36 protein-coding genes (1 of these 36 cut by a window edge) are annotated in these 45,603 nt (G+C 70.0%); 10 read left to right on the top strand and 26 right to left on the bottom strand.

Translation table 11 applies throughout. From position 1 onward, the window contains the following. Positions 1 to 22: 22 nt before the first annotated feature. From IF46_RS0129465 to IF46_RS0129455, 3 genes are all read right to left on the bottom strand, one after another. Positions 23 to 3,031: a fibronectin type III domain-containing protein gene (locus IF46_RS0129465; protein ID WP_030491669.1), complete on the bottom strand. Its 3,009-nt coding sequence runs from the start codon at positions 3,029 to 3,031 to the stop codon at positions 23 to 25. Between the two features lie 165 nt (positions 3,032 to 3,196). After that, on the bottom strand, positions 3,197 to 3,427 hold the full coding sequence (locus tag IF46_RS0129460; protein WP_030491668.1) for a DUF2188 domain-containing protein: 231 nt from the start codon (positions 3,425 to 3,427) through the stop codon (positions 3,197 to 3,199). 72 nt (positions 3,428 to 3,499) lie between these two features. Continuing rightward, positions 3,500 to 4,159 carry a M23 family metallopeptidase gene (locus IF46_RS0129455; protein ID WP_030491667.1) on the bottom strand — a complete coding sequence of 220 codons (660 nt, stop codon included), beginning with the start codon at positions 4,157 to 4,159 and terminating at the stop codon, positions 3,500 to 3,502. A 120-nt stretch (positions 4,160 to 4,279) separates the two neighbouring features. Here IF46_RS0129455 and IF46_RS0129450 point away from each other — a divergent pair, with 120 nt between their 5' ends. From IF46_RS0129450 to IF46_RS0129435, 4 genes are all read left to right on the top strand, one after another. Further along, a complete protein-coding gene (locus tag IF46_RS0129450; RefSeq protein WP_030491666.1) occupies positions 4,280 to 6,715 on the top strand; it encodes a PEP/pyruvate-binding domain-containing protein in 2,436 nt (811 codons plus the stop codon). 28 nt (positions 6,716 to 6,743) lie between these two features. Further along, the gene (locus tag IF46_RS0129445) at positions 6,744 to 7,406 is read left to right on the top strand and encodes a hypothetical protein (protein ID WP_051724257.1); all 663 of its coding nucleotides are present in this window, start codon (positions 6,744 to 6,746) and stop codon (positions 7,404 to 7,406) included. Between the two features lie 53 nt (positions 7,407 to 7,459). Beyond that, entirely contained in the window at positions 7,460 to 8,026 is a 567-nt protein-coding gene (locus IF46_RS0129440; protein ID WP_030491664.1) for a TetR/AcrR family transcriptional regulator, read from the top strand. A 74-nt stretch (positions 8,027 to 8,100) separates the two neighbouring features. Then, positions 8,101 to 9,210 (top strand): ABC transporter permease, encoded by a 1,110-nt coding sequence (locus tag IF46_RS0129435; RefSeq protein ID WP_157563631.1) that lies wholly within the window; start codon positions 8,101 to 8,103, stop codon positions 9,208 to 9,210. 93 nt (positions 9,211 to 9,303) lie between these two features. Here the strand turns inward: IF46_RS0129435 and IF46_RS0129430 are convergent, their stop codons facing one another. Continuing rightward, positions 9,304 to 10,287 carry a TolB family protein gene (locus IF46_RS0129430; RefSeq protein ID WP_030491662.1) on the bottom strand — a complete coding sequence of 328 codons (984 nt, stop codon included), beginning with the start codon at positions 10,285 to 10,287 and terminating at the stop codon, positions 9,304 to 9,306. Then, positions 10,284 to 11,561: an MFS transporter gene (locus IF46_RS0129425; RefSeq protein WP_030491661.1), complete on the bottom strand. Its 1,278-nt coding sequence runs from the start codon at positions 11,559 to 11,561 to the stop codon at positions 10,284 to 10,286. Before IF46_RS0129425 ends, IF46_RS0129430 begins: the two co-directional genes overlap by 4 nt. A gap of 220 nt (positions 11,562 to 11,781) precedes the next feature. On the opposite strand from IF46_RS0129425, the gene IF46_RS0129420 reads away from it, so the two are divergent. Beyond that, positions 11,782 to 13,161: a DUF7594 domain-containing protein gene (locus IF46_RS0129420; RefSeq protein ID WP_030491660.1), complete on the top strand. Its 1,380-nt coding sequence runs from the start codon at positions 11,782 to 11,784 to the stop codon at positions 13,159 to 13,161. A 59-nt stretch (positions 13,162 to 13,220) separates the two neighbouring features. Here the strand turns inward: IF46_RS0129420 and mmsB are convergent, their stop codons facing one another. The 19 genes from mmsB to IF46_RS0129325 all read right to left on the bottom strand — a co-directional run bounded on the left by mmsB (position 13,221) and on the right by IF46_RS0129325 (position 38,254). After that, complete coding sequence (gene mmsB / locus IF46_RS0129415) at positions 13,221 to 14,471, bottom strand: multiple monosaccharide ABC transporter permease (RefSeq protein ID WP_030491659.1); 1,251 nt, start codon at positions 14,469 to 14,471, stop codon at positions 13,221 to 13,223. Continuing rightward, positions 14,468 to 16,006 (bottom strand): multiple monosaccharide ABC transporter ATP-binding protein, encoded by a 1,539-nt coding sequence (gene mmsA / locus IF46_RS0129410; protein ID WP_030491658.1) that lies wholly within the window; start codon positions 16,004 to 16,006, stop codon positions 14,468 to 14,470. The genes mmsB and mmsA overlap by 4 nt, the downstream gene beginning before the upstream one ends. 82 nt (positions 16,007 to 16,088) lie before the next feature. Further along, a complete protein-coding gene (gene chvE / locus IF46_RS0129405) occupies positions 16,089 to 17,231 on the bottom strand; it encodes a multiple monosaccharide ABC transporter substrate-binding protein (protein ID WP_030491657.1) in 1,143 nt (380 codons plus the stop codon). A 311-nt stretch (positions 17,232 to 17,542) separates the two neighbouring features. Beyond that, a complete protein-coding gene (locus IF46_RS0129400) occupies positions 17,543 to 19,198 on the bottom strand; it encodes a glycoside hydrolase family 27 protein (protein WP_030491656.1) in 1,656 nt (551 codons plus the stop codon). 319 nt (positions 19,199 to 19,517) lie between these two features. Beyond that, positions 19,518 to 20,504 carry a LacI family DNA-binding transcriptional regulator gene (locus IF46_RS0129395; RefSeq protein WP_198041565.1) on the bottom strand — a complete coding sequence of 329 codons (987 nt, stop codon included), beginning with the start codon at positions 20,502 to 20,504 and terminating at the stop codon, positions 19,518 to 19,520. A 413-nt stretch (positions 20,505 to 20,917) separates the two neighbouring features. Then, the gene (locus tag IF46_RS0129390; protein ID WP_030491654.1) at positions 20,918 to 23,038 is read right to left on the bottom strand and encodes a family 43 glycosylhydrolase; all 2,121 of its coding nucleotides are present in this window, start codon (positions 23,036 to 23,038) and stop codon (positions 20,918 to 20,920) included. Positions 23,039 to 23,376: 338 nt separating this feature from the next. Then, positions 23,377 to 24,879: an L-arabinose isomerase gene (araA, locus tag IF46_RS0129385; protein ID WP_030491653.1), complete on the bottom strand. Its 1,503-nt coding sequence runs from the start codon at positions 24,877 to 24,879 to the stop codon at positions 23,377 to 23,379. Between the two features lie 26 nt (positions 24,880 to 24,905). Beyond that, positions 24,906 to 25,895, bottom strand: a complete 990-nt coding sequence (gene yjfF, locus IF46_RS0129380) for a galactofuranose ABC transporter, permease protein YjfF (protein ID WP_030491652.1) — start codon at positions 25,893 to 25,895, stop codon at positions 24,906 to 24,908. After that, positions 25,892 to 26,962 (bottom strand): ABC transporter permease, encoded by a 1,071-nt coding sequence (locus IF46_RS0129375; RefSeq protein ID WP_030491651.1) that lies wholly within the window; start codon positions 26,960 to 26,962, stop codon positions 25,892 to 25,894. Before IF46_RS0129375 ends, yjfF begins: the two co-directional genes overlap by 4 nt. Further along, positions 26,959 to 28,500 carry a sugar ABC transporter ATP-binding protein gene (locus IF46_RS0129370; RefSeq protein WP_030491650.1) on the bottom strand — a complete coding sequence of 514 codons (1,542 nt, stop codon included), beginning with the start codon at positions 28,498 to 28,500 and terminating at the stop codon, positions 26,959 to 26,961. Before IF46_RS0129370 ends, IF46_RS0129375 begins: the two co-directional genes overlap by 4 nt. Before the next feature lie 188 nt (positions 28,501 to 28,688). Next, positions 28,689 to 29,693 (bottom strand): ABC transporter substrate-binding protein, encoded by a 1,005-nt coding sequence (locus IF46_RS0129365; protein WP_420063603.1) that lies wholly within the window; start codon positions 29,691 to 29,693, stop codon positions 28,689 to 28,691. A gap of 131 nt (positions 29,694 to 29,824) precedes the next feature. Continuing rightward, complete coding sequence (locus IF46_RS0129360; protein ID WP_030491648.1) at positions 29,825 to 30,517, bottom strand: L-ribulose-5-phosphate 4-epimerase; 693 nt, start codon at positions 30,515 to 30,517, stop codon at positions 29,825 to 29,827. After that, positions 30,514 to 32,193, bottom strand: a complete 1,680-nt coding sequence (gene araB / locus IF46_RS0129355; RefSeq protein WP_030491647.1) for a ribulokinase — start codon at positions 32,191 to 32,193, stop codon at positions 30,514 to 30,516. Before araB ends, IF46_RS0129360 begins: the two co-directional genes overlap by 4 nt. Positions 32,194 to 32,748: 555 nt before the next feature. Beyond that, entirely contained in the window at positions 32,749 to 33,537 is a 789-nt protein-coding gene (locus IF46_RS0129350; protein ID WP_030491646.1) for an ABC transporter permease, read from the bottom strand. Next, complete coding sequence (locus tag IF46_RS0129345) at positions 33,534 to 34,511, bottom strand: daunorubicin resistance protein DrrA family ABC transporter ATP-binding protein (RefSeq protein WP_030491645.1); 978 nt, start codon at positions 34,509 to 34,511, stop codon at positions 33,534 to 33,536. Before IF46_RS0129345 ends, IF46_RS0129350 begins: the two co-directional genes overlap by 4 nt. 32 nt (positions 34,512 to 34,543) lie before the next feature. Next, complete coding sequence (locus IF46_RS0129340) at positions 34,544 to 35,386, bottom strand: DUF4097 family beta strand repeat-containing protein (RefSeq protein WP_030491644.1); 843 nt, start codon at positions 35,384 to 35,386, stop codon at positions 34,544 to 34,546. 73 nt (positions 35,387 to 35,459) lie between these two features. After that, entirely contained in the window at positions 35,460 to 35,987 is a 528-nt protein-coding gene (locus tag IF46_RS0129335) for a histidine kinase (protein WP_030491643.1), read from the bottom strand. A 92-nt stretch (positions 35,988 to 36,079) separates the two neighbouring features. Next, a complete protein-coding gene (locus tag IF46_RS0129330) occupies positions 36,080 to 37,228 on the bottom strand; it encodes an FUSC family protein (RefSeq protein ID WP_036393640.1) in 1,149 nt (382 codons plus the stop codon). Between the two features lie 57 nt (positions 37,229 to 37,285). After that, positions 37,286 to 38,254 carry an SDR family NAD(P)-dependent oxidoreductase gene (locus IF46_RS0129325; RefSeq protein WP_030491641.1) on the bottom strand — a complete coding sequence of 323 codons (969 nt, stop codon included), beginning with the start codon at positions 38,252 to 38,254 and terminating at the stop codon, positions 37,286 to 37,288. Positions 38,255 to 38,340: 86 nt separating this feature from the next. Here IF46_RS0129325 and IF46_RS0129320 point away from each other — a divergent pair, with 86 nt between their 5' ends. After that, complete coding sequence (locus IF46_RS0129320) at positions 38,341 to 39,309, top strand: AraC family transcriptional regulator (protein WP_051724254.1); 969 nt, start codon at positions 38,341 to 38,343, stop codon at positions 39,307 to 39,309. Positions 39,310 to 39,461: 152 nt separating this feature from the next. Beyond that, positions 39,462 to 41,693 (top strand): hypothetical protein, encoded by a 2,232-nt coding sequence (locus IF46_RS0129315; protein ID WP_030491639.1) that lies wholly within the window; start codon positions 39,462 to 39,464, stop codon positions 41,691 to 41,693. Between the two features lie 9 nt (positions 41,694 to 41,702). Here the strand turns inward: IF46_RS0129315 and IF46_RS0129310 are convergent, their stop codons facing one another. Then, on the bottom strand, positions 41,703 to 42,458 hold the full coding sequence (locus tag IF46_RS0129310) for an SDR family oxidoreductase (protein WP_030491638.1): 756 nt from the start codon (positions 42,456 to 42,458) through the stop codon (positions 41,703 to 41,705). 71 nt (positions 42,459 to 42,529) lie between these two features. On the opposite strand from IF46_RS0129310, the gene IF46_RS0129305 reads away from it, so the two are divergent. Together IF46_RS0129305 and IF46_RS35575 are read left to right on the top strand one after the other, a co-directional pair. Further along, positions 42,530 to 43,231 (top strand): class I SAM-dependent methyltransferase, encoded by a 702-nt coding sequence (locus IF46_RS0129305; protein WP_051724253.1) that lies wholly within the window; start codon positions 42,530 to 42,532, stop codon positions 43,229 to 43,231. A 244-nt stretch (positions 43,232 to 43,475) separates the two neighbouring features. Next, positions 43,476 to 44,465 (top strand): ice-binding family protein, encoded by a 990-nt coding sequence (locus IF46_RS35575; RefSeq protein WP_051724252.1) that lies wholly within the window; start codon positions 43,476 to 43,478, stop codon positions 44,463 to 44,465. Between the two features lie 228 nt (positions 44,466 to 44,693). On the opposite strand, the gene IF46_RS0129295 is transcribed toward IF46_RS35575, so the two are convergent. Then, positions 44,694 to 45,224, bottom strand: coding sequence for a hypothetical protein (locus IF46_RS0129295; protein WP_030491636.1), 531 nt, complete (start codon positions 45,222 to 45,224; stop codon positions 44,694 to 44,696). A 170-nt stretch (positions 45,225 to 45,394) separates the two neighbouring features. On the opposite strand from IF46_RS0129295, the gene IF46_RS0129290 reads away from it, so the two are divergent. Then, positions 45,395 to 45,603, top strand: partial view of an RNA ligase RtcB family protein gene (locus IF46_RS0129290; RefSeq protein WP_030491635.1) — the beginning only. Its footprint extends 979 nt past the window's final position; only the first 209 of its 1,188 coding nucleotides appear in the window; it begins with the start codon at positions 45,395 to 45,397; its stop codon lies beyond the right edge, outside the window.

Genomic DNA, 45,603 nt, shown 5'->3' with positions numbered 1-45,603 from the left:
GGGTGGGGGGGTGGGGGGTGGGTTAGATGACGGAGTGCGTCACGACCGCCGTGTAGTCACCGACCACCACTGCGGACGGAATCGTCACCACCAGCGTGGGGTCCCAGGTGGCGGAGTTCGGGCCACCGGCCTGGCCGGACCACCCGGCGGCCGTACGCGGGGTGTTCAGCACCGCCCCGGGCTGCGGGAGGAAGGATCCGACGCCGGTGGTGGCGAGGGCCGCCCCGGAGGCGTACGTGATGTTGCTGTTGGGGATGGTCTCGCCACCCGTGCCGGAACCCGTGGTGAAGCTCGTGCTGGAGACGACGGTGACCCAGTTTCCGGAGAACGGCCCACGGTCGTCGGTGACGGTCACCGGGCCGAGTCGGCCCGAGACGCCGGTCGTACCCGAGGTGACCGTGCCGAGTGCGGAGATCGCCGGGACGGTGATGGAGAGCCCACCGAGCGGGGTGATGACCAGATCGACCGGTCGGGTCGCGGACTGGTTGAACGAGTCGGTCACCCGCACGGTGAACGGGAACGTCCCGGACACCGTGGGCGTGCCGGAGAGTAGACCGGTGACCGGGTCGAGGGTCAGCCCGGCGGGCAGGCTCCCGGCGCTGACCGACCAGGCGAACGGACCCGTGCCACCGGTCACCGTCAGCTGGTACTGGTACGGGTCGTACGCCTTGCCGGGCGGGGGCGGTGCGAAGGTAAGTGTCGGTGGGGCGTTGACCGTCACCGATGCGGAGGGCGCCGACTGTGGGCCGGTCCCGGCGGCGTTCGTCGCGGCCACCCGGAAGGTGTAGGTGGCGCCGGCGGTCAGCCCGGTGACGATCTGGGTCGTGGCGGTCCCGCTGAAGACCTGGGGAGTCTGTGCCACGGCACCGAGATACGGCGTCACTGTGTAACCGGTGATCGGCGAACCCCCGTTGGCCGGGGCGGTCCAGCTCACCGCGGCGGCGTTGGTCCCCGCGGTGGCTGAGGTGATCGTCGGCGCCCCCGGAAGGGTGTACGGCACCACCGCCGCCGAGGGCGGGCTGGCCGCGCCGGTCCCGAACGTGTTCACCGCCGCCACCCGGAAGGTGTACGAGGCCCCGGCGGTCAGCCCGGTCAGGGTGCGGCTGGTGGTGGAGGCGTCGAAGGTGAGGGTCGGTTGGGTGACGCCGTCGCGGATCGGGGTGATCAGGTAGCTGGTGATCGGGCTGCCGTTGTTCGCCGGCGCGGTCCAGCTCACGGTGGCGCTTGTGACGCCCGCGACCGCGGTCGGCGTGGTCGGGGTGCCCGGCGTGGACGCGTAGACGTAGGTCGCCGACCCGGCGGAGCCTCTGGTGACGACGCTGACGGTGACCGTCGCCGGGCTGGACCGGGCCGGCATGGAGGAGATGCCGAGCGTGCCGTCCGGGTTCACGGTGAAGCAGCCGGCGGCCGGGCCGGAGGTGCACGGCACCAGCAGCACCGACGTGCCGGCCTGCTGCTCGGCGGCCGTACCGATGGTGATCGCTGTGGCTCCGGTGAGGTTGTTGCCGCCGACGGTGACCGCGATCCCCCCGGAGATCGAGCTCAGAGCCGGGGTGACGGTGACGCCGCTGGGTGCGGTGGCCGGCACGACGGGGGTGGTGGCTGTGGACAAACCCGGGTTCGCGTCGATCGACGACGAGGTCGCCACCGTCGTGGTCTGGATCAGTGTCGGCGTCACCCCGGTGCCGGTGACTGTCGCGACGACGGTGATCGGCGGCAGCGAGGTGCCGCCGGCGAACGGACCGTTGCTGTTGGTGCAGGTGATGCTCTGCCCGGACGGTGCGGCGCAGACCCAGCCGGAGCCGTACGCGGCGCGCGGCACGACACCGGCGGGCACGGTCTGGGTGACCGAGATCGGCGACGTCTCGGCGGCCCCGGCGTCGACCCCCGCGGTGATCGAGTAGGTGACCGGGTCACCGGGTTGCGGGGTGGACCCGACCGCGCTGGTCTGGGACACGTTCAGGTCCGGCACCGGGTTGAAGCTGACCGCGCGGGCGTTGTCGACCTCGTGGAAGTCGGTGACCGAGCCGGTCGAGCCCACCCAGCCGAAGGCGAGTTGCCGTGGGTAGCCGTTGGCGCTCAGCCAGGTCGGCGACGGGTACAGGCTGGGCGACACCACCGGGAGGCTGCCGGCCAGGGTTCGTGCCGCGCCGCCGACCGGGGTGAACCTGACCCGGTACTCCCCGGCCGGAACGGTGATTCCGGTGTCGGTGGTGAACGGCGACGAGGTGGTGTTGGCGACCACCTCGACCGGCACCACGGAGGCGGGGCGGGTGGCGGCCCGCAACGCCAGCGCGGCCGACGACGTGTTGGTGGCGGTGCTGTTGATCGCGCAGTAGCCGACCCCGTTGCGGCCTGGCCCACGGATCACCACCTGGCCGGGGACCCGTGTGTTGTTGGTCGAGATGTAAGGCGGATTCGTGCAACCGGTGCCCTGGTAGAGGCTGTTGCTGAAGTTGCCGAAGACATCGAGCCCGATGCCCAGGTAGCCGTTGGACAGACCCACCGAGCCACCATTGAACGCCGCCGAGTAGCCCAGCGAGCCGCCCGGCTGGCCGAGGGTGGACGGGGGTCTCGGGTTGGCCGGGTCGACGGCGGCCAGCACGAAGGCGAGGCCGTCCGCCCCCGGGTTGATGCCGCCGTACTGGTAGGTGTTGAAGGTGACGTGCAGCCCCTGGGAGGTGGGCACGCTCACCGCGCCGAACACCCCACCCTGCCGGGTGATGGCGGCGGGGGTGAGGCGCAGCTTGCCGGAGCCCTGCGGGTCGGTGGAGGTGGTGCAACTGAGCAGCGGGCCGGTGGTCGAGTTGCCCGCCGCGCTCAGGCAGGCGGCGTTGGTGGCGAGGAGGCCGGGCACGGCCGGCACCGCCACGGCGCCGATGCCGTTCGCGGTGTTGTTGTGGAACGGCTGGTCGAACAGGACGGACCCGGCCGCCGACGCCGGACGTGGTGCGACCGCGAGAGCGCCCACGGTCACCGCCACCATCAGCGCCGCGATGCTGGCCGGACGATGCCTGCCCCAGAACGACATGCCAACTCCCAGCTTCCACTCCAGTACCGATCTGGAATATATCCTCCCAAAACACCCATAATTCCCATACAGGGGTAAAGCTCATTCAATGCTGGACCGCGCGCAAAGGCGGACCGACCTCCTCGGTCACGCCGAGGAGGTCGGTCCGCTGGAGGCTGGAAGCGCTCAGCCCTCGATGTCCCGGGGGTCACGACTGCGGGGGTAGGTGTTCTTCTCCCCGATCGTGCCGTCCTGCTTCTTGATCACGTGCTCGACGCCGCGGTCGGCCGCCATCTCGCGGCCCTGGGCCTGCGCGTCGGCCTTCACGTCATGCGTACTGGAGGCCCGCTCGTGGCCCTCCGGCTTGTTCTTCCACTGCCCGTCCTCGTGGTACGTGTCGACGTCACCCTTGACCATGGCCGACTCCTCCCTGCGTCTGAACTGTCTCCTGAACCAGTGCCCTGAGCCGCGCTGGGCAAACCGAAGTCCTCAGGAGACGGCCGGGCAGTTGTTGCTCACCCGCCGGAGGATCTGCTCGCGTTCGTCGGTGGTGATGCCCGACGGGACACCGTCGAAGTGGGTCTCGACCTTGTCCCAGCCACGCCGCTGCTCGTAGTGCAGGTGCGGCGCGCCGGAGTTGCCGGTGCTGCCCAGCCGCCCGATCTGCTCACCCTGGGCGACCTTCTGACCGACCGTGACCAGGGGCGGTTCGAGCATGTGCAGGTACTGCGTCTCCCACTTGCCGCCGTGGTCGATCTTCACCCAGTAACCGCCGCCACGCCCCCGTGGGCCCTCCGGGTTCTCCGGGGTGCGGCCACCCAGCGACCCGTTGATGCCCGCCACGGTGACCGTGCCGGCGTACGACGCGAGCACTGGCCGCCCCCACGTCTCGCCCTCGATCGGGAAGAAGTCGACGTCGTAGTCGTCGTGACCGGGGTAGGTGCTGAGCTGCCACGTCTCGCCACAGGAGACCGGCATCTGGAAGAGCGGGCGCGGCCCGGCCGGTCGCAGCATCGGCACCGCGACAAATGCCACGCCGAGAACGGCCGCCACCGCGACGAGCGCGAGGACGACGCGGATGGCACGGCGTCGGGGGCGGCGGTGGGAGCGGGCGGGGGTGGGGCGGCCGGTCGTCACCGGCCCGAGCATGGCAGATGCCGACAACACCTCGGCTTCCGGCCGCACCCCGCAGCGGTGACATTGCAGTCGCATCGCAAACGAGATACCGTCAGATGCAATGCAGTTGTATTGCAACGAGAGTGGGCTGCCATGCACGTGATCGCGTTGTCCGAGGTGACCGCCGACATGACCGACCTGGTCGGTGGCAAGGCGGCCGGGCTGGGCGAGCTGATCCGGCACGGCGAGCAGGTCCCCGACGGGTTCTGCGTCACCACCGAGGCGCACCGGCTGGGCGTCATCCCCACGGTCGAGGTCGTCGCCGCGTACGAGCGGCTCGGGGCGGGCCCAGTGGCGGTGCGCTCCAGCGCCACCGCCGAGGACCTGCCGGACGCGAGCTTCGCCGGGCAGCAGGACAGCGTCCTCAACGTCACGGGCACCGCCGAGCTGATCACCGCCATCGAAAAGTGCTGGGACTCGCTGCACGGCGACCGCGCGACCGCCTACCGCGAGGCCCGCCAGATCGATCATCAGGCGGTGCGGATGGCCGTCGTCGTGCAGCGCATGGTCACCCCCACCGTGGCGGGGGTGCTGTTCACCGCGAACCCGCTGACCGGGCGTCGCGACGAGATGGCGGTCGACGCCGCTGTGGGCCTGGGCACGACGGTGGTGGACGGCGCCGCGACAGTCGACCACTACGTCCTCAACGACGCCACAGCCGTCGACCACTACGTGCTCGACGATGTCACACGCGACGACGCCGGATGCCTGACGTCCGCACAGCTGGCCCGCCTACGCGCCGTCGGCGAGCGGTTGCAGGCCCAGTTCGGCTGCCCGCAGGACGTCGAGTGGGCGATCGACGCGGACGACCGCCTGTGGCTCCTGCAGTCCCGGCCCATCACCAGTCTGTTCCCCCTCCCACCGCCCAGCGGGAAGCCCCTCCCCCGCGTCTACCTGGAGTTCGGGCACGTCCAGGGCATGCTGCAACCGGTCACCCCGATGGGCATGTCCACCCTGCGGACGCAGATCGCCGCGATGCTCGCCGCGCTCGGCGTACGGGTCGAGATCGTCGACATCGGCGGCCGCCTCTACGGCGACCTGACCGACCTCGCCCGCGACCGGTCGTCGCGCAAGCGCCTGGTGAAGCTCCTCGCGGTCGATTTCGGGCCACGCGCCCAGGCGGTGATGCAGCACGTGCTGGCGGACCCCCGGTTCGCCCCGGCCAGCGGCGACACCAGGCGCGGCGGGGCGCAGGGGGCCGCGTCGCTGCGGACGGCCCGCCGCGCGGTGGTGGGGATCCTGCGGGCCCTGGCCCGTCCCGAGACCGCGCGGATCCGGATGTTCGAGGCGATCGAGCAGATCAGAGTACGGTCAGCCGCCCCCGCCGACCTGCGTACCGCCGCCGACCGGCTGCGCTTCGTGCAGGCGCAGGAGGCCGACGACAGCGCCGACGCGATCATGTGGCCGATCGTCGCGGGGATGCTCGCCGCCGCGCTGCCGACAGCCCTACTCAAGGGCGTCGCCGGCCCGGACGAGATCCACGCCGTGCTGGGCGGCATGCCGCACAACGTCACCATCGAGATGGACCTGGCCCTGTGGCGGCTCGCCCAGGGCGCGGGCGAGCACCGTCAACTCCTCCTCGACACCCCGCCGGCCGAGTTGGCCGAGCGCCACCTGCGCGGGACGCTGCCCGAGATCGGCATGGCGGCCTTCCTGGACGTCTACGGTCACCGGGGCGTCGCCGAGGTCGACCTCGGGGTGCCGCGCTGGGCGGAGGACCCCACGCCGGTCTTCGCCGCGGTCGCCAACTACCTGCGGGTCACCGATCCGCGGCAGGGCCCGGACCAGCGCTTCCAGCGGGCCGCGTCGGCGGCGGAGACCGCGTTGCGGGAGCTGACCACGCGAGCCCGCCGCCGGCGGCCGGTGCGGGGCAGGGTGGCCGGTTTCCTGCTGCGCCGGGCACGGTCGTTGGCCGGTCTGCGCGAGGCCGGCAAGTTCGCCGGGCTGTACCCGCTGCGCGAGACGCGCCGCCAACTGCTGCTCATCGGCGCCGACCTGCACGGCTCCGGGTTGCTGGAGCAGCCCGACGACGTCATGTTCCTGACCCTCGACGAGGTGCACACCGCCGTACACCAGGGTGTTGATCTGCGCGGCACCGTCACCGCCCGACGGGCGGTGCATCGCCGGGAGCTGCGGCGTCGGACGGTGCCGGTGGCGCTGCTCTCCGACGGCACGGACGTCGAGACCGTCCTGCCGGCGGCGCCGGCCGGCGACGGGACCATGGCCGGCGTGGGTGCGTCGGCGGGCCGGGTGACCGGCCCCGCCCGGGTGGTGCACGACCCGGGCACCGCCCACGTCGAGCCCGGCGACGTCCTGGTGGCCGCGACCACGGACCCCGGCTGGACCCCGCTGTTCCTCACCGCGGCGGCACTGATCACCGAGACCGGCGCGGTCATGGCGCACGGCCCGACGGTGGCGCGGGAGTACGGCATTCCCGCAGTCATCTGCGTGCCGGACGCCACCCGGATCATCTCCACCGGGCAACTCGTCACGGTGGACGGCGGCGCCGGAACCATCACGCTGCACTGACCGTCGCCCCCGACCAAGAAGGACGACCATGACCGACACGAAGACGTCGACCCGCGCTCGGGTGGGCCCGCTGCTGCGTCGTGCTGCCGAGGCCGAGGCCGCGATGTGGCGCAGCCTGTACGTGTGGGCGCGGCGTCGCCCACTGCCGCTGGGGCCCGGCGACGAGCCGTTCGGCTACCTCGGCGTCGTCAAGCCGATCCTCGGCATCTTCATCGGCCTCTCCGCCGTGGAGATCCCGATCTTCGATGTCGTCGTCACCCACGTGGTGCCGTGGCGGCCCGCCCGCTGGATCGTGCTGGGCCTCGGCATCTGGGGTCTGCTCTGGATGATCGGCCTGTACGCCAGCATGACCATCCATCCCCACGTCGTCGGGGACCGTGGTCTGCGGGTACGCCTCAGCTCGGGCATCGACATCTGGATCCCGTGGACGGACGTCGAGGCCCTGCGCAAGCGCTACCGCTCGCTGCCGTCGAGCAGGTCGGTGCAGGTCGAGCAGGAGGGCGATCGTCGGGTGGTGTCCATCGCGGTCGGCAGTCAGACGAGCATCGACGTCCTGCTGCGCCGTCCGCTGAGCTTCGACCTGCCCAAGGGTGGGTCCGCGCCGACGAACGAGCTGCGACTGTACGCCGATGACCCGGACGGCCTGCTGCGCAGCGCGCGGGGCACCCCCGCCGACACCGTCAGCCGGTAGCCCGCCGCCGCTGGCGGGGTGACCGGGTCACCCACTGTGAAACGATCGAGGCCATGCCCAAGAAGGTCGATCACCAGGAGCGCCGCACCTCCATCGCGGACGCGCTGATGCGGGTCGCCGCGGACCAGGGCCTGGAGGCCGTGAGCCTGCGTCACGTGGCGGCCGAGGCCGGCGTGTCCGCCGGAATGGTCCAGCACTACTTCCGGACCAAGGACGAGATGATGACGTTCGCGTTGAGCGTGGTGCGCGAACGCAGCCAGATCCGGGTCACCGAGGCGGTGGCGCGGCTGGGCGAGAACCCGCCGCCCCGGCTGCTGCTGCGGACCATGCTCGCCGCGCTGCTGCCGTTGGACGACAGCACCCGCGACGACGGCCGGGTGGCGCTCGCGTTCCTCGCCTACACGGCGGTGCGTCCGTCGGCCGCGCCCGGCCTGCACGAGGACACCGCGCAGTTCATCGGGTTCATCGCCAGCGTCCTGCCCGACGGCCGGGGTGCCGCCGCCGCGGCCGGTCTGCTGGCGCTGATGGAGGGGCTCGGTGTCTACCTGCTGGGCGGGCAGTACACCGCCGAACAGGCGCTGGGCGCGCTCGATGCCCACCTCGACCTGCTCTTCGGCTGATCTTCGCCAAGGCGCGGTCGACAGTGACGACGAGTGATTTGTCAGCGACGCGCCGAGCGGGAACGCTGTTGATCATGCAAGCAGACCCTAGCCCGGCAGAGGCCTCCGTCTACCGGCCACACTTCCGCCGCTTCCGGCACGCCACCATGCTCCTGGTCGCGGTCGGGGCGCTCGTCCAGATCGCGTTGAGCGCCTACTACCTCGCCATCGGCCACGCGCCGGCCCCGCACGACCTGCCGGTCGCGGTTGTCGCGCCGGCACAACAGCAGGAGGCCCTCCGGCAGCAGATCGAGCAGGGCGGCAGCTTCTCGGTCACGTTCGTCGACGACGCGGCCGCGATCCGGTCCGGGATCCTCCGCAAGGACGCCTACGGCGGCCTGGACCTCACCGGCGAGAAACCACACCTGTACGTGGCCAGCGCCGCCGGCACGGCCGCGGCAAACGTCATCCGGACCACTTTCGACAGCGTCATCGACCACCAGGTGGCCCAGAAGGTCGAGGCGGCGAAGGCCTCGGGACAACCCGTCGCCATCGACGTCGTCGACCAGTTGACCGCACCGACGATCACGACCGACGTCGCCCCACTGCCCGCGTCCGACAGCGGCGGGGGATCCGTCGGCCTGCTCATCCAGGCTCTGGCACTGGGTGCCACCGTGGCCGCGCTCGGCCTCGGGCGGCTGGTGAGCAAGGGTGGCCGTTCGCTGCTGCGCGGCGTCAGCCACGTCGCCATGATGGTGCTCTACTCGATCGTGTCCGCAGCCGTCGTACTGATGGTCGCCGGCTGGTTCGGCGTCCCCGCCGCGGGCTCGAAATGGTCGCTGTTCCTCAGCTTCCTGCTGGTCTCGCTGGCCATCACCGGGTCGACGGCCGCGTTCGTGTCTCTGATCGGGCCACCCGGCGCTCTCGTCGGCACGCTCTACTTCGCGCTGGGCGTCATCATCTCCGGGTCGAGCATCCTGCCGGAGTTCCTGCCCGCCGCCGGTCGCGCCTTCGGTCAGGCGTTGCCCACCGGCGCCGGAGTCACCGCCATCCGCGACAGCCTCTACTTCCCGGACGCGCCGGTCGGCGGCGCGCTGACCGTGTTGGGTCTCTACGCCGGCATCGGCCTGCTCGCCGTCCTCGTCATCAACACCGTCTGGTCGGGCGAGGGCCCGGCCAACGCCGAAGCAGCCGCAGACGCCTGACGACGGCAACCGCGAGGGGCCACCTCCCAGCTTCGGGAGGTGGCCCCTCGCGGCGTCGGGGTCAGTGCTCGGCCCGGCGAATCGGGCCGACGGTCAGGTGAGCGGGGACGGCGACTCGGCGCCGGGGATCACCAGCGTCGGCGTGCCGGCCCCGTCCGCCGGGACGCTCCAGACGTCGGGCTGGCCGTCGTCCCTGCGCAGCGTGTAGGCAAGTCTTCCGCTGTCCAGCCACGCGGCCTGGTCGTCGACGCTGCGGGTCTCGGCGGTCGCGGTGACCCGCATGGTCACCAGGTCGAGGACCGACAATCGCCAGCCCTTCGCCGGGTCGGCGTCGAGCGCCTCCTTGAACGCGAGCCGGGTTCCGTCCGGTGACAGCGACGGGCACTCGACGTTCTCCTTCAGCGTCTCGACCGTCCGGGCCGCGAGGTCGCCCCGGACGAGGTACCTCTTCCCCCCGGTCGACATGGTCGCGTAGAAGCGGTTGTCGTCAGCGGTGAAGGTGACGCCCCAGTAGTTGACGTCCGGGTTGCGGTGGCCGCGGCCGTCCTTCGTGATCGCGAACTCTTCGAGCGACGCCACCGTGGCGCCGGTGCGGGTGTCGAGGATCCCGGTACGGGTCGAGAAGCCACTGGACGTGTACGAGTCGCCACCGACGAACGTCGTCCAGGAGACCATCCGGCCGGAGGCCGAGACCCGGGCCCGGTTCGGCAGACCCGGCACGCTGACCGCCCGGGTCTGGCGCAGCGCCGCGTCGAGCACGACAACCTGGTACGACCAGGCGGTCTCCGGCTTCAGACAGACCCCGGTGCCGGCCGCCGCGTACACCCGCAGGCATTCCAGCTCGGCGACCGTGCGCGGCCCGGCGGGGTCGGTCGTGGCGACGGTGGAGACGTGCCGGTCGGTGATCGCCAGCAGGCGCGGCCCGGAGGTCAGGGTGACCGCCTGCTCGCCGCCGGTGGGCGGCGGCGTCCGGGGAGCCTGCGCGGCCGTGGCGGCGTAGCCGGTCGCCACCGCGGCCAACAGCACGGCCGAGGCGACCACCACGGCGAGCTTCGCTCGGGTCGACAGCGCAGTCATCGGGGCACCTTCCGGGTGGTGGGTCGGGACGGGGAGGCCAGCAGGAACAGCGTGCCGACCAGGACGCTGGCGACGGCCACGGCCGCCGCGCGGATCGCGTTCTCCGGCCCCCACGCCTGCCAGGCGAGACCGAACAGGACGGAGGAGACGAGGTACGCGAGGGCCTGCCCGGTCTGCACCAACGCGATTCCGGTGGTCCGCAGGCGCACCGGCAGGACCGGGCCAGCGAGCGCGATGAGCACGCCGTCGGTTGCCGCGTAGAAGACGCCGTAGAGCGTCAGCGTCAGGGCGACCAGCGGCCACCCGCCGACCGGGCCGGCCAGCAGCAGGTACGTCGCGCCGAGGGCGGTGTAGCCGCCGAGCACCACTGGCAGTCGACCGATCCGGTCGGCGAGGACGCCGAGCGGGGCGGCGAGCAGCAGGTAGGCCAGGCTGGTCCCCACCGCGAGCAGCGGGAACCAGCGCAGACCGAGGTCCACCCGGCGTTGCAGCAGCAGGTAGACGAAGCCGTCGCCGATGGTGGCCAGCCCGAGCAGCGCGGCGGCCAGCACCAACCGCCGGGCGGGCCCGCTGCGCAGCAGGCCGAACGCCTCGCCGACGGAGACCTTCGGGTCGTCCGGCCGGTCCACCGCCTCGCCGGGTGACCGCTCCCGGACGAAGAGCACGAGCACGACCACGGCCAGGGCCGCGATGCAGAAGCTGGTGACGAAGACCGCGTCGTACGACTGACCGACGACCAGCAGGACCGCGAACGCGGCGAGCGGCCCGAGGAACGCGCCGACGCTGTCCATCGCCCGGTGCACCCCGAACGCCCGACCCAGCGCCTCGGGTGGGGTGGAGAGGGTGATCAGCGCGTCGCGCGGCGCGCTCCGCACACCCTTGCCGAGCCGGTCGACGGCGATGACGGCACCGATCGCCGGTATCGAGCGGCCGGCGAGCAGCAGGCCGAGCTTCGCGACCGCCGAGAGTGTGTACCCGATGCCGGCGATCAGTTTGCGCCGCCGGAACCGGTCGGCGGCGAAGCCACCGACGACTCGCAGCAGCGCGGTGGCGCCAGTGTGGACGCCGTCGAGCACGCCGAACGCCACCGGGCTCAGGTGCAGGCCCAGCACCAGGTAGAGCGGCAGCACCGCGGCCACCATCTCGGCCGACACGTCGGTGATCAGACTGACCGTGCCGAGCGCGACGACGTTGCCGCTGACCAACGCGAAGCGGCGGCGCGGCCCCGGTTCGGCTGAGTCGGCGACCGGCCGGGAGACGGTCGACAGGTACACGAGCATCTCCTCGGATCGACGGCTGACGGTCAGCCATCGTCCGTACTCAGTGGAGCAGGCACAACGGACCGGGCGTGGCATCCGGGCGAGGCGCTGGTGAACGGACCCCCAACACCGAGGTGTTCGTCTGGCGGGACGCAGTGTTCACCCGCCCGACGCCCGCCGGCTCATCGACCTTCCTACGTTCCTTGCGCTCTTCCCACGAGGTAAGGAGTCCTGGATGGACATTCGTTTCCCCCGTCCGTCGGTGACGCTGGGGGTGGTCGCGGTGATCGTCGCCGCGACCGCCGCCGTCGTCGTCACCGGCGCTGGCGCGGCGTCGGCGGCGAGCGTGACGTTCACGCCGGTCGCCGACACCTACGTCCAGAGCGACACGGCCGCCACCAACTACGGCACGTCCACGCAGGTCGTGGTCGACAACTCGCCGGTGCGGCGCTCGTTCCTGCGCTTCACCGTGAGCGGTGTCAGCGGCACGGTGACCAGCGCCAAGCTGCGGCTGCGCACGATCAGCGGCAACAGCGGCAGCGACGCCGGCGGCACGTTCCGCCGGATGTCCAACACGACCTGGTCGGAGACCGGCACCACCTGGAACAACCAGCCGACCATCGACGGGGCCACGCTCGGCACGATCGGCGCGGTCAGCGGCAACACCTGGTACGAGCTGGACGTCACGGCCGCGGTCACCGGCAACGGCACGTACAGCTTCGGTGCCACCTCGACCAGCGGTGACGGCGCCTACTACGACACCCGCGAGAGTGGCGCGGACGCGCCGCAGCTGGTGGTCACCACCGGCACCACCACGCCGCCCCCGTCGGGGGACCCGGTGTTCGTCGGCGCCGGCGACATCGCCGACTCGGGCTCCGGCGACAGCGCCACCGCGACGCTGCTCGACAACACCCCGGGGACGGTCTTCACCACCGGCGACAACGTCTACGACAGCGGCACCGCGTCGCAGTTCGCCAGCTACTACGAGCCCACCTGGGGTCGGCACAAGTCCCGTACCCGCCCGTCGCCGGGCAACCACGACTACAACACCTCGGGCGCGACCGGCTACTACAACTACTTCGGTACGACGGCCGGCCCGAGCGGTCGCGGCTACTACTCATTCGACCTCGGCAACTGGCACATCGTGTCGCTGAACTCGAACATCAGCATGTCGGCCGGCTCGACGCAGGAGCAGTGGCTGCGTGCGGACCTGGCGGCCAGCAGCAAGCCGTGCACGCTCGCGTACTGGCACCACCCGCTCTTCACGTCCAGCTCCAACCACGCGCCGTCAACGTCGACGCGTCCGCTGTACCAGGCGCTCTACGACTACAACGCGGACGTCGTGGTGTGGGGCCACAACCACGTGTACGAGCGGTTCGCCCCGATGAACCCGGCCGGTGGCGCCGACTCCAGTCGGGGTATGCGCAGCTTCGTCGCCGGCATGGGCGGTGCCGGTCACTACAGCTTCGGCACCATCCAGCCAAACAGCGAGGCGCGCAACAGCTCGGCGTGGGGCCTGCTGAAGTTCACCCTGCACGCCAACAGCTACGACTGGCAGTTCGTACCAGTAGCCGGCCAGACCTACACAGACACCGGCACCGGCAACTGCCACTGAACGACGCGTGGCCCCTGACCGCTCTGCGGTCAGGGGCCACGCTGCCTAAACGTCGAGCGTCAGCGGGCCGTGCCGGCGCGACGCTTGTTGTAGACGTCGAAGGCGACCGCGACCAGCAGGACGAGGCCCTTCACCACCGACTGGGTCGACTGGTCGATGCCCATCAGCTGCATGCCGTTGCTCATCACCGCCATGATCAGACCGCCGACCATCGCGCCCACCACGGTGCCCACACCACCGGTGACCGCCGCGCCGCCGATGAAGGCCGCGGCGATCGCGTCCAGCTCGAACATGTTGCCGGCGGCGGGCTGGGCACCGTTCGACCGCGACGAGTAGATGACGCCGGCCACCGCCGCCAGGAAGCCCATGTTGACGAACATCCAGAAGTTGACGGTGCGGACCTTCACCCCGGACAGCGCCGCCGCCGACAGGTTGCCGCCGATCGCGTAGACCTGACGACCGAAGACGGTACGCCGGGTGAGCAGGCCGTAGACCAGCACCAGGAACGCCAGGATGATCAGCACGATCGGCAGCCCTCGGGCGTGCGCCAACTGCCAGGCGAAGTACATGAGGACCGCGCCGACCAGCACGACCCGCGCGACGAACAGCGGGAACGACTCGACGGGCTGCTGGTAGCGGATGCGCGCCACGCGAGTGCGGAAGCCGCTGACCGCGTACCCGGCCACGGCGATGGCACCGATCAGCAACGTGAAGGCGTCAAAGCCGTTGCCGCCGAGCAGGCCGTTGAGGAAGCCCGCCGCGACCTGCTGGTACTCGGACGGGAACGGCGACAACGAGATGTTGTCGAGCACCCGCAGGGTGAGACCCCGGAAGAGCAGCATGCCGGCCAGGGTCACAATGAAGGCCGGAATGCCGGCGTACGCCACCCAGAACCCGTGCCAGGCGCCGACCGCGACGCCGACGACCAGCGCGGCCACGATGCCGACCCACCAGGGGTGCCCCTGCTGGATGACCAGGACCGCGGAGACCGCGCCGGTCAGCGCGACGACCGATCCGACCGACAGGTCGATGTGACCACCGATGATCAGGATGACCATCCCGATGGCGAGGACCAGGATGTACGAGTACTGGAGGACGATGTTGGTGATGTTGCCGGGGCTCAGCAACACGCCGTCGGTCAGGACCGCGAAGAGCGCGACGATGACGACCAGGGCGACGTAGATCCCACTCTGCCGCAGGTTGTTCAACACCAGCGCCCGCAGGTCGCTCGTCCCGCTGTGCAGGGCGGCGGCGGGTGTGCTGTCCGGGGGCGTCGGGCGCTCCGTCGAAGGGGTCTTGATGCTGGTCATCCGACGAGCTCCTTGTCCTTGGTCATCAGCTCCATGAGGCTCTCCTGAGTCGCCTCGGCCACCGGCATCTCGCCGGTGATCCGGCCGGCGGCGAGGGTGTAGATGCGGTCGCACATTCCGAGCAGCTCCGGCAGCTCGGAGGAGATGACGATCACCGCCTTACCGGCGGCCACCAACCGGTTGATGATCGTGTAGATCTCGTACTTGGCGCCGACGTCGATCCCCCGGGTGGGTTCGTCGAGGATCAGCACATCCGGGTCGGTGAAGAGCCACTTCGACAGCACGACCTTCTGCTGGTTACCGCCGGAGAGCTTGCCGACCACCGCCATGACGCTGGGCGTCCGGATGTTCATCTCCTTGCGGCTCGACTCGGCAACCTTGATCTCCTCGTTGCCGTTCACCCAGCCCAGCCGGGACAGCCGGTCCAACGCGGCGGCCGACACGTTGCGCCGCACGTCGTCGATGAGGTTGAGGCCGTAGCGCTTGCGGTCCTCGGTGACGTAGGCGATGCCGTTGTCGATCGCCTCCGCGACGGTGCGCGCCTGCACCTCCCGCCCGTGAACGAAGAGGCGGCCCTGGATGTCACGCCCGTAGGACCGACCGAACACGCTCATGGCCAGCTCGGTCCGCCCGGCTCCCATGAGGCCCGCGATGCCGACGACCTCACCGGCGCGGACGGACAGGCTGACGCCCTCGACGACCATCCGGTCCTGCACCGGGTGCCGCGCCGTCCAGTCCTCGATGCGCAGGACCTCGTCGCCGGGGGACGACTCGCGGTCGGGGTAGAAGCTGTCCAGGTCGCGGCCGACCATGCCCCGGATGATCCGCTGCTGGCTGACGTCGTCGGCCCTCATGTCGAGGGTCTCCACCGCACGCCCGTCGCGGATGACCGTGGTCGAGTCGGCGATCGCGGTGATCTCGTTGAGCTTGTGCGAGATCATGATGCAGGTGATGCCCTGCTCCTTGAGCGCCCGCAACAGGTCGAGCAGGTGCGCCGAGTCGATGTCGTTGAGCGCGGCGGTCGGCTCGTCCAAGATGAGCAGGCGAACCTTCTTCGAGAGCGCCTTGGCGATCTCCACCAGCTGCTGCTTGCCGACGCCGAGCTGGATGACCGGGGTGACCGGGTTCTCGTGTAGCCCGACGGACGCCAGCAGCTTCCCCGCTTCGGCGTTGGCCAGGTTCCAGTCGATGAGCCCGCTGCGGCCGCGCCGCTCGTTGCCGAGGAAGATGTTCTCCGCGATCGACAGGTACGGCACCAGGGCGAGCTCCTGGTGGATGATGACGATGCCGTTGGCCTCGCTGTCGCGGATGCCACGGAACTGCATCGGCTTGCCGTCGAAGAGGATCTCGCCGTCGTACGAGCCGGACGGGTAGACGCCGGACAGCACCTTCATCAGGGTGGACTTGCCGGCGCCGTTTTCACCGCAGATGGCGTGAATCTCCCCGCGGCGCACTGCGAGGGTGACGTCCTCCAGCGCGGTCACGCCGGGGAAGGTCTTGGTGATGCGACGCATCTCGAGGATGGTGTCGTCCATGGTCACTGTCCTCCGTCAGGTCTGGGCGTGGAACGCGCCCAGGCGTCGGGCCCGGCGGTGACCGCCGGGCCCGACGAGTGGCTTACTTCTTGGCCTGACCGGCGGCGACCTCTTCCGCCGTCCAGTAGCCGGAGTCGATCAGCGTCGCCTTGATGTCGTCCTTGTAGACGGTCGCGATCGGCAGCAGGTACGCCGGGACGACCTTGACACCGTTGTTGTAGGTCTGGGTGTCGTTGGCCTGCGGCTGCTTCTTCTGCAGGAACGCCTCGGCGGCGTTGACGGCCTGCTCGGCCAGCAGTCGGGTGTCCTTGAAGACCGTGGAGCTCTGCACGCCGTCGTTGATCAGCTTGATCGAGGCGATCTCCGCGTCCTGGCCGGTCACCACCGGGAGCTTCTTCGCGCCCTTGCCGTAGCCGGCGTTCTGCAGGGCGGTGATGATGCCGCGGGAGATGCCGTCGTACGGCGAGAGCACCCCGTCGACCTTCGAGCCGTCGTTGTAGCTGGAGGTGAGCAGGTTCTCCATCCGCTTCTGCGCGGTCTCCTGCTGCCACCGCAGGGTGGCTACCTGCTCGGGGGTGGTCTGCTTGGACTTGACGACAAGCGTGCCGTTCTCGATGAACGGCTTCAGCGTGTCCATCGCGCCGCTGAAGAAGTACTGGGTGTTGTTGTCATCCAGCGACCCCGCGAACAGCTCGACGTTCAGCGGCCCCTTGGCCGTGCCCTTCGAGCCGTCCTTGTTCAGCAGGCCGAGGCCGACGAGCAGCGCGGTGCCCTGGGCGACGCCAACCTTGTAGTTGTCGAAGCTGACGTAGAAGTCGACGTCCTTGCTGCCACGGATCAGCCGGTCGTAGGAGATGACCGGGATCTTGGCGGCTGCGGCAGCCTGCAGCTGGCTGCTGAGCGCGGTGCCGTCGATCGCCGCGAGGACCAGGACATCCGCGCCCTGGGTGATCATCTGGTCGACCTGCTGCGACTGCGTGGGGATGTCGTCGCCCGCGTACTGGAGGTCGACCTTGTAACCCTTGGCCTCGAGCTTCGACTTGACCGCGTTGCCGTCGGCGATCCACCGCTCCGAGGTCTGGGTCGGCATCGACACACCGATGGTCAATTCGCTGGGCTTCTCGCTGCCGGTCTTCTCACCGCTGCCAGCACCCCCGCCACTGCACGCCGCCAAACTCAGCGCCAGTGCCGCGCCGCCGAGAGCAACCAGGAATTTCCTGCCCACGGGCTTCTCCTCTCTGGACTCCCCCGCCGACTGCCGGGGCCAACTGTCATCTTTCGGGTAGTGTTAGCGCTCACATAGACTGCGTCAACACCTGATCCGAAATACGGGTGTCACGGTCTCGTAACGGAGCATCCAGGCGAGCGTAGCCATCCGGTCGATCCGCCGAAAGGGTACGACGCGGCGACTCTGCGCGCGCGTCGGTGCCCCCGCACAGACCGATGCCCGCGGACGACGAGTGTCGTCCACGGGCACCAGCTCGACCACGGATCAGGTGGGTCGCCGTGACCTGAGCGGTCGGCGAACCCGATCGGCTACCGCCGCGACCACCGCTGGTTCGCCGCCGCGGTGCAGGTCCAGAGGATCACCGTGGTGCCGTTGGCCGTGCCGTTGGCGTTGACGTCCAGGCAGAGCCCCGACTGCGTGCCACTGATCGTGCCGTTGGCGTTGACGGTCCACTGCTGGTTGGTCCCACCGTTGCAGTCCCAGATCTGCACCTTGGCGCCGGCCGTGGCGTTGAGGGGAGCGTCCAGGCACTTGCCGAGAGCCTGCAGAGTCTGACCGTTGACGGTCCAGTTCTGGTTGGCGGCGCCGTTGCAGTCCCAGATGACCGGCTGGGTGCCGTTGGCCGTGTTGCTGTTCGGGACGTCCAGGCAGCGGCCGGAGGCGGCGCTGGCGAAGGCGCCCGACGTGGTCGGCGGCGGGGTCGTCGGAGGAGTCGTGCCGCCACCGCTGACCCGGTACACCACCGTGCCGTGCGCGGGGACGCTGGCGCTGATGGTCCCGCTGCTGGAGCTGGTGCCACCGGTCCACGCGTCCACAAGCGTGAACGACGAGCCGGACTTGCCGATCGCCGCCGCCGTGGTCGAGATCGTCGTCGTCGAGCCACCCTGGTTGAACAGGGCGACGGCAACGTCGCCGTTGGCGAGCCGCTTGGCCAGCACCCGACGCGTGCCGTCGAAGGACACCTGCGCACCCTGCAACCCGAGCGAGTCCTGGTTGATCGCGATCAGGTTGGCGTTCTTGAGGATGGTCTGCGTCGCGGCGTTCATGTTCCGTACGTCGTTGCCGGCGATCAGCGGAGACGCCATGATCGCCCACATCGCGAAGTGGCTGCGCATCTCCGTGTCGTTCATGCCACCGCGACCGACCTCCATCATGTCGGGATCGTTGAACCCACCCGGCCTCGCGTAGGACGCCAGCGGAACGGTCACGTTGATGATGTTCTGGATGCCCATCGGGTAGCCGTTGCTCTGGCCGGTGTCCCACGCGTTGGTGATGTCCTCGGTGGTTCGCCACATGTTGGCCACGTCGCCCCAGTTGCGCTGCGGGCCGGTCTTGGCGTGGATGCTGTTGGGGTTGATGCTGTAGACGATCGGTCGGCCGGTGGCGGCCAGCGCGTCACGCATCTTGGCGAAGGTGGTCACCTGGTCGTTGATGCTGCCCTCCGGCGAGCACCAGTCGTACTTGAGGAAGTCGACGCCCCAGGCGGCGAACTGGCGCGCGTCCTGCACCTCGTGGCCCCGGCTGCCGGTGGCGCCAGGGTAGGCGCCGAAGTACTGCGCGCAGGTCTTGTCGACCGGCACCTGGTAGATGCCGAACTTAAGGTTGCGGGCGTGCAGGTAGTCACCGAGCGCCTTCATTCCGCTGGGGAACCGGCTGGGGTCGCCCTGGATGTTGCCGGAGCTGTCCCGGTTGGGGTTGAACCAGCAGTCGTCGACCACGACGTAGTTGTAGCCCAGATCCCGCATTCCGCTGCTGACGATCGCGTCCGCGGTCTGCCGGATCAGCGCCTCGTTGATGTTGCAGCCGAACGAGTTCCACGAATTCCAACCCATGGGGGGAGTGCGCGCCACTCCGTTGTCAAGTGCCTGCGCCGCAGGGGCGCGAAGGGCGACCAGGGTGCCGGCGAGCAGTAGGCCGGCCGCCAGTACGCTTCCCCAGCGTCGACCTCGGGTGCTGCGGTTCATCGAGCCTCCTTGTCGGTGGCGCCCGACCCTGGATACGATCTTTGATCGGTGCGCCGATAGTTGGACGCCAATTTTTGTTAGCGTTAACAGAGACGCCCATCATGTTACGGCGACATTTCATGAGGTTCAATACCTTCGCGTCATCCACATTGCTGGGCATCGATAGCGGGCAACAGAGCGCCCATCGAGTAGCGTCTTATCACCACCGGAGCCGAGAAATAGCGCAGGCTGGCGCCCGCCAGAGGCGTCACACACCGCTCGGCGCAGAGCTGCGGCGGGGCTAAGGCCCTCCCCCCACGCCCTCTGGTTGGGCCGGCCGTCAGCGACGCGGTGGGGCGACACTCTCGCGGGCGACCAGGGTCGGGGCGACGGTCTGCCGCAGCGCCCCGCCGGTGCCCGACTCGATCTGGGACAGCAGCATCTGCAGGCTCGCCCGCGCCACCGCGTCGAAGTCCGGTCGGACGGTGGTCAGCGGCGGAATGAAGTACGCCGCCTCCGGCACGTCGTCGAAGCCGACCACGCTGATCTCGTCCGGCACCCGCCGGCCAAACTCGTGCAACGCTCGCAGCACGCCCAGCGCCAGATGGTCGTTGGCGGTGAAGACGGCCGTTACCTCCGGCATCCGCGCCAACATCTGCCCACACCGGTAACCGGACGCCGCAGACCAGTCCCCCGGCATCAGCGGAGGCGGATCCAGCCCAGCGGCCAGCAGCGCCTGCCGCCAACCGTCGATCCGACCGACGCTGTCGAACCAGTCCGATGGCCCGGAGACGTGCCAGACCGTGCGGTGCCCGGCATCGAGCAGGTGTTGCGTCGCCGCCCGGGCGCCCGCCACCTGGTCCACCGTCACCAGCGGCACCGGCCGGCTCGGGTCACCGTCGACCGTGACCAGCGGGACATCCTTGGGTAGGCGTTCCAGCGCCTCACCGGCCGACTCGACCGGGGCGATGACCACGATGCCGGCGACCCGGTGCGACAGGTGCCGCTCCACGGCCGCCGAGATGGAACGGTGGTCCAGGTTGCGTACGCTGCCGACACTCACCGCGAAGCCCTCTTCGGCGGCGGTCTGCTCCAACGCGGCCAGCAACGAGGCCGGGCCGTAGAGCGTCGTGTTCTGCGCGACCACGCCGATGACCTGTGATCGACCGGTCACCAGGGCGCGTGCCGCGCCATTGGGGCGGTAGCCGAGTTCGGCGATCGCCGCCCGCACCCGAAGCCGGGTCTGCTCACGGACGTTGGGGTGCCCGTTGAGCACCCGCGACACCGTCTGATGGGAGACACCGGCGAGACGAGCAACGTCCGTCATCGCGGGACCGTGGACGGCCATTTCACTCCCCCCGCTACATCGCCGGCCCGCAGCCTGTCGACGTCGACTGGAGCGGACCGGCCCGATCCCCCTCGCTCAGTCACCACGCCGGTGCTGAATCCCAGGTGACCAGCGCTGGATCGCCGACAGTCTACGCCAGCAACGGCCTCGGACACGGCATGGCTGTGCGGGGACTGCGCGACGCGTCGGAGCCGCACAGCGCGCCGCCCACCAGGAGTACGCAGTCCATCCGGTGTCGGTCCCGGCCCGCCGTGCCACACCGGCCTGCCCTGCGCTCCTGAACAGAGCGTGGAGCAGGCCGGTGAGGACCTGACGCGGTGGCGCGGACTCGGCGTGCCGGCGGACACGCGTTGCCGGCGCCACCGGTCAGACCGATCGTGGTGTGACTGGTGTCACGGCGTGGTCAGATCGAACCGCCGCACGGTGACCGCGCCACCGAGCGCCTGTGTCGCGTGGTTGAAGATGGCGAATCGGTAGCCCATGAAGAACTGCCAGTTGTTCGCCAGCGTCAGGGCATTGCCGAACGAGGTGAAGTTGACCCCGTCGGTGCTGTACGAGAATCGGGCCTGCCGGCCGGATCCGGGTCTGATGTCTGCGTTGGCACGCAACCAGATCCGGCCACCGGAGACGGCGGTGCTCGCCACCTCGCTGCCGGTGCTTGTGGTGTTCCAGCTGCCGTCCATCGTCAGGCCGTTCTGCATGACCAGCCGCGTGGATCCGTTGTCCCGTCGCACTCCGATCCAGGCCGACGAGTTGCGCAGCACCGCCAGGCCGGTGCGGTCACCGTCGCGCATCGTGGAGTAGTCCAACTCGATTGTCGCGGTCGAGGTGGGGCCCTGGATGCGGTGGGTCAGCGTGTTGCGCGCCTTGTACAGGTCGCCGGTGACGGTGGCGGCCTGCAGGTTCAGCCCGTTGTTGACCGACCACTTGCTGTTGTCCGGGTTGTGGTTCCACTCCCACTGCGGGCCGAGGGTGGTGCCGGCGAACGTGTCGGTGCCGGTGAGCGGCTTGACCGCCCGGGGCGGCGCGGGCAGGTTCGGCTTCGGGTACGAGGAGCCCCACGTGCCGTTGACCGTCTGCAGCACCGGCCAGCCGTCGCCGGTCCAGGTGATCGGCGCCATCGCCGGCATCCGACCACCGGGGTACGCGTCGACGAAGGACATGTAGTACCAGTCGCCGTTCTGGGTCTGCACCAGCCCACCCTGGTGCGGCACACCGCCGCCGGAGATCGGGCCGGGCAGGTTGAGTAGCACCTGACGCTGCTCGTACGGGCCGAACGGGCCGTTCGTCGACTTCAGCACGTACTGGCCGTTGGCCGGGCGGGTGAGCCAGATGTAGTAGGCGCCATTGCGCTTGTAGAAGCGGGCGCCCTCAAGCGTTCCGATGCTCGACGGCGTGGTGTAGACCTGCTGGGCGCGGACCTGGGACTTCCCGTCGGCGGAGAGCTGGGCGACGCTGATGGTGCCGTTGCCGTACGCGATGTACGGGGTGTCGTTGTCGTCGAACAGCAGGCCGGCGTCGTAGTAGCAGTTGGGGATGGTGGCGTGCTTGCTCCAGGCGCCGTCGACGGCGGACGCGGTGTAGATGTGGGTCTGCGCGAAGTCGATGCACCCGGCCCAGTAGTACGTCCGGTTGCTCGGCCGGTAGTTCAACGTCGACGCCCAGATCCCGTCGACGTACGCGTTGCCACCGCTCATGTCGTACTTCGACCCGAAGTCGAGCTTGGGCACGGAGTGCCCGGCGAACTCCCAGTTGACCAGGTCGTACGAGCGCAGCACCGGAGCGCCCGGCGAGTAGTGCATGGTGGACGCCGACATGTAGTAGGCGTTGTCCACCCGAATGATGTCGACGTCGGCGAAGTCCTGCCAGACGACCGGGTTCGAGTACGTGCCGTTCGACGGGGGCGGCGTGGTGGGCGGCGGCGTCGTGGGGTTACCTCCGCCATCGACGCGAACGAGCTGCCACTGCTGGTTGGTGCCGTTCCAGTCGTCGTACTGCACGATGTTTCCACCGTCGGCGGTCGAGGCGCTCTGCACCTCCATCACCTTGTTGCTGTTGCGGTTGATCAGCCGGACGTAACCGCCGTCCGAGTCGGCCAACCGGAACTGCTGGTTGGTGCCGTTGTTGTCGGCCCACTGCACGATGCTGGCGCCGTTGGCGGTCGAGAAGCCGGAGACGTCCAGCACCTTGCCCGACAACCTCGACTTGAGCCGGTAGTAGCCGCTTCCGGAGTCCACGAACTGCCACTGCTGCTGATTGCCGTTGTTGCGCGTCCACTGGGTGATCCGCGCGCCGTCGTTCGTGGCCAGGTTGTACACGTCCAATGCCTTGCCACTGTTGCGGTTCACCAACACGTACCAGGCGCTGGTGTCGACCGTTGCCGCTGACGCGGGCGCCGCGGCCACCGCCGCAGCCGCGCCACCGACCACCAGCACCATCGCGGCGACGGCGAGTCTCGACAGCCACCCGCGCCGTCGTGGCGCACCCCGGGGAACCCGACCGATGGAAAGCATGATCCTCCTCTGCTGACGCGAACCGTGCGGTCTGGGCCGGCGTCCGCGGCACCGGGCGGGGCACCGAGCTGACCAGGCCCGGCCATGTGATCGCTAACACCGATCGCCCGACCGCTGCGCTGACGAGATGCCGAAACCGCAGGGTAGGACGCGCGCGTGGCCGGACCAGCCAACGACATCGACCATCTTGGTTATAAACTGTGAGCGATAACATGCTGTTAGTCAAGGCGTAACACAACCGCCTCGTGGCCCTGCTGGCGCGCACGCGAACGGGTGGCCCACCCCGGCCCGCAGGCAGGGATGGACCACCCGTTTCCAGGGCGCTCCGGCAGCGCGAATCAGAAGCCGCGAGCCAGCCGGTAGTAGGCCTGGTTCCAGCGGATCTCGTCGGCGAAACGGCGGGGCTGCGTGTCAGCGTCGATGACGACCAGCTCGGTACGGCTCATCTCCGCCAGGTCGTGCAGCTCCTCCACACCCACCGCCTGCGACAGCACCGTGTGGTGCGGAGCCCCGGCGGTGATCCACGCCTCGGCCGAGACCGGCAGGTCGGGACGCGGACGCCAGACGGCACGGGCGACCGGCAGCCGGCGCAGCGGTTGCGGCGGGGACACCACGTCGATCTCGTTGGCCACGAGCCGGAAGCGCTCCCCCATGTCGGCCAGCCCGAGCACCACCGCCGGACCGGGCGCGGCGTCGAACACCAGCCGGATCGGGTCCTCCCGCCCACCGATGCTCAGCGGGTGGATCTCCACGTTGGGCACGTCGGAGGCGATGGTCGGGCAGACCTCCAGCATGTGGGCGCCGAGCACCAGCTCGTTGCCCGGGGTGAGGTCGTAGGTGTAGTCCTCCATGAACGACGTGCCGCCGCTCACGCCCACCGACATGGCCTTGAGGGTGCGGACCAGGACCGAGGTCTTCCAGTCGCCCTCGCCGCCGAAGCCGTAGCCGTCCGCCATCAGCCGCTGCACGGCGATGCCCGGCAGCTGGCGCAGCCCGCCGAGGTCCTCGAAGTTGGTGGTGAAGGCCCGGAACCCGCCCGCGTCCAGGAAGGCGCGCATGCCCAGCTCCAGGCGTGCGGCGTACCGCAGCGAATCGTGCCGCTCACCCCCGGGCAGCAGCTCGCCGACGATGCGGTAGGTGTCCTCGTACTCCTTGACCAGGTCGTCCACCTGCGCGTCGGTGACCTCGCCGACCACCTCGACCAGGTCGTTGACGCCGTAGGTGTTGACCGAGACCCCGAAGCGCAGCTCCGCCTCGACCTTGTCGCCCTCGGTCACCGCGACGTCGCGCATGTTGTCACCGAAACGGGCCAGGCGCAGCGACCGCATCGCCGACCAGCCCAGCGCGGCACGCGCCCACGCCCCGACCCGAGTGGTCACCCGCGGGTCGCTGACGTGCCCGGCCACCGTCTTGCGGGCCACGCCGAGACGCGTCTGGATGTACCCGAACTCGCGGTCGCCGTGGGCGGCCTGGTTCAGGTTCATGAAGTCCATGTCGATGTCGTTCCACGGCAGCAGAACGTTGGCCTGGGTGTGCAGGTGCAGCAGCGGCGTCTGCAACGCGTCCAGACCGGAGATCCACATCTTGGCCGGCGAGAACGTGTGCATCCAGGCGATGACCCCGATAGCGCCCTGAGCGGCGGCATCCCGGCAGACCTGCAGGATCTCGCCGCTGTTGGTCAGGACGGGCTTCCAGACCACGCGGGCGGGAATCTGCGGTGAGTCGTCGAGCGCGGCCGCGATCTGACGGGACTGCTCGGCCACCTGGCGGAGCGTCTCCTCGCCGTACATGCCTTGGCTGCCGGTGAGGAACCAGATCTCGGGTGCTGTGTGTGGTGCCATGGGGTTGCCTTCCGCGAGAGGGGCGGTCACTTGTAACGAATTCCGATGAGGCGCTGCAGGAGGATGAACGCGAAGAGCAGACCGCCAATCACGATCTTGGTCCACCAGGAGTTGAGGCTCCCGTCGAAGGTGATGAGGGTCTGGATCACGCCCAGGACCAGGACGCCGAGCACCGTGCCGAAGACGTAACCCGCGCCGCCGGTGAGCACCGTGCCACCGATGACGACGGCGGCGATGACGTCCAACTCCATCCCCACAGCGATCAGCGGCGCGCCGGAGAGAGTGTAGAAGGAGAGCAGGATCCCGCCGATGGCCGAGCACAGACCACTGATCGTGTAGACGGCGATCCGGGTCCGCGCCACCGGCAGGCCCATCAGCAGCGCCGACTGCGGGTTGCCGCCGATGGCGTACACGTTGCGGCCCAGCCGGGTGTAGGCCAGCGTGTACGCGGCCACGACGACCACGGCGAAGGCGATCAGCACGCTGATCGACACGAAGTTGCCCTGGGGGTTGCCGATCCGTTCCTGCGACATCGAGGTCCAGAACCCGTCGGTGATCGGGATCGACGCGCCGGAGATGAACGTGCACATGCCCCGGGCGAAGAACATCCCGGCGAGCGTGACGATGAACGGCTGGATCTCGAAGAAGTGGATGATGCAGCCCATCACCAGGCCGAGCGTCGGGCCGATGAGCAGGGCGATCACCAGCACCAGCGCCGCCGGCATACCGTCTTTGAGCAGCGCGGCCGACACCATCGCCGTCATGGCGACGACCGACCCGACCGACAGGTCGATGCCGCCGGTGAGGATCACGAAGGTCATCCCCACCGCGACGACGAGCAGGAAGCCGTTGTCGATGAAGACGTTGAAGATGACCTGCACGTTGGAGAACGCGGTGTACTGCGAGACGCCGATGCCGTACATCACCAGCAGCAGGGCGAGCGTCGCCAGGACCGGTATCTGCTTTCTCGGCAGCCGGAACCGGGCACGACCGGCGGTAAGCGTTCCAGTGGTCATGCCGGCACCTGCTCCTTCGGCTTGTCGGCAATGGCGGCGGGCGGCGGAGCGTGGCGCCTACGGCGGCTGAACCGGGCCCGGAAGGCCGGTGCCTGGATGAGGCAGACGGCGATGACGACGACCGCTTTGAACAGCAACGACGTCTGCGGTGAGATGTCCATGGCGTACACCGTGGTGGTCAGGGTCTGGATGATCAGCGCACCGATGATCGTGCCGCTGAGGAAGAACCGGCCGCCCGCGAGGGACGTACCGCCGATGACGACCGCGAGGATCGCGTCCAGCTCCACCCAGAGACCGGCGGCGTTGCCGTCGGCGCTGGAGACGTTGGCCGTCATCATGAAGCCGGCGACCGCGGCGCACGCGGCGCTGATCACGTACGCCAGGAAGATGACCCGGCCGGACCGGATGCCGGCGAGCCGGCTGGCCGTGGCGTTGCCACCCACCGATTCGATGATCATGCCGAGCGCGGTGCGCCGGGTGAACGCGGCGACGAGCAGGGCCGCGGCGAGCGCGATGAAGATGGCCAGCGGCAGGGTCAGCGCATGACCCAGGCCGATCGCCCGGTACGGCTCGGAGTTGATGGTGATGATCTGGCCCTCGGTGATCAGCTGGGCGAGACCCCGACCGGCGACCATCAGGATCAGGGTGGCGATGATCGGTTGAATACCGATCACGGCCACCAGCACCCCGTTCCAGGCGCCGAGCACGAGCGAGACCCCCATCGCCATCGCGAGAGCGGTCACCACCACGCCAACGCTGTTCTGGTCGGGCTGCTTGCTGATGTACATGCAGGCGATCGCGCCGCTGATCGCGCAGAGCGAGCCGACCGACAGGTCGATGCCGCCGGTCGAGATGACCAGGGTCATGCCCAGCGCGACGAGGATCAGCGGCGCGCTCAACCGCAGGATGTCGATCGGCGTGCCGTACAGGTGCCCGTCCTTGAGCTCGATGGACAGGAACCCGGGCCGGTAGATCGTGTTCGCGGCGAGCATGACGAACAGCACGGCGGCGGGCCAGAACAGCCGGTGACCGGTCATCGTCCGGTAACGGCTCATGGTGTCGTTCATCGGTCTGCCTCCTCCCGGTGGGATCCGCTGGCGATGGTCTGCATGATGCGGTCGGCGTCGAGGCTGTCGTCGTTGGCGAGCTGCGCGACCATCTGCCGGTCGCGCATCACGGCCACCTTGTGGCTGAGGCGCAGCACCTCCTCCAACTCGGCGGAGATGAACAGCACCGCCATGCCCCCGTCGGAGAGCTGCGCCACGAGCTTCTGGATCTCGGTCTTCGCGCCGATGTCGATGCCCCGGGTCGGCTCGTCGAGGATCAGCAGTCGTGGCTCGGTGATCAGCCACCGGGCCAGCAGCACCTTCTGCTGGTTGCCGCCGGAGAGGTTGCGTACCGGCACCTCCGGGTTCGCGGGCCGGATGTTGAGCGCCTTGACGTACTTGTCGACCAGCTCGTCCTGGCGGCGACGCGGAATGGGCCGCAGCCAGCCGCGGGCCGCCTGCATGGCCAGGATCATGTTCTCGCGGACCGACAGGTCGGCGACGATGCCCTCCGCGCGGCGGTTCTCCGAACAGAAACCCACGCCGTGGTCGATGGCCTGGGCGGGGGTGCGCAGGCTGCTCGCCGTGCCGTCGATCGCGACCTGACCACCGTCGGTCCGGTCGGCGCCGAACAACAACCGGGCGACCTCGGTACGCCCCGAGCCCAGCAGGCCGGCCAGGCCCACCACCTCGCCGGCGTGGATGGTGAGGCTGAACGGCGCGACCGCGCCGGCCCGACCGAAGTTCGACACCGCCACCAGGGGGGTGCCCTCCTCCAGCGCGGCCAGGTCCCGTCGGGAGTGCTCCTCGATGCCCTCCAGGACATCGAGCTCCTTGCCGATCATCTTCTCGACCAGAGAGAGCTGAGGCAGCTCAGCGGTCTGGTACTCACCGACGAGCCCGCCGTTGCGCAGCACGGTGATCCGGTCGGCGATCTCGTAGACCTGGTCGAGGAAGTGGGTCACGAACAGGATGGCGATGCCCTCGTCGCGCAGTTGCCGCATGATGCGGAACAGCTGCGCCACCTCGCCGGCGTCGAGGCTCGACGTCGGCTCGTCCAGGATCAGCACCCGGGCCTTGATGTCGATCGCGCGAGCGATGGCGACCATCTGCTGGATCGCCAGGGAGTACGAGCCGAGCGGCGCGCTGACGTCGAGGTCGAGGTCGAGGCGGGCCAGCAGGGCGCGGGCGCGGCGGCGGACCTCACCCCAGCGGACGGCGCCGAGGAGCCGAGGTTCCCGGCCGATGAAGATGTTCTCTGCCACCGAGAGGTTGGTGCAGAGGTTGACTTCCTGGTAGACGGTGCTCACCCCGGCGGCGTTCGCCTGCATCGGCCCGGTGAAGGAGGCAGGCTCGCCGTCGAGGGTGATCGTGCCCTCGTCGGTGTCGTAGACACCGGTCAGCACCTTGATGAGGGTCGACTTGCCGGCACCGTTCTCGCCCATCAGGGCGTGCACCTCGCCGGGAAAGAGCTGGAAGTTGACGTTGTGGAGTGCGCGCACCCCGGGGAAGGACTTGCTGATCCCGGTCATCGTCAGGACCGGACGGCTATCCGTCATCCCATCAGACCTCTTCTGGGTTGTCGACACGGAGAGGCCGCTACGCGCCCGCAGCGCCCGCCCGGTCGTCCCTGGGGGTCGCTCGGGCGGGCGTGCTACGGGGGTGGTCGCGGGCCAAGCCCGGTCCGTTGCGGGTATGGAGGCGACGCGGCGGGGCCGCCACGCTAGCGCGGCGACCCCGTCGTCGATCAGTACTTACGGTTGGGCAGAGCTTCCTTGGCCTGCGCCTGGGTGAAGGTGGTCTCCTCGGTCTCGATCCGAGCAGGCACCTCCTGGCCGGCCTTGACCTTCTTGGCCAGGTCCATCAGCTGCGGGCCGAGCAGCGGGCTGCACTCCGCGATGAAGTTGAACTTCCCGTCGGCGAGCGCCTGCATGCCGTCCTTGACGGCGTCGATCGTGATGATGGTGATGTCCTTGCCCGGCACCTTGCCAGCCGCGGTGATCGCCTCGAGAGCACCCAGGCCCATGTCGTCGTTGTGCGCGAACAGCACGTCGATCTGCTTGTTGGCCTTGAGGAACTGCTCCATGACCTGCTTACCGCCGGCCCGGGTGAAGTCGCCCGTCTGCGAGGCGATGACCTTCAGGTTCGGGTTGGCGGCGATCGCCTCACCGAAGCCCTTCTTACGGTCGTTCGCCGGCGCCGCGCCGGTGCTGCCCTGCAGCTCGACGATGTTCACCGGCCCCGAGGCGGTCTTCTTCTGCTCGACCAGCCACTCACCCGCGAGCCGGCCCTCCTTGACGAAGTCCGAGCCGAGGAAGGTCTTGTACAGCGACTTGTCGGCCGAGTCGACCGAGCGGTCGGTCAGGATGACCGGGATCTTGGCGTCCTTGGCCTCCTTGAGCACGGTGTCCCACCCGGACTCGACCACCGGCGAGAAGGCGATCACGTCGACCTTCTGCTGGATGTAGTTACGGATCGCCTTGATCTGGTTTTCCTGCTTCTGCTGCGCGTCGTCGAACTTCAGCTCGATCCCGGCGGCCGTGGCGGCCTCCTTGATCGAGATGGTGTTCGCGGTACGCCACCCGCTCTCCGCACCGACCTGGGAGAAGCCCATCGTGATCTTGCCGTCGTCCTTGGTGCCGCCGCCGCCGGTGTCGCTGTTACCGCAGGCCGCCACGCTACCGACGAGCAACACGCTGGCGAGGGCCGCGGCAGCGCGCCACGAAGCGGAGTGCGATCGCATCTTTCTCATCAGATCTCCTTGGCTCGGTGTGGTGGGTAACCGCGCCAGACCGCCGAGGTGCAGAAAGCGGCATACGCGGGTGGTGCGTGCTGCTACTTCGGTGGTGCAGACCGACGGGTTCCGGCATGGCCGGCAAGCGGTCAGGAACCCGCCGGTGGGACTGGTTGTTGACCGTAGACGTTCTGGTAACGGTCATAAAGAGCGTCGATGTCCGCCTGTGCCATCGGCACCGGCTGCCCGAGCGCGCGGGCCAGGTGCGCCGTACGCGCCACGTCCTCACACATGACCGCGGCCTTCACCGCCGCGCGGGCGTCCCGGCCGATGGTGAAGACACCGTGGTTCTGCATAAGCACCGCGGGTGAGCGGTGCCCGGAGAGCGTGGCGACGATGCCCTTGCCGATGTCGTCGCCACCGATCAGGGCGAACGGGCCGATCGGGATCTCCCCGCCGAACTCGTCGGCCTGCGCGGTGAGGTGACAGGGGATGGACTCCCCACACGCGGCCCAGGCGGTCGCGTATGAGCTGTGCGTGTGCACGACCCCACCGACCTCGGGCATGGCCCGATAGACGTAGGCGTGGGCCGCGGTGTCGCTGGACGGGGCGAAGTCGCCCTCGACGAGAACGCCGTCGAGGTCACACACCACCATCGTGTCCGCGGTGAGGTCGTCGTAGCTCACCCCGCTCGGCTTGATCACCATGAGGTCCTGACCTGGGACCCGCGCGGAGACGTTGCCGGAGGTCCAGGCGACCAGGTTGTACCGGGTCAGCTCGGCGTGCAGGCGGGCTACGGTCTCGCGCAGCTCGCGGATCTGTCGGTGCGACTCAGCGCTCATGCGACAACCTCCAACGGGGCCTCGTGCGTCGCGGCGGTCTCGGCCGCCGCGTTGCGGATCGCTCGCAGGCGGAGCATGACGTCGTTGCCGCCACGCCCGAAGTGGTCGTGCAACGCCCGGTATTCGGCGTACAGGGCGTCGTAGGCGCGCGCCCGCTCGGGATCCGGTCGGTAGACGGCCTCGTGCACCCGGCCCATCGCCTGCGACGCCTCGTGGATCGAGGGGAACTCGCCGGCGGCGACAGCGGCGTGGATCGCCGAGCCCAGCGCCGGCCCCTGCGCCGAGGCGATGATGTTCAGCGGTCGCTTGGTCACGTCGGCGTAGATCTGCATCAGCAGCGCGTTGGAGGTGAGACCACCGGCGACCACCAGGTCGTTGATCGCGACTCCGGCGTCGACGAACGCCTCGATGATCATCCGCGTGCCGTACGCGGTGGACTCCAGCAGTGCCCGGTAGATGTCCTGCGGCCGGGTGGCCAGGGTCATTCCAACGATCATCCCGCTGAGGTCGTGGTTGACCAGCAGGGAACGGTTGCCGTTCCACCAGTCCAGGGCGATCAGGCCGTGCCCGCCGACGGGCTGGCTCGCGGCCAGTTCGGTGAGGCGAACGTGTGAGTCGATGCCGGCCGGCGCGGCGTGCTTCACGAACCAACCGAAGATGTCACCGACGCCGCTCTGCCCGGCCTCGTAACCCCACGCACCGGGGCTGATGCCGCCATCCACGACACCGCACATGCCGGCCACCTCGGCGACCTGCGCGCCGTTGACGACGTGGCAGGTCGAGGTGCCCATGATGGCGACGAGTCGACCGGGCTCCACCGCCTGCGCGGACGCCGCGGTGACGTGCGCGTCGACGTTGCCGACGGCCACCGCGATCCCCTCCGGCAAACCGGTCCACGCGGCGGCCTGGGCGGTGAGCGCGCCGGCCCGGGCACCGAGGGGCAGCAACGGACCGTCCAGCTTGGACACGAAGTCGCCGAAGTCGGGGTTGAGCGCGGCCAGGAAGCCCTCGGAGGGGTAGTGACCGTCCTGCAGGATGCCCTTGTAGCCGGCCGTGCAGACGTTGCGGGTCTCGGCGCCGCAGAGCTGCCAGACGATCCAGTCGGCCGCCTCGATGAAGCGCTCGGCCCGGTCGTAGACCTCCGGGTCCTCCTCCAGGATCTGCAGGCCCTTGGCGTACTGCCACTCGGCAGAGATCTTGCCGCCGTACCGGCCGATCCACGGCTCGGCCCGCTCGTGGGCCAGGGCGTTGATCCGGTCGGCGTGCGGCTGCGCGGCGTGGTGCTTCCACAGCTTGACCCAGGCGTGCGGTCGGTCGCGCAGCTCGGGCGTCTCGCACAACGGAGTGCCGTCGGCGAGCGTGGGCAGCACCGTGCAGGCGGTGAAGTCGATGCCGATGCCGACCACCGCCGCCGGGTCAACCCCCGCGGCGGCCACTGCCGCCGGGACGGCGTACCGCAGCACGTCGCGGTAGTCCTGCGGGTTCTGCAGGGCCCAGTCCGGGGGTAGCGATCGACCTCCCGGCAGCGCCGTGCTGATCACGCCATCGCCGTACTCGTGCACCGCGGTCCCCAACTCGGCACCATCGCCGACACGGACCACCAGAGCTCGCCCGGACAGGGTGCCGTAGTCGACACCGACGACGTACCGGTCGTCAGCTCCATCCACACGGTTCATGTTCACCTCCACCGTTAACGGGGATAGTGTTAACGCTCACATCCAGCCTCGTCAAGACATCTAGGCGCAACAGCTCCGTAACGGAACACCGCAGGCGGACCGACTCGGGAGGGTCCTAGCGGATCGGTGCAAAGCGCTCGATTCCGGCGTCAGCCATGGCCGGCAGGCGACGCGAGGCGGGCTGCCGCGCCGAGTGACTGCCGACCGGACACCCGTCCACAGGCAGCGCGACAGGTCCAGCACTCCGTACGCCGCGGATCGACCGTCCGATCACGACCGCGTGTCGCTCGGCGGCGATGGCAGCGATAACATCGCCGTGCCGCCCCGCCCCTGCGCGCAGATCGCGCAACAGCCGCCGGGCACCGCGCGGGCTCACCGGCGAGCGTCCCGAATGGCGACGCGCGGGCCGCCCAGCCGGGCGCCACTGCCGTGTTATCGATAACATTCAACGTCTTGGCGAGCGTGCGCCGGCCACCTCACGAGCCGACGGCCCGACCCTGTCTGGGCCGAGCCGCGGGCTCTTCGTCGCGCGGGCGGACTGCCCCGCCAGTCGGGTCAGGCGGCCCGGTTGCGGTTGTACAGGGCCTTGGCCCAGAGGAAGCAGGCCACGCTGATGACGGCGCACCAGGCGACCGCGATGATCCCGTTGGCGCCGATCCCGGTGCCGAGGAGCAGGCCGCGAAGGGTCTCCATGACGGGTGTGAAGGGCTGGTAGTCGGCGAACAACCGCACCGGGGTCGGCATGGAGTCGGTGGGGACGAAGCCGCTGCCGAGGAACGGCAGGAGGATCAGCGGCATAGGGAGGTTGCTCGCCGTCTCGACACTGTCGCTCACCAGGCCGAGGGCCACCGACAGCCAGGTGAGCGCAAAGGTGATCATGGCCAGGACGCCGCCCGCAGCGAGCCACTCGACCAGGTTGGCGGTGGGCCGGAACCCGACGAGCAGCGCCACGGCGGTGACGGCCGCGAGGCTGAGCATGGTCTGGATGAGGCTGCCCAGCACGTGGCCGGTGAGCACCGACGGTCGGAAGATCGCCATCGTCCGAAACCGGGCGATGATGCCCTCGGTCATGTCCATCGCGACCGAGATGGCGGTGCCCTGCGCCGCGCTGACCACCGTGATGAGCAGGATGCCGGGGGTGACGTAGTTGGCGTAGTCGGCGCGGTCGCCGGTCGGCCCGAGGCCGGCGCCGAGCGTGCCACCGAAGACGTAGACGAAGAGCAGCAGGACGATGACGGGGACGCCGATGAGCAGGAGGGTCATCGACGGGTACCGCCGCATGTGCAGGAGGTTACGCCGCAGCATGGTGCTCGAGTCGCGGACGGCGAAGGAGAGGGTGCTCATCGCGCGGGAGCCCTTTCGTGGTCGGGTCGGCCGGCCCGGGTGTCGGGCTGACCGGTGAGGGTGAGGAAGACGTCGTCGAGGTCGGGGGTGTGCACGGAGAGCCCTGCCACGCTGATCGAGGCGCGCTCGAGCTGGTCGAGCAGGGACCGCAGCGACCCGACCCCGCCGTCACTGGGCACCTGCAGGGTGAGCGCCGCGTCGTCCCGGGTTGCGGCCTCGAACGTCCCGGCCGCCAGGTCGAGCCCCTCCTGGTCGGCGAACTGCAGCACCACGTGGCCGCCCGGGATGAGCCGCTTGAGCTCGCGCGGGGTGCCCTCGGCGATCAGTCGGCCATGGTCGAGGAAGGCGATCCGGTCGGCGAGTTGGTCGGCCTCCTCCAGGTACTGCGTGGTGAGCAGGATGGTGACGCCCTCGGCGGCGAGCGCGCGGATGATGTGCCACATGGCCCGCCGGCTACGCGGGTCGAGGCCGGTGGTCGGCTCGTCGAGGAAGATGACGCGGGGCTCGCCGACCAGGGTCATCGCGAGGTCGAGTCGCCGGCGCATGCCGCCGGAGTACGTCGACACCGGCTTGCCCGCCGCCTCGGTCAGGTCGAACTGGTCGAGCAACTCGGCGATCCGCCGTCGGCCGGCCGCCCTGTCCAGATGGCACAGATCGGCCATCAGGTTCAGGTTCTCCCGGCCGGTCAGCAGGTTGTCGACGGCGGAGAACTGGCCGGTGACGCCGATCAGTCTGCGTACCGCGTCGGGGGCTCGGGTCAGGTCGTTGCCGAAGACGCGGGCACTGCCGCCGTCGGCGTTGATCAGGGTGGAGAGGATCTGCACCGTGGTGGTCTTGCCGGCGCCGTTGGGGCCGAGCAACGCGAAGATCGTGCCCTCGGTGATCATCAGGTCGATGCCGTCCAGCACGACCTTGTCCCCGTAGGACTTCCGCAGGCCGGTGGCGACGATCGCGGGGTTCGTGGAGCTGATCATGGTCTCCTCATTTGTGGTCGTCGTGCGGGTTGTCAGGCGCGGCGGATCGTGATGTCGCCGTAGGCGGTGTTCGCCCGAACCTCGGCCGTCTCGTCGGTCTGCGCCGGGCTGTCGGTCGACTCCAGCGCGTTGTGCACGCGGCCGTGCTTGGAACTGACGTCGAGCCAGGCGGCGGTCCCGCGACGGATGCCTACCTCGATCGCGCCGTAGGAGGTCTGCAGGTCGACCGACCCCCGGACGACCTCACCCAGCCGGAGGTTGCCGTAGGCGGTGCGGGCCGTCACCGAGGCCGTCGACGCGTCCACGGTGATGTCGCCGTAGGCCGTGTTGATCCGGGCGGCACCGCCGCTGCGGCCGATCCAGCAGTCGCCGGACGAATTCTTGATCTCTACGGTGCCGTCGACCGCGCCGAGGCGCACCTTGCCGGACGAGACCTTCACCCGGGCGGAACCCATGACCTTCTCCACGGCGACGTCGCCGTGACTGCTGTCGATGTCCAGCGGGCCGGTCTCGTCGAGCCGGATGCCACTCCCGGTCTTGATCAGGCACTCTCCGAGCCGGCCCTCGCCGCGGAACGCCGCCCAGGACGACTCGGCGTGCAGCCGCGACCCGGTCGGCACCTCGATCAGGACGTCGACCGACGGACCGGGACCGAACCCATAGCGGCGCCAGCTCTTCGGCACCCGGATCAGCAGTTTCCCCGCGGCGTACTCGACGGTGGTCTGCTCGGCGGCGCCCACGTCGGCCTTGCTCGACGGGTCGCGGGGCCGCACGGTCACCACCGTGTCGGTGCGGTCGCTCGCGGCGATCCAGGCATCGCCGACCGGCAGCTCCAGCTGGACAGAGATCGGCTCTGGTGTGTCGAAAATAGGCATGGTGGTCTCCCGAAAGGTGGTCGGCGAAGGTCACCGCTGGTCAGCGGCGTGGCGAAGAGAGGGGTACGGAGAGCTAGCGGGCCCAGCCGGTGAAGTGCTGGCCAGAGCGCAGCTCCGTCGGGCGGGGTGGACGACGCTCCGTCTCGCCCGCCCCGACGGCACCGGCGACGGCGCGCACCAGCCAGGCGTTGACCGAGAGCCCGGCGCGTCCAGCGGCCTCCTCGACGCTGGCCTTCAGGTGGTCGGGGAGCCGGAGATTGATCCGCGAGGTGCCGCCCTCGTCACCCTCGGGCGGGGGCACCGGCGTCGACAGCGTCGGCGGCGGGCCGCTGGCCTCGACCGACACCTCGACCGGCGGGCTGGCCGGCGTCACCACGAAGTCGGGCTCGCGCCCACGCAACCGCACGTGCACCGAACCCGGTGCGAGCTCACGGGTGATCTCGTCGGCCGCGTCGGAGAGCGCTTCGAGCAGCGTGAGACGGGTGGCCGACTCCAACTGCGCGAAGAGCCGTTCGGCCAGCACCCGGGCCTGCGGGTCCACGCCCTCCGCAGCTACGGCGAACTCGTTGCGCAGGTTCTCGACGTACGACCTCAGTTCCATGGCACCATCATGGCACCACTTTGGCTCAGGATGCAACAGTCATGGCTCAAGCTGATGCCACCACGCTGGTTTCCACCGCCGCTCACCGGCTCTCAGAGATCACCGAAAGCGTCCCGGACCAGGTGATTCGCATCCTCCTGGCGCAGTCCGGAGGCCACCAAAAGGTCGCTGACGGTGGTGCGGACCTGCGCCACCACGACGGCACCAGAGAAGCCGACACCGTCCCGGTAGGCGTCCCCGGCCGTCCGGACCGCCCGCAGCGCCTGCTCCCGTGCCCGATCCGGCTCGGTGCCGGCGGCGAACTGGCGCTGGAGCAGGCGGACGGCCTCGGCGAGATCGGCCACCGCCCTCGGCAGTGCCTCCGGCACCGGTTCGTCGTCCTCGATCAGCGTCACCGACCGCCGGATCAGGGTGCCGCTGTTGCGCATCGCCCGGTCGATCGGCTCCGCCGCCTGCGCGTAGCGGCCCACCGGCCCGTGCCGCTGATGCCAGTACACCGGGGACAGCGTGCTCGCCTCCCGGGCGCCCTGGGTCGCCTCGACGAACGCCTTCAACCGGCCCGCGCTCTGCCGCAGCTCACCCCGGGCGGTACGGGCCGCAGCGGCGTCGCGCTCGGTCAGCGCCTCGGCGGTGGCATCGAGCTGGGCCACGAGAAGATCCAATGCCGGCCGCGCGGCCCGGTTGAGCACCCGCAGCGGGTTCAGCGGCAGCAGCACTGCGGTGACCAGCAGTGCCACCCCTCCCCCGACGAGCGCGTCCACGAACCGGGGGATCTCCAGATCACGGACGGCCGGGCTGAGCGTGGCGATGAGCACCGCCGTGGCACCGGCCTGGATCACCACCGCCGCGCTGCCCGCGAGGAACAACGCGACGACGATCGCCAACACGACGATCAGGGCGAGCTGCCACCACCCGGTGCCGATGACCAGGAGCAGCAGGTCGCCGATCAACACCCCGACGGTGACACCGATGATCAGCTCGATGGTGCGACGCAACCGCTGACCGACGGACGCGGCGAGAGTCGAGACAGCGGAGATCGGCGCGAAGACCGGCTGCGACACGTGCAACAGCGAGTGCGCCACGAACCAGGACAGCGCCGCGGCCAGGCCAGCCTGTAGGGCGAGACCGCCGATGGTCCGTACCCGACGGATCCGTTCGCGCAACGTGGCCAGTACGCGGTCGAAGAGCCGGACGACGGTCGAAGGGCCCCCGTCCGCTCCGCGCCGACCGGCAGCGACCATGGCGGCACCTACCCCGCCACCACCGGATCAATCCTCGCCAGCCGGGGCCGGCCACGCTCAGCGTGCGGCAAGCGCCTTCTCGGCGTACGCCCAGAGCCGGTCGGCAGCGGCCGGGTCCAGCGCGTGGGCGGCGACCCCGCCGGTCGCATCGGGGCCACCCGGAACGACCTCCGCCTCCTGGTTGTCGTCGAAGTACCGGCCGCTGACGCCGTCGAGCAGGGGCGATCCGGCCAGCAGCACGGTGGTCGACGCGCCCTGGGCGGGCTTCTTGTAGTAGTCCGCCTCGATGAGGTTGCCCGCCTCGTCCATCGCGCCCATCGCCCGCATGGTGTCGTCGTCGATGTGCCGCTGAAGGTTGGTGAAGATGTACCCGGGGTTGAGGGCGTTCGCGGTGATCCCGTCCTTCGCCCATCGGCGGGTGATGCCGACCGCGAGCAGGACCTCCGCGGTCTTCGACTGGCCGTAGGCCGACCACGGGTCGTACGGGCGCCGCTCGAACTGTGGGTCGTCGAAGTCGAACGGTGCGGCCAGGTGTGCGCCGGAGCTGACCACCACTATCCGAGCCGACCTGGCGGCCCGCAGGTTGTCGTGCAGCCCACAGGCCAGCGCGAAGTGGCCGAGGTGGTTCGTCGCGAGCTGGAGCTCCCAGCCCTCGGCGGTCAGCTGGCGGGACGGGATCGCCATGACCCCGGCGTTGGCGACCAGCACGTCGAGCGGGCCCTGCCAGGCCGCGACGAAGGCGTCGACCGACGCCAGGTCGGCGAGATCGAGGGCGGACGACCGGACCACGCCTCGGGTTGCATCCGTGGCGAACTCCGCGATGAGCCCGTCGGCCGCTCGGGGATTCCGGGTCGCGATGGTGACCTCGGCGCCGGCCCCGGCCAGCGCGCGCACCGTCTCGACACCGATGCCGGAGGCACCCCCGGTGACGATCACCCGGCGGCCGGTTAGGTCGACACCATCGAGGATCTCGGCGGCGGTGGTGCGGGCGTTGAACGGGGTGATGAGGCGCGGCTTCGCTGTCATGAAGTCCAGGCTACGAACACACGACTCGGACTGCCTATAGCCTGAAGTCCTTCATACTTTCGTGAGCGTCCAGAAGAGGTGGGGTGATGGATCCGCTGGAGGACGTCCTGGCCTTACTCGGCGCGACGAGCCACGTCTCCGCCGGCCTGGTCGGGGGCGGGCGCTGGGCCGTCGGTTTCGACCCACCGGCCGGAGCCAAGTTCAACGCCGTCCGGCGCGGTCGATGCTCGCTGCGGGTCGAGGGCCACGCCGAGCCGATCAATCTCGGCGAGGGGGACTGCTTTCTGCTGACCCGCCCAGCGGCGTACACCCTCTTCAGCGACCCCGATGTGCCGGTCGAACCCGCGTACCCGATCTTCGCCGCCGCCGATGGCGTGGCGCACGTCGGCGACGGCGACGACGTGTTTCTCATCGGCGGCGCGTTCTCCCTGGGCGAACGGGCGCGCGGCCTCCTACTGGACAGCCTCCCGCCAGTCATCCACGTGCCCGCCGACACCCCGGAGGCCGACACCATCCAGTGGGCCCTCGGTGAGATCGACGCCGAGCTGCGACAGACACGGCTCGGCTCCAACCTCGTCGCCGAGCACCTGGCGCTCGTCCTGCTGATCCGGGTCCTGCGGCTGCATCTGTCGCGCGACACCCGGCTCACCTCCGGCTGGCTGGCCGGCCTCGCCGACCCGGTGGTCGCCCCCGCGCTCCGCGCGATGCACGCGCGACCGGCACATCCGTGGACGGTGGACGAGGTCGCCCGGGCGGCCGCCGTCTCCCGGTCGACACTGGCGGCCCGCTTCAAGAAGGTTGTCGGCGTGGGTCCCCTGGAATATCTGACCGGGTGGCGGATCGAACTCGCGGCGGACCGCATCCGGCGCGGTTCCGACACCGTCGCCACCATCGCCCAAGCCGTCGGCTACGGCTCGGAGAGCGCCCTCAGCGTGGCCTTCAAACGCGCCACCGGTCTGTCGCCCCGCGCCTACCGCACACAGCTGGCGAGATCCACCCAGTCCGACGCACGCGAACCGACGGCGACTGCCGGTCGGGTCCCGCCGGGGCGGTAGCGTCCCCGCCCACCGCGATTGAGGCCGTTCGGTTCGGGTAGACCGCGCTCTGCCGTCATCGCAGTCGTCGGCCCCGGCATTCGACGGCGGGGCTGGGCCGCGGGGCAAGGGCTGCGAGACGCCTCGGGGGGACGTCGGATGGATCAGCGCGGTTGAGCGGGCCGGACGACTCCGGCGACGTCGTGGAGCTACGGGTGCACGGAGTCTCCGGCGCGAGCGCCGCACAGGTGCTGGACCTGCAACAGACCGGGCAGGTCGCCGGCGATCGCAGTGGAGGGTTCTACCGGCCGCGCTGCCGGTGCTCGGACACCGGCGGGGTGCGCGGGGTGACGCTGGAGGCGTACCGCTGGGGTGACCTGCCCTCCGGGACCGTGGCCCGCACCCTGGCGGTGGTCTTCCTGCTCCCCTTCATGCTGGCCAACGTGGCGATCTGGATGCGGCCGGCGAATCCTGGCACCGAGGCGGTGGTCAAGTCCCTGTGCCGGGTGCTGGCGCTCACGCTCACCGTGCTGTACGTACTCGCCATCGCCGGTGTCGCCCTGGACCTCGTGGGCTGGAAGTGCCTGGCCTCGCCCGACTGCCTGGCCGGACGCAGCTGGTTGTCCTGGCTGGGTGGACGGCCGGTCGGTGCGCGGCTGGCGGTGCTCGCGCTGGTCCCAGCCGCCGCCACCGGCCTGATCTGGCGGATCAGCTGCCGCCCGGGGCGGACGTTCGAGGCGTTTCGCGCACCCGATCAGGGCAGCTCCACGTCTCGGCTCGGCACGGTCGGTCAGTGGGACGCGGAGCCTCTGGTGGGCCGGTTGCGCGCCATCCACGTCGCTGCCGCCTTCGCGACGCTTGACCTCGTTCTGCTCCTGGCCCGCGCCGCGAACAGCGCCTCGGCCGCCACGATCGCGCTGACCGCGATCACGGGGGTGATCCTGACGGGCTGCGTGGTGCTGCTCTGCACGCCGCCGCTGATCGACCGGGACGCCGGCAACAAGCGGCTCGACGGGGTGACCCGCACGCTCCGGACGGCGGCCATCATCCTGACCGTGGTCGTCGTGGCGCACGTGCTGACCAGCTCGCAGCCATGGCCGGAGGGGCACGGCCTACCCGGCTACGACACGACCCTGGCCGGCCTGTTCGTCGCCCAGACGACGCTGCTGGCCGCCCTCGGCGTGGTGCTGCTCTGCCACCGACGCGGAGAGCGGGGCGCCACCCCGCTGTTCGGGCTGGGCGCTCTCGTGGTCGCGGCCACCGGGATCAGCATGGCGGTGGCGTACTCCGCCGAGCTGGTCTACCGCGTGGCGGACTTCCTGGACCGCGACGTGCCGACCGGGGAGGGCATCGCCGCCGGCCCGCCCCGGGCCTACACCTGGGCGATCTACGGCTTCCTCCGCGCGCTGCTGGTCACCGTGATCGTCGCCGGCCTCGTCGTCCTGCTCTCCCGCCGAGGTCGGCGTCGGGCCGCGGCGGCGATCGTCGCGCGCGACTTTCCGAACCCGCCGGCCGAGGCCGAGCCCCGCCTGCGGCAGGTCCGCGACGCGATTGCCCGTGCCCGCTTCGCCGAGAAACTGGTGCCACTGGCCGTGCTCTACGGCTGTCTCGCCGGACTCGCCACGGCCACCACCACCGTCGGCCTGCTGGGGCAGTTCCCCGGCGACGTCATCGAGCGGAACGCGAGGTTGCCGGCGGAGGCGGTCACGTTCGGCATCGCGTTCGGCAGCTGGGTGATCGCGGCGGTCATCCTCGGGCTGATCGTCGCCGGCATCTTCGCGTACCGGACTGTGCCGTTCCGTCGACACATCGGCGTCCTCTGGGACCTCGGCACCTTCTGGCCCCGGGCCGCCCACCCGTTCGCGCCGCCCTGCTACTCCGAGCGGGCCGTGCCGGAGTTGGCCCGCCGGATCACGTACCTCGTCGAGCGTGGCGACGCCGTGCTGCTCACCGGGCACAGCCACGGCTCGGTCCTGCTCGCCGCCACGGTGCTCCAGTTGCCGCCGCAGGTCGGCGACCGCGTCGCCCTGCTCACCCACGGGTCACCGCTGCGCCGCCTCTACGCTCGGCTCTTCCCCGCCTACGTCGACGACGCCGTACTGCACGAGATCGGCCGTCGGGTGGGTTGGCGCTGGGTGAACCTGTGGCGCGACACCGACCCCATCGGCGGCTGGCTCTTCTCCCCGCGTCCGTCCCCCGCACCGGCCACCACCGGCGACCCGGTCGCCAGGGTGGATCGCCGACAGCGGGATCCACGCGACGTGGTGACGCCACCCGGTGACAGCGTCGCTCCACCCATCCACGGGCACTGGCCGGACGAGTCCGATGAGCCGTTCATCGAGGTCGTACGGGAGTTGGTGCAGCGCCTCGACGGGCGGACCGACCCGCCCGCAACGCCGAGGTAACGGGCCGGCTCACCTTCCCCGACTCGCCCGCGTACGCCAGTCGTCCAGGCTGGTGCCGGCGATGCGGGCCCCGTCGGCGGGGACGAGCGAGCGTTCGCCCAGCTTGGCGCCGAAGTACCGGGCGTCGGGGTCGGCCACCACCGAACGACGGTCCTGCTGGTCCGCGAGCAGGGATCGGCCCAGTTCGTCGAGGCGGAACTGCTCCGGGCCGGCGACCTCGACCACGGCGTTCATCGGCGCGCTGAGCACGACCTCAGCCACCGCGGCTGCCACGTCGTCCGCGGCCATCGGCTGGATGAGCACCGGCGCGAGGTGCACGGTGTCGCCGTCCGTGGCGGCGTCGATGATGCCCTGGAGGAACTCGAAGAACTGGGTGGCGTGCACCACCGAGTACGGCACCCCGGACGCGACGATGAGCTTCTCCTGGGCGACCTTCGCGCGCATGTATCCGCTGTCCGGGATCCGGTCGCACCCCACGATGGAGAGCGCCACGTAGTGGCGGACCCCGGCGTCCGAGGCGGCGGCGAGGAGCGTCCGGGTGGACGTCTCGAAGAATTCCAGCACGGCGGCGTCCTCGAACGACGGTGAGTTCGACACGTCGACGACGACCTCCGCGCCGGTGAGCGCATCGGCCACTCCCTCGCCGGTCAACGTGTTGACGCCGGTCTTCGGCGATGCCGGCACCGCCTCGTGGCCCTGGTCGCCGAGCCTCTTCACCAGCTTGGAGCCGATGAGGCCGCTGCCTCCGATGACGACGATCTTCATATCCCGAACCACGTCCTGTCTGCACTCGGTTGAATCGTGCTGCCAATCAGTAAGACGGAAAGCGTGCGCGGATGCAGGACAATCGGGCAGAGCAGTTCAACGGAGATCAGGAGGTCGACGTGGCCACCGTGTCCCACCCCGTCTTCGCCCGGGTGTACGAGCGGCTCAGCGTCGCCATGGACCGTGCCGGCACGGCCGCGTTCCGACGGGACCTGGTCGCCGGCCTGTCCGGCCGGGTGATCGAGATCGGTGCGGGCAACGGGCGAATGTTCTCCCACTATCCGCCGGGGGTGACCCACGTCCTCGCGGTCGAACCGGAGCGGCGTCTGCGCGCCGCTGCCGAGCGGGCCGCGTCAACCGCGCCGGTTCCAGTCACTGTCGTCGACGGTCTGGCCCAAGCGCTGCCCGCCGGGGACGGCGAGCTCGACGTGGCCGTGGTCGCGTTGGTGCTGTGTACCGTGCCCGATCAGGCGAGCGCGTTGGCCGAGATCAGCCGTGTGCTGCACGCTGGCGGCCAGGTGCGTTTCTTCGAGCACGTCGCCGCCGAGGAGGCCAGCGGTCTGCGCCGCGCCCAACGACTCGTCGACGCCACGCTCTGGCCGAAGCTGTTCGCCGGCTGCCACACCAACCGTGACACCGTCGCCGCCATCAGATCTGCGGGCTTCCAGCTGGACGAGCTGCGCCGGTTCCGGTTCCCGGCCACCAGCAACAGCCCCTCCTCGCCCTGCGTCCTGGGACGCGCGACCAAACCGGCCCGGACGGTTCAGCAGTAGGGCCGAAAGCCGCTCGGCTGCCCCGGCCGCGTGCGCTGCCAGGTCCCCGCGAAACCGTCAAACAAGAACGCGAAGCTCAGTCCAATTCACATAGACGAACTTTGCCTATTGTCTCGTTTTGGCCACATATGAACACCCGGCGTGATGTGGTAGTCACCGCGCTCATCGGCGCCATACAGGCCGTATCGCGCAGGACGCGGCTCGCGAGACGTCTCCTGCGAGTAGTACCCACGGAGGGTGTTCTGTGACAGCTAAACCCAAGTTTCGGCTCCGGCGGCGGGCGGTCCTGCCGGCGCTCGCGGCTGGCGCCGCCGCCACGGTGGCGGCCAGTCTGCTGCTCTTCAGCTCGACCGCCGCCAACGCGCAGGAAGCACCGGTCAATCTGGGGACGGCGGCTGACTTCTCCGTCCTGGCCGGGGCGGAGCCCACCAACACCGGCCCCAGCTTCCTGGCTCAAAGTCTCGGGCGATTCCCCGGAAACACCGCGGCCGGCTTCGGAACGGCGACCATCGGTGGCGAGGTGCACCTCGGCGACGCGGTCGCTCTGCAAGCGCAGAGCGACCTGACCATCGCCTTCAACGACGCCGCCGGCCGGACCCCGTTCACCAACCTCCCGGCGGAGTTGGGCGGCAACACGCTCAACGAAGGCGTCTACCGGATCGGCGCCGCCCAGCTGACCGGGGCGTTGACGCTCAACGGTCAGGGCGACCCATCGTCGGTGTTCATCTTCCAGGTCGACTCCTCGCTGACGACGGCGTCGAACAGCAGCGTCATCCTGACCAACGGGGCTTCGGCCTGCAACGTGTTCTGGAAGATCGGTAGCTCGGCGACGATCGGCACGGGCACCACCTTCGTGGGCACCATCATGGCCCAGGCAGCGATCACGCTGGCCACAGGCGCGACCCTCCAGGGCCGCGCGCTGGCCCGAACCGCCGCCGTCACCCTGGACACCAACGTCATCAGCGCACCGGTCTGCGCCGCGCCGAGCGGCCCGCCCGGACCGCACCCGGTAGCCCCGGAGCACCCGGTAGCCCCGGAGCACCCGGTAGCCCCGGAGCACCCGGTAGCCCCGGAGCACCCGGTAGCCCCGGAGCGCCTGGCGCACCCGGTAGCCCCGGCGCACCTGGCCCGTCCGGACCCGCTGGACCCGCTGGACCCGCTGGACCATCTGGACCCGCTGGACCATCTGGTCGACCCGGTGGACCGGGCGGCAAGCACCCCATCCTGCCGGTGACCGGTGGCGGTGTGGTTCCGGCGATGACCGGCGTCGGAAGCGCGATGGTCGTACTCGGCGCGGTCGCGTTCTTCCTCGCGCGGCGTCGACGCCTGGAGTCCTGATCGACGGCCCGGCCGGCGCACTGCCGGCCGGGCCATCCGACGTCGTCGGCCCGCTCCCCACGAGGGAGCGGGCCGACGTCGGGTACGCCCTCGACCGTCCGCCAGTCATCCGCCGCCCCGGGCCTTACCCGCGGGGCAGCCCGGTCAGCCAGACGTCCAGGTCCGCCGGGGAACGCAGTAACACCACGGGCGGCCCGGACGGGTCGGCCTGCCAGGCCCGCATCCGCCGCCGAGCCCGGCCGAACGCGCCAACATGCCACACCAGGATCGAGTCCGGGGAAAGCACACTGCTCAGCGACTCGCGGTTGCCGTTGCAGATCACCTCGCCCGTCGCGACCCGGCGGACGGTACGACGGAGCAACCGACCGAAGGAGCACCACCGTGGATAGTCCAGGCCGACGACCAGGTCGGCGCGGGCCAACGGGACGTCCCGCCAGCCGTGGTACGCCCCGTCGATGATCCAACGGTCCCGTCGACAGATCTCCTCGATCCGACTGCGCTGCTGCGCGACCGGCACCTCGACCCAGCCCGGCTGCCAGAGCAGATCGTCCACCGGATACCAGGGCAGCCCGAGATGCTCGGCCAACCGCGCCGAAAGGGTGGACTTGCCGGAGCCGTACACCCCGTAGACCAGGATGCGACGCGGTGCGCTCATCGCGGCAGCGTACGTCGCGAAGGAAAATCGGTTGTCGCGCGCGACGTGCTCGGCCAGAGTGACGTCCATGACGTACTGACGGACACCACCTGAGCTCCGCGCCCCCGGTGACGCCTCCCGGGGGTCGTGACGCCGTCCGTCCCTCGTCCTCAGCGTGAAGTGAGCCCCTCTTGTCCCAGCACCACCTCCCTCGGGAGACCCTGCCCTCGTCCACCCCGGCCACCGTCACGGTGTTCGCCTCCCCCGCGAGTTGGATCGAGTCCGACGCGCTCGCGCAGTGCCAGCAGGTCGCCGCCCTGCCCGGGATGCGGCACGTCGCCGCGATGCCGGACCTGCATCCCGGCAAGGGCGCGCCGATCGGCGCAGCCATGGCGTCGAC

It is taken from the genome of Micromonospora chokoriensis (assembly GCF_000718555.1).
Taxonomy (GTDB): Bacteria; Actinomycetota; Actinomycetes; order Mycobacteriales; family Micromonosporaceae; genus Micromonospora; species Micromonospora chokoriensis_B.
Note: the sequence above shows the minus strand (reverse complement) of the source record. Positions and strands in the feature narration are given on the sequence as shown.

Coding starts and splice junctions, on each gene's coding strand:
- IF46_RS0129465 (WP_030491669.1), bottom strand. CDS start 3,031: ATGTCGTTCTGGGGCAGGCATCGTCCGGCCAGCATCGCGGCGCTGATG.
- IF46_RS0129460 (WP_030491668.1), bottom strand. CDS start 3,427: ATGGTCAAGGGTGACGTCGACACGTACCACGAGGACGGGCAGTGGAAG.
- IF46_RS0129455 (WP_030491667.1), bottom strand. CDS start 4,159: ATGCTCGGGCCGGTGACGACCGGCCGCCCCACCCCCGCCCGCTCCCAC.
- IF46_RS0129450 (WP_030491666.1), top strand. CDS start 4,280: ATGCACGTGATCGCGTTGTCCGAGGTGACCGCCGACATGACCGACCTG.
- IF46_RS0129445 (WP_051724257.1), top strand. CDS start 6,744: ATGACCGACACGAAGACGTCGACCCGCGCTCGGGTGGGCCCGCTGCTG.
- IF46_RS0129440 (WP_030491664.1), top strand. CDS start 7,460: ATGCCCAAGAAGGTCGATCACCAGGAGCGCCGCACCTCCATCGCGGAC.
- IF46_RS0129435 (WP_157563631.1), top strand. CDS start 8,101: ATGCAAGCAGACCCTAGCCCGGCAGAGGCCTCCGTCTACCGGCCACAC.
- IF46_RS0129430 (WP_030491662.1), bottom strand. CDS start 10,287: ATGACTGCGCTGTCGACCCGAGCGAAGCTCGCCGTGGTGGTCGCCTCG.
- IF46_RS0129420 (WP_030491660.1), top strand. CDS start 11,782: ATGGACATTCGTTTCCCCCGTCCGTCGGTGACGCTGGGGGTGGTCGCG.
- mmsB (WP_030491659.1), bottom strand. CDS start 14,471: ATGACCAGCATCAAGACCCCTTCGACGGAGCGCCCGACGCCCCCGGAC.
- mmsA (WP_030491658.1), bottom strand. CDS start 16,006: ATGGACGACACCATCCTCGAGATGCGTCGCATCACCAAGACCTTCCCC.
- IF46_RS0129400 (WP_030491656.1), bottom strand. CDS start 19,198: ATGAACCGCAGCACCCGAGGTCGACGCTGGGGAAGCGTACTGGCGGCC.
- IF46_RS0129395 (WP_198041565.1), bottom strand. CDS start 20,504: ATGACGGACGTTGCTCGTCTCGCCGGTGTCTCCCATCAGACGGTGTCG.
- IF46_RS0129390 (WP_030491654.1), bottom strand. CDS start 23,038: ATGCTTTCCATCGGTCGGGTTCCCCGGGGTGCGCCACGACGGCGCGGG.
- araA (WP_030491653.1), bottom strand. CDS start 24,879: ATGGCACCACACACAGCACCCGAGATCTGGTTCCTCACCGGCAGCCAA.
- yjfF (WP_030491652.1), bottom strand. CDS start 25,895: ATGACCACTGGAACGCTTACCGCCGGTCGTGCCCGGTTCCGGCTGCCG.
- IF46_RS0129375 (WP_030491651.1), bottom strand. CDS start 26,962: ATGAACGACACCATGAGCCGTTACCGGACGATGACCGGTCACCGGCTG.
- IF46_RS0129370 (WP_030491650.1), bottom strand. CDS start 28,500: ATGACGGATAGCCGTCCGGTCCTGACGATGACCGGGATCAGCAAGTCC.
- IF46_RS0129365 (WP_420063603.1), bottom strand. CDS start 29,693: ATGAGAAAGATGCGATCGCACTCCGCTTCGTGGCGCGCTGCCGCGGCC.
- IF46_RS0129360 (WP_030491648.1), bottom strand. CDS start 30,517: ATGAGCGCTGAGTCGCACCGACAGATCCGCGAGCTGCGCGAGACCGTA.
- araB (WP_030491647.1), bottom strand. CDS start 32,193: ATGAACCGTGTGGATGGAGCTGACGACCGGTACGTCGTCGGTGTCGAC.
- IF46_RS0129350 (WP_030491646.1), bottom strand. CDS start 33,537: ATGAGCACCCTCTCCTTCGCCGTCCGCGACTCGAGCACCATGCTGCGG.
- IF46_RS0129345 (WP_030491645.1), bottom strand. CDS start 34,511: ATGATCAGCTCCACGAACCCCGCGATCGTCGCCACCGGCCTGCGGAAG.
- IF46_RS0129340 (WP_030491644.1), bottom strand. CDS start 35,386: ATGCCTATTTTCGACACACCAGAGCCGATCTCTGTCCAGCTGGAGCTG.
- IF46_RS0129335 (WP_030491643.1), bottom strand. CDS start 35,987: ATGGAACTGAGGTCGTACGTCGAGAACCTGCGCAACGAGTTCGCCGTA.
- IF46_RS0129330 (WP_036393640.1), bottom strand. CDS start 37,228: ATGGTCGCTGCCGGTCGGCGCGGAGCGGACGGGGGCCCTTCGACCGTC.
- IF46_RS0129325 (WP_030491641.1), bottom strand. CDS start 38,254: ATGACAGCGAAGCCGCGCCTCATCACCCCGTTCAACGCCCGCACCACC.
- IF46_RS0129320 (WP_051724254.1), top strand. CDS start 38,341: ATGGATCCGCTGGAGGACGTCCTGGCCTTACTCGGCGCGACGAGCCAC.
- IF46_RS0129310 (WP_030491638.1), bottom strand. CDS start 42,458: ATGAAGATCGTCGTCATCGGAGGCAGCGGCCTCATCGGCTCCAAGCTG.
- IF46_RS0129305 (WP_051724253.1), top strand. CDS start 42,530: ATGCAGGACAATCGGGCAGAGCAGTTCAACGGAGATCAGGAGGTCGAC.
- IF46_RS0129295 (WP_030491636.1), bottom strand. CDS start 45,224: ATGAGCGCACCGCGTCGCATCCTGGTCTACGGGGTGTACGGCTCCGGC.